53 protein-coding genes and 2 tRNA genes (1 of these 55 only partly in view) are annotated in these 57,671 nt (G+C 45.0%); 30 read left to right on the plus strand and 25 right to left on the minus strand.

From position 1 onward, the window contains the following. The 5 genes from ACYQ2C_RS06750 to zapE form a co-directional block, all read right to left on the minus strand. On the minus strand, nucleotides 1–460 hold the start of the coding sequence (locus ACYQ2C_RS06750) for a ubiquinol-cytochrome c reductase (RefSeq protein ID WP_460101064.1). The gene continues 1,757 nt to the left of window position 1, outside the view; 460 of the gene's 2,217 nt are visible here — the first part of the coding sequence; its start codon is at nucleotides 458–460; its stop codon lies off the left edge, out of view. A 5-nt stretch (nucleotides 461–465) separates the two neighbouring features. Beyond that, the gene (gene petA, locus ACYQ2C_RS06755) at nucleotides 466–1,059 is read right to left on the minus strand and encodes a ubiquinol-cytochrome c reductase iron-sulfur subunit (RefSeq protein ID WP_460051263.1); all 594 of its coding nucleotides are present in this window, start codon (nucleotides 1,057–1,059) and stop codon (nucleotides 466–468) included. A 297-nt stretch (nucleotides 1,060–1,356) separates the two neighbouring features. Next, nucleotides 1,357–1,749, minus strand: coding sequence for a 30S ribosomal protein S9 (gene rpsI, locus ACYQ2C_RS06760; RefSeq protein ID WP_460051265.1), 393 nt, complete (start codon nucleotides 1,747–1,749; stop codon nucleotides 1,357–1,359). A 12-nt stretch (nucleotides 1,750–1,761) separates the two neighbouring features. Next, entirely contained in the window at nucleotides 1,762–2,190 is a 429-nt protein-coding gene (gene rplM, locus ACYQ2C_RS06765; protein ID WP_460051267.1) for a 50S ribosomal protein L13, read from the minus strand. A 419-nt stretch (nucleotides 2,191–2,609) separates the two neighbouring features. Further along, nucleotides 2,610–3,725 carry a cell division protein ZapE gene (zapE, locus tag ACYQ2C_RS06770; RefSeq protein ID WP_460101060.1) on the minus strand — a complete coding sequence of 372 codons (1,116 nt, stop codon included), beginning with the start codon at nucleotides 3,723–3,725 and terminating at the stop codon, nucleotides 2,610–2,612. Between the two features lie 390 nt (nucleotides 3,726–4,115). Here zapE and ACYQ2C_RS06775 point away from each other — a divergent pair, with 390 nt between their 5' ends. After that, nucleotides 4,116–4,616 carry a Z-ring associated ZapG family protein gene (locus ACYQ2C_RS06775; protein ID WP_460051271.1) on the plus strand — a complete coding sequence of 167 codons (501 nt, stop codon included), beginning with the start codon at nucleotides 4,116–4,118 and terminating at the stop codon, nucleotides 4,614–4,616. A gap of 310 nt (nucleotides 4,617–4,926) precedes the next feature. Further along, on the plus strand, nucleotides 4,927–6,075 hold the full coding sequence (locus ACYQ2C_RS06780; RefSeq protein ID WP_460101056.1) for a S1C family serine protease: 1,149 nt from the start codon (nucleotides 4,927–4,929) through the stop codon (nucleotides 6,073–6,075). A 38-nt stretch (nucleotides 6,076–6,113) separates the two neighbouring features. Here the strand turns inward: ACYQ2C_RS06780 and hisD are convergent, their stop codons facing one another. From hisD to ACYQ2C_RS06805, 5 genes are all read right to left on the minus strand, one after another. Continuing rightward, on the minus strand, nucleotides 6,114–7,424 hold the full coding sequence (hisD, locus tag ACYQ2C_RS06785) for a histidinol dehydrogenase (protein WP_460101052.1): 1,311 nt from the start codon (nucleotides 7,422–7,424) through the stop codon (nucleotides 6,114–6,116). Between the two features lie 58 nt (nucleotides 7,425–7,482). Further along, nucleotides 7,483–8,121, minus strand: a complete 639-nt coding sequence (gene hisG / locus ACYQ2C_RS06790) for an ATP phosphoribosyltransferase (protein WP_460051277.1) — start codon at nucleotides 8,119–8,121, stop codon at nucleotides 7,483–7,485. A gap of 75 nt (nucleotides 8,122–8,196) precedes the next feature. Next, on the minus strand, nucleotides 8,197–9,459 hold the full coding sequence (gene murA / locus ACYQ2C_RS06795) for a UDP-N-acetylglucosamine 1-carboxyvinyltransferase (RefSeq protein WP_460051279.1): 1,263 nt from the start codon (nucleotides 9,457–9,459) through the stop codon (nucleotides 8,197–8,199). Nucleotides 9,460–9,492: 33 nt separating this feature from the next. Next, on the minus strand, nucleotides 9,493–9,738 hold the full coding sequence (locus ACYQ2C_RS06800) for a BolA family protein (protein WP_460051281.1): 246 nt from the start codon (nucleotides 9,736–9,738) through the stop codon (nucleotides 9,493–9,495). Between the two features lie 366 nt (nucleotides 9,739–10,104). Then, on the minus strand, nucleotides 10,105–10,812 hold the full coding sequence (locus ACYQ2C_RS06805; RefSeq protein WP_460101048.1) for an MlaC/ttg2D family ABC transporter substrate-binding protein: 708 nt from the start codon (nucleotides 10,810–10,812) through the stop codon (nucleotides 10,105–10,107). Between the two features lie 237 nt (nucleotides 10,813–11,049). On the opposite strand from ACYQ2C_RS06805, the gene ACYQ2C_RS06810 reads away from it, so the two are divergent. From ACYQ2C_RS06810 to yjgA, 13 genes are all read left to right on the plus strand, one after another. Further along, nucleotides 11,050–12,024 carry a calcium/sodium antiporter gene (locus ACYQ2C_RS06810; RefSeq protein WP_460051285.1) on the plus strand — a complete coding sequence of 325 codons (975 nt, stop codon included), beginning with the start codon at nucleotides 11,050–11,052 and terminating at the stop codon, nucleotides 12,022–12,024. 131 nt (nucleotides 12,025–12,155) lie between these two features. Next, nucleotides 12,156–13,127: a KpsF/GutQ family sugar-phosphate isomerase gene (locus tag ACYQ2C_RS06815; protein ID WP_460101045.1), complete on the plus strand. Its 972-nt coding sequence runs from the start codon at nucleotides 12,156–12,158 to the stop codon at nucleotides 13,125–13,127. Nucleotides 13,128–13,184: 57 nt separating this feature from the next. Then, on the plus strand, nucleotides 13,185–13,736 hold the full coding sequence (gene kdsC / locus ACYQ2C_RS06820) for a 3-deoxy-manno-octulosonate-8-phosphatase KdsC (RefSeq protein WP_460101043.1): 552 nt from the start codon (nucleotides 13,185–13,187) through the stop codon (nucleotides 13,734–13,736). Between the two features lie 81 nt (nucleotides 13,737–13,817). Then, nucleotides 13,818–14,426 carry an LPS export ABC transporter periplasmic protein LptC gene (lptC, locus tag ACYQ2C_RS06825; protein WP_460051291.1) on the plus strand — a complete coding sequence of 203 codons (609 nt, stop codon included), beginning with the start codon at nucleotides 13,818–13,820 and terminating at the stop codon, nucleotides 14,424–14,426. After that, nucleotides 14,404–14,964: a lipopolysaccharide transport periplasmic protein LptA gene (lptA, locus tag ACYQ2C_RS06830; RefSeq protein ID WP_460051293.1), complete on the plus strand. Its 561-nt coding sequence runs from the start codon at nucleotides 14,404–14,406 to the stop codon at nucleotides 14,962–14,964. The genes lptC and lptA overlap by 23 nt, the downstream gene beginning before the upstream one ends. 44 nt (nucleotides 14,965–15,008) lie before the next feature. After that, nucleotides 15,009–15,734: an LPS export ABC transporter ATP-binding protein gene (gene lptB, locus ACYQ2C_RS06835; protein ID WP_460051295.1), complete on the plus strand. Its 726-nt coding sequence runs from the start codon at nucleotides 15,009–15,011 to the stop codon at nucleotides 15,732–15,734. A 383-nt stretch (nucleotides 15,735–16,117) separates the two neighbouring features. Next, the gene (locus tag ACYQ2C_RS06840; RefSeq protein WP_460101039.1) at nucleotides 16,118–17,725 is read left to right on the plus strand and encodes an RNA polymerase factor sigma-54; all 1,608 of its coding nucleotides are present in this window, start codon (nucleotides 16,118–16,120) and stop codon (nucleotides 17,723–17,725) included. 98 nt (nucleotides 17,726–17,823) lie between these two features. Beyond that, a complete protein-coding gene (gene hpf / locus ACYQ2C_RS06845) occupies nucleotides 17,824–18,114 on the plus strand; it encodes a ribosome hibernation-promoting factor, HPF/YfiA family (RefSeq protein WP_460051299.1) in 291 nt (96 codons plus the stop codon). Nucleotides 18,115–18,116: 2 nt separating this feature from the next. Further along, entirely contained in the window at nucleotides 18,117–18,566 is a 450-nt protein-coding gene (gene ptsN / locus ACYQ2C_RS06850) for a PTS IIA-like nitrogen regulatory protein PtsN (protein ID WP_460051301.1), read from the plus strand. Between the two features lie 23 nt (nucleotides 18,567–18,589). Further along, on the plus strand, nucleotides 18,590–19,459 hold the full coding sequence (gene rapZ, locus ACYQ2C_RS06855; protein ID WP_460051303.1) for an RNase adapter RapZ: 870 nt from the start codon (nucleotides 18,590–18,592) through the stop codon (nucleotides 19,457–19,459). Nucleotides 19,460–19,697: 238 nt separating this feature from the next. Next, nucleotides 19,698–19,967, plus strand: coding sequence for an HPr family phosphocarrier protein (locus ACYQ2C_RS06860; RefSeq protein WP_460051305.1), 270 nt, complete (start codon nucleotides 19,698–19,700; stop codon nucleotides 19,965–19,967). A 305-nt stretch (nucleotides 19,968–20,272) separates the two neighbouring features. After that, nucleotides 20,273–21,646 carry a magnesium transporter gene (gene mgtE, locus ACYQ2C_RS06865; protein WP_460051307.1) on the plus strand — a complete coding sequence of 458 codons (1,374 nt, stop codon included), beginning with the start codon at nucleotides 20,273–20,275 and terminating at the stop codon, nucleotides 21,644–21,646. A 99-nt stretch (nucleotides 21,647–21,745) separates the two neighbouring features. Beyond that, nucleotides 21,746–22,246, plus strand: a complete 501-nt coding sequence (gene yjgA, locus ACYQ2C_RS06870; RefSeq protein WP_460051309.1) for a ribosome biogenesis factor YjgA — start codon at nucleotides 21,746–21,748, stop codon at nucleotides 22,244–22,246. 112 nt (nucleotides 22,247–22,358) lie between these two features. Here the strand turns inward: yjgA and ACYQ2C_RS06875 are convergent, their stop codons facing one another. From ACYQ2C_RS06875 to ACYQ2C_RS06900, 6 genes are all read right to left on the minus strand, one after another. Then, nucleotides 22,359–26,363, minus strand: coding sequence for a YhdP family protein (locus ACYQ2C_RS06875; RefSeq protein WP_460101032.1), 4,005 nt, complete (start codon nucleotides 26,361–26,363; stop codon nucleotides 22,359–22,361). 459 nt (nucleotides 26,364–26,822) lie between these two features. Then, a complete protein-coding gene (rng, locus tag ACYQ2C_RS06880; RefSeq protein ID WP_460051313.1) occupies nucleotides 26,823–28,301 on the minus strand; it encodes a ribonuclease G in 1,479 nt (492 codons plus the stop codon). Between the two features lie 169 nt (nucleotides 28,302–28,470). Then, on the minus strand, nucleotides 28,471–29,055 hold the full coding sequence (locus tag ACYQ2C_RS06885) for a Maf family protein (RefSeq protein ID WP_460051315.1): 585 nt from the start codon (nucleotides 29,053–29,055) through the stop codon (nucleotides 28,471–28,473). Between the two features lie 239 nt (nucleotides 29,056–29,294). After that, complete coding sequence (mreD, locus tag ACYQ2C_RS06890) at nucleotides 29,295–29,783, minus strand: rod shape-determining protein MreD (protein WP_460051317.1); 489 nt, start codon at nucleotides 29,781–29,783, stop codon at nucleotides 29,295–29,297. Then, entirely contained in the window at nucleotides 29,783–30,658 is an 876-nt protein-coding gene (gene mreC, locus ACYQ2C_RS06895) for a rod shape-determining protein MreC (protein WP_460051396.1), read from the minus strand. The genes mreD and mreC overlap by 1 nt, the downstream gene beginning before the upstream one ends. 190 nt (nucleotides 30,659–30,848) lie before the next feature. Beyond that, nucleotides 30,849–31,883 (minus strand): rod shape-determining protein, encoded by a 1,035-nt coding sequence (locus tag ACYQ2C_RS06900; RefSeq protein ID WP_460051398.1) that lies wholly within the window; start codon nucleotides 31,881–31,883, stop codon nucleotides 30,849–30,851. A 467-nt stretch (nucleotides 31,884–32,350) separates the two neighbouring features. Here ACYQ2C_RS06900 and gatC point away from each other — a divergent pair, with 467 nt between their 5' ends. The 5 genes from gatC to cysZ all read left to right on the plus strand — a co-directional run bounded on the left by gatC (nucleotide 32,351) and on the right by cysZ (nucleotide 37,129). Continuing rightward, complete coding sequence (gene gatC, locus ACYQ2C_RS06905; RefSeq protein ID WP_460101027.1) at nucleotides 32,351–32,632, plus strand: Asp-tRNA(Asn)/Glu-tRNA(Gln) amidotransferase subunit GatC; 282 nt, start codon at nucleotides 32,351–32,353, stop codon at nucleotides 32,630–32,632. A 170-nt stretch (nucleotides 32,633–32,802) separates the two neighbouring features. Continuing rightward, nucleotides 32,803–34,257: an Asp-tRNA(Asn)/Glu-tRNA(Gln) amidotransferase subunit GatA gene (gene gatA, locus ACYQ2C_RS06910; protein WP_460101024.1), complete on the plus strand. Its 1,455-nt coding sequence runs from the start codon at nucleotides 32,803–32,805 to the stop codon at nucleotides 34,255–34,257. 12 nt (nucleotides 34,258–34,269) lie between these two features. Further along, nucleotides 34,270–35,721, plus strand: a complete 1,452-nt coding sequence (gene gatB, locus ACYQ2C_RS06915; RefSeq protein ID WP_460101021.1) for an Asp-tRNA(Asn)/Glu-tRNA(Gln) amidotransferase subunit GatB — start codon at nucleotides 34,270–34,272, stop codon at nucleotides 35,719–35,721. 97 nt (nucleotides 35,722–35,818) lie between these two features. Next, a complete protein-coding gene (locus tag ACYQ2C_RS06920; RefSeq protein ID WP_460051325.1) occupies nucleotides 35,819–36,115 on the plus strand; it encodes a PA4642 family protein in 297 nt (98 codons plus the stop codon). A gap of 249 nt (nucleotides 36,116–36,364) precedes the next feature. Beyond that, a complete protein-coding gene (gene cysZ / locus ACYQ2C_RS06925; RefSeq protein ID WP_460051327.1) occupies nucleotides 36,365–37,129 on the plus strand; it encodes a sulfate transporter CysZ in 765 nt (254 codons plus the stop codon). 132 nt (nucleotides 37,130–37,261) lie between these two features. Here the strand turns inward: cysZ and rhlB are convergent, their stop codons facing one another. Together rhlB and ACYQ2C_RS06935 are read right to left on the minus strand one after the other, a co-directional pair. Continuing rightward, nucleotides 37,262–38,680 carry an ATP-dependent RNA helicase RhlB gene (rhlB, locus tag ACYQ2C_RS06930; protein ID WP_460051329.1) on the minus strand — a complete coding sequence of 473 codons (1,419 nt, stop codon included), beginning with the start codon at nucleotides 38,678–38,680 and terminating at the stop codon, nucleotides 37,262–37,264. Between the two features lie 369 nt (nucleotides 38,681–39,049). Then, complete coding sequence (locus ACYQ2C_RS06935) at nucleotides 39,050–39,670, minus strand: HvfX family Cu-binding RiPP maturation protein (RefSeq protein WP_460051330.1); 621 nt, start codon at nucleotides 39,668–39,670, stop codon at nucleotides 39,050–39,052. Between the two features lie 300 nt (nucleotides 39,671–39,970). Here ACYQ2C_RS06935 and ACYQ2C_RS06940 point away from each other — a divergent pair, with 300 nt between their 5' ends. Further along, the gene (locus tag ACYQ2C_RS06940) at nucleotides 39,971–41,326 is read left to right on the plus strand and encodes an MATE family efflux transporter (protein ID WP_460051332.1); all 1,356 of its coding nucleotides are present in this window, start codon (nucleotides 39,971–39,973) and stop codon (nucleotides 41,324–41,326) included. A 135-nt stretch (nucleotides 41,327–41,461) separates the two neighbouring features. Here ACYQ2C_RS06940 and ACYQ2C_RS06945 read toward each other — a convergent pair whose 3' ends face one another. The 4 genes from ACYQ2C_RS06945 to hemA all read right to left on the minus strand — a co-directional run bounded on the left by ACYQ2C_RS06945 (nucleotide 41,462) and on the right by hemA (nucleotide 45,561). After that, the gene (locus ACYQ2C_RS06945; RefSeq protein ID WP_460101012.1) at nucleotides 41,462–42,211 is read right to left on the minus strand and encodes a HesA/MoeB/ThiF family protein; all 750 of its coding nucleotides are present in this window, start codon (nucleotides 42,209–42,211) and stop codon (nucleotides 41,462–41,464) included. 69 nt (nucleotides 42,212–42,280) lie between these two features. Beyond that, the gene (gene prmC / locus ACYQ2C_RS06950; RefSeq protein WP_460101009.1) at nucleotides 42,281–43,147 is read right to left on the minus strand and encodes a peptide chain release factor N(5)-glutamine methyltransferase; all 867 of its coding nucleotides are present in this window, start codon (nucleotides 43,145–43,147) and stop codon (nucleotides 42,281–42,283) included. Between the two features lie 53 nt (nucleotides 43,148–43,200). Beyond that, complete coding sequence (prfA, locus tag ACYQ2C_RS06955) at nucleotides 43,201–44,283, minus strand: peptide chain release factor 1 (RefSeq protein WP_460051338.1); 1,083 nt, start codon at nucleotides 44,281–44,283, stop codon at nucleotides 43,201–43,203. Nucleotides 44,284–44,301: 18 nt separating this feature from the next. Further along, entirely contained in the window at nucleotides 44,302–45,561 is a 1,260-nt protein-coding gene (gene hemA, locus ACYQ2C_RS06960; RefSeq protein ID WP_460051339.1) for a glutamyl-tRNA reductase, read from the minus strand. Nucleotides 45,562–46,479: 918 nt separating this feature from the next. Between hemA and ACYQ2C_RS06965 the strand changes: the two genes are divergently transcribed. The 9 genes from ACYQ2C_RS06965 (at nucleotide 46,480) to ACYQ2C_RS07005 (ending at nucleotide 53,391) form a co-directional block, all read left to right on the plus strand. Continuing rightward, complete coding sequence (locus tag ACYQ2C_RS06965) at nucleotides 46,480–47,781, plus strand: tetratricopeptide repeat protein (RefSeq protein WP_460101151.1); 1,302 nt, start codon at nucleotides 46,480–46,482, stop codon at nucleotides 47,779–47,781. Continuing rightward, nucleotides 47,781–48,383 carry a lipoprotein insertase outer membrane protein LolB gene (gene lolB, locus ACYQ2C_RS06970; RefSeq protein ID WP_460115654.1) on the plus strand — a complete coding sequence of 201 codons (603 nt, stop codon included), beginning with the start codon at nucleotides 47,781–47,783 and terminating at the stop codon, nucleotides 48,381–48,383. The genes ACYQ2C_RS06965 and lolB overlap by 1 nt, the downstream gene beginning before the upstream one ends. A gap of 55 nt (nucleotides 48,384–48,438) precedes the next feature. Continuing rightward, nucleotides 48,439–49,287 carry a 4-(cytidine 5'-diphospho)-2-C-methyl-D-erythritol kinase gene (gene ispE, locus ACYQ2C_RS06975; protein ID WP_460101005.1) on the plus strand — a complete coding sequence of 283 codons (849 nt, stop codon included), beginning with the start codon at nucleotides 48,439–48,441 and terminating at the stop codon, nucleotides 49,285–49,287. A gap of 5 nt (nucleotides 49,288–49,292) precedes the next feature. Further along, nucleotides 49,293–49,367: transfer RNA gene (locus ACYQ2C_RS06980), tRNA-Gln, on the plus strand. A gap of 213 nt (nucleotides 49,368–49,580) precedes the next feature. Beyond that, complete coding sequence (locus ACYQ2C_RS06985) at nucleotides 49,581–50,510, plus strand: ribose-phosphate pyrophosphokinase (RefSeq protein ID WP_460051402.1); 930 nt, start codon at nucleotides 49,581–49,583, stop codon at nucleotides 50,508–50,510. 138 nt (nucleotides 50,511–50,648) lie between these two features. After that, a complete protein-coding gene (locus tag ACYQ2C_RS06990) occupies nucleotides 50,649–51,263 on the plus strand; it encodes a 50S ribosomal protein L25/general stress protein Ctc (protein WP_460101002.1) in 615 nt (204 codons plus the stop codon). A gap of 95 nt (nucleotides 51,264–51,358) precedes the next feature. Then, nucleotides 51,359–51,943 carry an aminoacyl-tRNA hydrolase gene (gene pth / locus ACYQ2C_RS06995; protein ID WP_460100999.1) on the plus strand — a complete coding sequence of 195 codons (585 nt, stop codon included), beginning with the start codon at nucleotides 51,359–51,361 and terminating at the stop codon, nucleotides 51,941–51,943. Between the two features lie 153 nt (nucleotides 51,944–52,096). After that, nucleotides 52,097–53,188: a redox-regulated ATPase YchF gene (ychF, locus tag ACYQ2C_RS07000; protein ID WP_460051347.1), complete on the plus strand. Its 1,092-nt coding sequence runs from the start codon at nucleotides 52,097–52,099 to the stop codon at nucleotides 53,186–53,188. A gap of 126 nt (nucleotides 53,189–53,314) precedes the next feature. Continuing rightward, nucleotides 53,315–53,391 (plus strand) — tRNA-Met (locus ACYQ2C_RS07005). A 35-nt stretch (nucleotides 53,392–53,426) separates the two neighbouring features. Here ACYQ2C_RS07005 and ACYQ2C_RS07010 read toward each other — a convergent pair. From ACYQ2C_RS07010 to ACYQ2C_RS07020, 3 genes are all read right to left on the minus strand, one after another. Then, nucleotides 53,427–56,291 carry a KAP family P-loop NTPase fold protein gene (locus tag ACYQ2C_RS07010; protein WP_460100996.1) on the minus strand — a complete coding sequence of 955 codons (2,865 nt, stop codon included), beginning with the start codon at nucleotides 56,289–56,291 and terminating at the stop codon, nucleotides 53,427–53,429. 235 nt (nucleotides 56,292–56,526) lie between these two features. Continuing rightward, nucleotides 56,527–56,853 (minus strand): NifB/NifX family molybdenum-iron cluster-binding protein, encoded by a 327-nt coding sequence (locus tag ACYQ2C_RS07015; protein ID WP_460100994.1) that lies wholly within the window; start codon nucleotides 56,851–56,853, stop codon nucleotides 56,527–56,529. A gap of 223 nt (nucleotides 56,854–57,076) precedes the next feature. Beyond that, complete coding sequence (locus ACYQ2C_RS07020) at nucleotides 57,077–57,631, minus strand: hypothetical protein (RefSeq protein WP_460100992.1); 555 nt, start codon at nucleotides 57,629–57,631, stop codon at nucleotides 57,077–57,079. Nucleotides 57,632–57,671 lie beyond the last annotated feature (40 nt).

Here is a 57,671-nt window from a genome sequence, read left to right on the forward strand (position 1 = left end):
CCTGTGCACCCCAGTATGACATTTGACCCCATGGCAATACGTAGCCCATGAAAGCTTCTGCCATTAGCGCTAGATAAATGGTCATACCAAAAATCCAGACTAACTCGCGAGGTGCTTTATAAGATCCGTACATCAAACCACGGAACATGTGTAGGTACACAACGATAAAGAACGCCGAAGCACCTGTTGAGTGCATGTAACGAATGATCCAACCATAATCAACGTCACGCATGATGTATTCAACGGAGGCGAATGCTTGTTCTGCACTTGGAACAAAGCTCATCACCAACCAAATACCAGTTAACAATTGGTTAACCAGAACTAAAATGGATAGAACGCCAAAGAAATACCAAAAGTTGAAGTTCTTAGGAGCGTAATATTTTCCCATGTGGGTATCCCACGCGCGCTGAACCGGCAAGCGTGAGTCAACCCAACTCCATAAATCCGCAATTTTACTCATTGTGTTTACGCCTCTTGATCAACACCTACGGTGAGAATGTAATCTCCCTCAAAGGAATGAGGAGGAACCTCTAAGTTAATAGGAGCAGGAACGCCTTTTAATACGCGACCGGCCAAATCAAACTTAGAACCATGACAAGGACAGAAGAAACCACCCTGCCATTTATCACCACCGAGATCAGCGGCGCCCACTTCAGGACGGAATAGAGGAGCACAACCAAGGTGAGTACATAGACCTAGCAATACCAAGAACTCATTTTTGATAGAGCGGTACTCTTTATTGACGTACTCAGGTTGTTGAGGAACTTCGGAATTCGGATCGCGGACCTCACCGTCCATTTTTCGAATACCTTCTAAAATCTCTGGGGTTCTACGAACCACATAAACCGGTTTTCCGCGCCACTCTAGGGTGACCATCTGACCAGGCTCAAGCTTTTCAAGATTTGCTTTTACAGGCGCACCAGCCGCTTTTGCTTTTGCACTTGGATTCCAAGATCCAACAAAAGGAACTGCTGCACCCACTGCTCCTACAGCACCAACTACGGAGGTCGCCGCTGTTAAGAACTTGCGCCGTCCGGTATTAACACCGTCTTCACTCATGAGGCTTTCTCCCATTCCAGGTACTCTTTTACTTACAGATAACCGGGTGAATCACTAAGATTTAAAATTTGAATTATTAGGCATGATTGTAAATCGCGACATGGTATAGAACCTGCCAATTTGAGACAAGATAAGCTTATATACACATGCCTTCCTAACTCAAAATCATTGATATTGGTCAAGAACAATTTAGATTCGCAAGTTGTTGGCGTCTTGGATTACAAACCAAAAAAAAGCCCGAGCAAGTGCCCGAGCTTTTTGATAACCACAACAAGCAACCAAAAACGGGCTTTTGTATTAACGTTTTGAGAATTGTGGCTTTTTACGAGCTTTACGTAGACCAACTTTCTTACGTTCAACTTCACGAGCGTCACGGGTAACGAAACCAGCGTCGCGAAGCGGTCTGCGCAATTCTTCGTTGTATTGCATTAATGCACGAGTTAAACCGTGACGAATTGCACCAGCTTGACCGAAGCTACCACCACCTTTAACGGTAACTTTGATGTCGAATTTATCAACAGCCTCGGCAACTTCAAGCGCCTGGCGTACGATCATACGAGCTACTTGACGTCCGAAGTAATCGTCTAGAGTGCGACCGTTGATAACAATGTTGCCTGAGCCTTCAGTAATGAATACTCGAGCAGTAGAGGTTTTACGGCGTCCGGTACCGTAGTATTGTGTTGCAGCCATTATTTCCCCCAATTATATGTTCAGTTCTTGCGGTTGCTGAGCAGTGTGTGGATGCTCAGTACCAGCGTAAACTTTTAGCTTTTTGAACATCGCGCGGCCTAATGGGCCTTTTGGCAACATGCCTTTAACTGCGATTTCAATGGTGCGCTCAGGGGCTTTTTCTATCAACTTATCAAAGCTGATCGACTTAATACCGCCGATGTATCCAGTGTGGTGGTAGTACATTTTATCGGTAGCTTTACGACCGGTTACATGTACTTTTTCTGCGTTGATCACAACGATGTAATCGCCGGTATCAACGTGAGGTGTATATTCTGGCTTGTGCTTACCGCGCAAACGACTGGCGATTTCTGCAGCCATACGGCCAAGAGTTTTGCCTTCTGCGTCCACAACGTACCATTCACGTTTTACGGTAGCAGGATTGGCACTGATAGTCTTCATGTTGTTTTGCCTATAACCTGTATAAAAACTAAAGCTGAGTCAAGATTTGGAAAAATCATCTCAGCGGTAATAAATGCGGATGAGTTCATACATCCAATTGCCAAATACGGCTAAGCTCAATTCGAGCCCTGAAAAAGGTAATAGAGTTAGATAACTCCAACACAATCACCAACCAAACAAATTTCAATTCAAAATTGTGTGGCTTATTCATGCACTAACTAAAACTGTTTCGTAGAACCAACTTGTTGACTCTGATAACTTGTTTCTATCAGCGCACTTGAAAAAAGGAGCGCGGATTCTAAGGCCTCCTGCATAAAATAACAAGTTCAGAAGGCTAATTATTAGCGTATAACCATTAAAAATTGTCCGCAGTAATTAACCCAATAAAACTCTTAAAGACCGCTAAGCGCATCACCCAATTAAGGACGGTGCTCGCGCGCTAGGTATTCGTAACTTTGCATTTCTAAAAGGCGGCTGGTGGTACGCTGAAACTCAAACTCTAGCCTTCCACCTGCATAGATTTGTGCCAAAGGTACCGCAGCAGACACGATAAGCTTTACGCCGCGATCATAAAATTCATCCACTAAATTAATAAATCGGCGAGCAGAATCGTCGCAATCTCGATTCATTTGCGGAATATTAGAAACAAGCACCGCATGAAATTCCTTGGCAATTTCTATGTAGTCATTTTGAGATCTCGGCCCTTCACAAACCTCTGAAAACTCAAACCAAACAATATCATCGGCTTCCATAAGTGCATTGAGCATACGTCCTTCGATTTCTATTTGAACATCTGCCCTGATCTCGGACTTTTCTGGTACCAGACGTTCAAAGCTAGACTTTAAGCTCTCGTCCGCAGCCTCACCTAAAGGTGTGTAATAAAGCTCTGCCTGCTCAAGTGTTCTCAACCGATAATCGACACCGCCATCAACATTAACAACCTGCGTATGCTCTTCCAATAACGCAATAGCCGGTAAAAAGCGCGCGCGTTGAAGCCCGTCTTTATAGAGACCAGAAGGAACAATATTGGAGGTTGCCACCAAACTCACACCACGTCGGAATAACCCGTCCAACAAGGTAGCTAAGATCATTGCGTCTGTTATGTCGGTTACAAAAAACTCGTCAAAACATATAACACGGGCCTCAGAGGCAATTCTGTCTGCGACTATTTCTAGGGGATTTTTCTGTCCATCAAGCGTTTTAAGTTCTTGATGCACTCGCCGCATAAAGCGATGAAAATGCGCCCGCATTTTTTGATCAAACGGAAGACTTTCGAAAAAGTTATCCATCAAATAGGTTTTACCTCGCCCAACACCGCCCCAAAAATACAGACCACGAACGGGAGTGACCGGTTTGCGATTCGCTTTAAACCATTTATTGAGCAAAGAAGTCTTTGGATTAGCCTGCTCAATGGCAAGAATCAGCTGATCGTGCAAATTTTGAAGATGCTTTACCGCCATCTCTTGAGCAGGGTCATAATTGAAATCATCACGCTCTAAATCACGCTGATAACGAGCAAGAGGAGTATTCTCCATTATCTACACCATACATCTGTTGTTAATTGAAATATTAGGAGAAAGCCCTCACCTATCACCTCATACAATGGCGACAAGGATTTTTAGAAAATGGATTATACCAAAGCGTATTTTCCAAACACCATTTAGAAAATATTCTTTGGCGCTCATTTATTGTTTTAAACAGAACCAATTAAGAGCGTAAAATTTGTGATTGAAACAACGATTCGCGGTTTTTTCTTTCTTTGCAAACCCTTATTCGTTTCTGGCTTTGGTAGTCAATGGTAATCTAATACACCCATGTAGACAGATTACATCGAACCTACAAAGTCTATTTTTCGCGTAGAATTAACTCTACGAAAGAAGTTTTCAGCGCTTAGCTGAACGATTTTAAACCTGCAGGAGCTTCATGTGTATTCTCTATCCGTCTTAATTATTGTCAGTATCGTTTGCTTGGTTCTTGGAGGTGTTGCTGGATACTTCGCGGGCAGACTCTTTAGCACTGATAAAAAAGGCTTCCGAGCCATGGAAGCTCGTGCCAACCAAGCCGAAGAGCAATTAAAACAGTTTCAAAATGACGTTACCGAACACTTCAAAGAAACCTCTGTATTAGTTAACAAGCTCACTGAAAACTACAAAGATGTACACGAGCATTTGGCAGCTGGCGCGATTAAACTTGCCAACGCCGATATTGGCAGAGATTTACTCGATAGTGCATCAAAGCAATGGGCTCAGTCAGACCATCATCGTGACCTTTTAGCCGACGAGACACAGGTTCAGCCACCACGAGACTGGGCGCCTAATAATGGCACTCTCAGTGAATCATTTGGACTTGAATCCTCATCGGAGATCGACTCAACTCTATCGGATAAAGAAGGCGAAATCATCGATCAAAAAACAAGCAAAATCTGATCGCTCAAGATACTTGTTGGCAGCTCTGATCAACTCCGCCATGCTTAAATCAAAGAGAAGAAATTGACAACGCGATTTCCAGTTTCTTAACAATTTCAGTCACTTACTGTTCTTGGGATTAGCGGCACAACTCGTGTCACCAGAAACTCTTGGTTAACCAGATTTTTCTATACTAGAAAGATCTACAGAGTAGACGAAAATAAACTCGCTCTGCTCTGTGATATAGTGGTTTATACCGTTAGATAAGCTACTTACAGATTGTTTTCATCGGTAAACGCCGACTACGCAACCAGGTAATGCTAAAAGCGCAATGAAAAAAATTATCGACTATCTCATATGGCCCGCCTTTACAGGCCTACTCGCTGCTGCCATTGCGATTTTCGCGTCGCCTTCGCTTACTAAAACCGACTCGGACAACGATAAGCTCAATAGAGTTGTTAGCGCCGCTAATCCTTATGAAGGATGGAGCGGCCCAGCATCTTACTCATTTGCCGTAAAAACTGCTGCACCATCGGTTGTTAATATTTACGCCAGAAAACTCCCAAGTAAACGCCGTTATCCTTTTATTGACGACCCTCTTTTCCGACATTATTTCAACAATGCAAACAACCTAATGCAGCGCAGACTTCAATCCGCGTTGGGTTCAGGCGTGATTGTTAGTGATGACGGCTACATTCTTACCAATAACCATGTCATTGATGATGCCGTGGAAATTGTCGTATTGGTTCACGATGGTCGAGAGGCCTTGGCCGAAGTTGTTGGTCGCGATACAGAAACGGATCTTGCGGTATTAAAAGTTGATTTAGACAGACTCACCCCAGCCACACTTGGAGAGCCTGCCAAAGCGAATATTGGTGATGTAGTGCTGGCCATCGGCAACCCTTTTGGCGTTGGCCAGACGGTAACTCAAGGAATCATCAGCGCCACAGGTCGCTACGGGTTAGATTTAAGTAACTATGAAAATTACATCCAAACGGATGCTGCGATCAATCCCGGCAATTCAGGCGGCGCACTTGTAGATGTTAACGGAGCACTACTCGGTATTAACACCGCCATTCTTGACGACGGCAACCCATCGGTGGGGATCAGTTTTGCTATTCCAGCAGACCAAGCCATGCAAGTGATGCGCAATCTTGTTGAAAACGGTCGCGTAATACGAGGCTGGCTTGGTATCGAAGCTCAACCATTAAACCCTCAAATTGCGGACTCTATGGGTTTAGGCGGTAATGGTGTCGTAGTTGTGGGAGTTTATAAAAATGGACCAGCGCATATTGCCGGCCTAAAACCGGGTGACATCATTACCCATATTGATGATGCGCCTGTAGGTAATGGCCGCAATGGGATGAATCAGATTGCCGGTAAAAAACCGAATGAAGCCGTACTTGTAGATCTTATTCGTAATGGCCAGCATTTCAGACTGTCGGCATTACTTGCCGAGAAACCGGTCATATCCAGCTAAAACTCAATCGCTGTTAGCTGGATATGACCGCAACCGCATTATTTTTTAATGCGATATTCCGCCGATCTAGCATGAGCTTCTAAATACTCACCTCGGGCCAAAACCGAAGCTACCTTGCCTAAATCAGAGGCGCCCTGTTCAGAGCAGTAAATTATCGAGCTGCGCTTTTGAAAATCATAAACGCCTAAAGGCGAAGAGAAACGCGCCGTACCCGATGTTGGCAGAACATGGTTAGGGCCCGCACAATAATCACCCAGAGCCTCTGCTGTGTAGCGCCCCATAAATATGGCGCCAGCATGTCGAATACTCGGCAACCATTGCTCTGGATCTTCTACCGACAACTCCAAGTGCTCTGGGGCTATGTGATTGGTGATCTCAATTGCTTCTTCTAGTGAAGAGACAGTAATCAGCGCACCGCGCGATTGCAAAGAGGTTTTTACAATCTCTTTTCGATCTAGAGTAGGTAACAGTTTTTCGATGCTTTGCTCCACTCGAAGCAAGAAATCTGCATCGGGAGAGATAAGTATTGATTGCGCCATTTCATCGTGCTCAGCCTGCGAGAACAAATCCATTGCAATCCAGTCGGGATCAGTCTTGCCGTCACACACCACAAGAATTTCTGAAGGGCCGGCAATCATATCAATAGCAACCTGGCCAAACACAGCACGCTTAGCGCACGCCACAAACACATTACCTGGGCCAACGATCTTATCAACTTTGGGCACAAGCTCGGTACCATAGGCCAAAGCTGCAACAGCCTGAGCCCCACCAATAGCAAAGACCCGATCTACTCCGGCAATAGCAGCCGCCGCCAAAACAAGATCACTGATCTCACCGTCTGGCGTAGGAACTACCATGATGACATTTTCAACACCTGCAACTTTTGCAGGCATGACATTCATTAAAACTGAAGAAGGATAGCTTGCCTTACCGCCAGGAACATAGACGCCCACGGTGTCTAGGGGCGTAATTTTTTGCCCAAGAACGGTTCCGTCAGCTTCGGTGTACTGCCAAGAACTTTGTGCTTGATGTTTATGATATTGCTTTACACGATCTGCGGCTTGTTGCAGTGCCTTGCGCGCATCGTCCGAAATTCGCGCCAATGCTTCTTCTAATTGCTGTCTGGAGATTTCCAAATCGGAAGCATTTTCAGGCGTCCAACGATCAAACTTTTGCGTATAAGCAACCAAAGCTTGATCACCATCTCGGCGAACGGTGGCGATAATGTCATCGACAACACGAGTTACATCATGATCTGAAACCAAGTCCACATGCAGCAGAGCGTCTAGATCTGCTTGAAAGTTAACATCTTGAGAATTCAGTTTTTTGATCAATAAATCTTGTGTCATCACATACTCTTTATAGAAATACAACTAAGAAGAAAGTGGGTTTTAATCCTGGGGCATATTATTTGTCACGCAAAGCAACTGCAGACGCAACCTTTTCGATAATCGAACTGATCGCTGCGTGCTTCATTTTCATAGAAGCCTTATTAACGATCAGCCGAGAGCTGATATCCGCAATGTGCTCTCTGGGCTCTAAACCATTAGCACGAAGTGTATTACCCGTATCAACAATATCTACGATTTCATCGGCCAAACCAATAATCGGCGCAAGCTCCATAGCACCGTAAAGCTTAATAATATCTACCTGCTGAGCTTTTTCTGCGTAGTATTTTTTTGCGACGTTCACAAACTTAGTTGCGACCTTAATGCGACCTTTTGGCGTCTCACGACCCTTAATACCTGCCGTCATCAACTGACAACGAGCAATGCCTAAATCGAGAGGTTCATAAATACCATTGCCACCATGCTCTAGCAGCATATCCTTACCAGAAACGCCAATATCAGCGGCGCCAAATTCAACATAAGTGGTAACATCTACGCCTCGTAACACAACAAAACGTACACCTGGCTGATTGCTTTCAAAGGTTAATTTGCGACTTTTTTCAATATCTTCAAGGGGATATAAATCAGCGGCCGCCAGCAATGGCAAGGTTTCTTCTAAAATTCGCCCTTTGGTAAGGGCTATGGTTAACTCTGTCATGGTACTTTTTTAATGCTTTGCCAGAAAAAACTGGGAATGATTGGATTTCGCCGAGGCGAATTATTAAGCAGATGCCTAACCCGGCACCCTGCGAATATTAGCGCCCAGCAATTGCAGTTTTTCTTCAATACATTCATAACCACGATCAATGTGGTAAATACGATCTACCAACGTCTCGCCTTCGGCAATCATGCCGGCAATCACTAGACTCGCCGATGCGCGCAAATCAGAAGCCATAACCGGAGCAGCTTTTAAGGATTCTACACCGGTAACAATGGCGGTATTTCCCTCTAAACGAATATTCGCGCCCATTCGATTCAATTCGTGGATCTGAATCAGTCGGTTTTCAAAGATCGTTTCTGTAACCGAGCCAACACCTTCAGCGATGGTATTCATTGCTAAAAATTGTGCCTGCATATCGGTTGGAAATGCTGGATATGGGGCCGTTCTTAAGCTTACCGCTTTTGGACGATTACCTTTCATGTCCAATTCAATCCAGTTATCGCCACAACTGATACTGGCGCCAGCCTCTTCAAGCTTTAGCAAAACGGACTCAAGAATTTTTTCATTGGTATCTTTAAGTTTTACACGGCCGCGACTAGCCGCTGCCGCCACTAAATAGGTGCCAGTCTCTATGCGGTCGGGCATAACATCAAAATGACAACCTTTGAGACTGTCAACGCCGGTAATAACTAAAGTATCCGTACCGATACCTTCAATTTGCGCGCCCATTGCGACCAAACACTTGGCCAAATCAACAACTTCGGGCTCGCGGGCGGCGTTTTCAAGAATGGTGGTGCCTTCGGCCAAGGTAGCCGCCATCATAAGATTTTCGGTTCCACCAACAGTTACTATGTCCATGAAAAAGTGAATACCTTTTAACCGGCCATTGCAACGAGCGCGAATGTAACCTTGGTCAACCTCAATGGTTGCACCCATGGCTTCAAGGCCACGCAAATGGATGTCAACCGGACGGCTTCCGATCGCACAACCACCAGGGAAGGAAACATTGGCCTGACCAAAGCGGCTCAACATTGGCCCTAACACCAAAATCGACGCTCGCATGGTACGAACCAATTCATAAGGTGCGGTAAAGTCGGTGATGGTGCTGTTATCAACCTCTACCGTCAGTTTCTCATCAATGGTTACCCCAACACCCATGCAACGCAGCAAAGCAAGCATTGTCGTTACGTCGTGTAGGTGCGGTAAATTGCCCACATGCATCGGTTCATCGGCCAACAAAGTAGCTGCCAGAATCGGTAGTGCTGAGTTTTTCGAACCAGAAATTCGAATTTCACCATTGAGCGAGCTGCCGCCTTTGATGATTAACTTATCCATAGAGAGTTGCCAACGTAAATAGAGGATCGAAAACTACGAGTTTTGTGCTTGCCATTGATCAGGCGTGAAGGTCTTCATATTGAGGGCATGAATGCTGCCGGATTTGAAATACTCGTCTAACACACCGTAAACCAATTGCTGCTTTTTCACTGGGTTTAAGCCCGCAAAGGCTGGACTGACGATAACGGCATTAACATTAGAACCAGATACTTCAACTACGGCTTCTGCTTGATCAATGCCCTGCTCTAACTTCTGCTTAATTTCTTCGGCTTGAATCATTGTGTTCACTTTTGCTACAAATTTGTTAATTGGAGTGAGCTAGCCACGCCAGCTCACAATCTAACCGCTTCTTGGCGAAAAAGGCCCGCTATTCTAAAGAAGACAGACTCTAAATTCACCCAAATTCGATTTAATTTCTAAGATAAAACTCCAATCTCCAGCATACTCTCAACCACAGTATGTTACAGAGATTTCTCGGCACAAACGTAAACACGCCAGACAATTAGAGTTAAAAGAGAGACAACATGAATAGAACGTGAAATCAAACGACAATAATACGAAGAGAAATTTGCAGGAGAGAAACCTTAATAACTCTGTGCAAAGTGGCTAATTCCCACTTTGCACAGAACAGAAAATCAGCGATGACTAGACGTCCCAGTTATCGATGACTTTTTTTACATCGCCATCATTTTGTTTTAGGGCGACTCTAAATTGATCCCTAAAAGTAACACCAAGATTGATGCCATTGATGTTCATGTTCCGCAATACCCACTGGCCGGATTTATTCACAGCCATGGTGTAAGTAACCAGACTCGTACCGGTAGGAGCCTCCACTTTTTGGCGAACCGTGACATTGCGCTGACCTTCAATACTGTTCTCTGGCGGGATCACCTCAACATTGAAGTCTGAAAAGCTGGTCATACCTTTCGCATAGGTACTGATCAAATTTTGCTTAAATACAGATGCAAAACGGTCGAACTCTTCACGCGAAATAGATCGAGCGTTATCAACACCCATGACGTTCAGAGCGATAAAATTAAAATCCACCACCTCGGTTAACAAAGCATCAAGCTGACTGGACAGGGTTGCCTGATCGTATTGTGGATCATTTTGAGATTTATGAATCATTGCTAATACCGATTCAGTCACCGACTTAACCACGTCGTGCGCACTTACTTCATCGGCATCATGTGCAATTGAAAGATTCACCGTGGAAGCTTTGTCTACAGCTTCCGCGCTATCGATTTTCACAGATGCATCCGCAGCGTTCTCTTGCGCAAAGACATAACATGAGCCCGCGCTTAAAACCAAGGCAGAAGCTAAAAAAAGAGGTTTAAAATTTAATTTATTCATTGTTAAAAATACTCCCATGCGAACCTTGATACGCCGAGCAAGTCATTTGCTATGAGCCCAAGTTCAATACGCCGTGATGATAACGACTTAGCACCGTGCGAACAATCGTATAAATCGGTGCTCAAAGTGACAAAGACTGAATGAGACTATACCATTGCCGACCATTTCGCCTAATCTGACCACAAACTCTACGAAAAGGTTGCGCTAAATTGCGTTTTCATGAACAAGGATTAAAAAATGCCTGATATTTGGATTGCCTGGGGAGCCATTTTACTCGGCTTTGTGGGGCTTGTATGGAGCGCGGATCGATTTGTAGAAGGAAGCGCGGCTTTCGCCGAAAATCTAGGTTTATCCAAATTAGTCATTGGTTTAACTATTGTCTCCTTGGGTACATCAGCACCAGAAATTGTTGTTTCTGTTAGCGCGTCGTTAAAAGATGAAGGGCAACTTGCCATTGGCAACGCGCTGGGTTCTAACCTAGCCAACATCGGAATGGTACTCGCGGCAACCGCTTTGATTTCACCCATACCTATTTTCAGACATATTTTAACGCAAGAACTGCCCATTCTTCTGGTGGTGACTGCGCTTGCGGGTCTGTTCCTGTTCGACGCAAAACTCGAAGTCTATGAAGGCATCATATTGGCCGCAACGGTCGTGCCTCTGATCAGCTGGATGATCATTAGCAAAAAAAATCATCATTCTCCCGAGGAAGAAGAAACTGAAATTGAATCTATGCCGAACAGCAAAGCAATTATGTGGTTTGTCATTGGCCTAGCATTATTGATTGGCAGTTCAGAGGTTTTAGTTTGGGGAGCCACCACCGCAGCCACACATTTTGGTGTTAGCCCGCTAATTATTGGTTTAACCATCGTCGCTATTGGCACCAGCTTGCCAGAATTGGCTGCATCGGTAATGAGCGCCATCAGAGGTCACCACGACATTGCGCTTGGCAACGTGGTTGGCTCAAATATATTTAACATTCTCGCGGTTATGTCTGTACCCGGAATTTTGGGTCCGTTAAGTATGGATGCCGAGGTATTCAATCGCGATTATTTAGCCATGGCAGCCATCACGGTATTTTTAGCGGTAGTGCTGATCATTGACTATGCCATTGCGTCCAAAAAACACGGCTCTGGAAAACTCGGTCGAATCATTGGCGCATTGCTATTAGCCGCTTATGTCACCTACTGCGTTTCCTTATTTACCGTATAACATTACAGAGACTCTCGGTTAAACCATCCTGGTTTAATTAAAGAGTTCTAGATCACAACGCAGTGAAATCCATTTTTCGTTGTTAGTGATTGTTGAGTTTTTAAGTTTTAAAAAAGAGAGAATTATTTTCCATGTCACCCACTTCACTTGTTGATGCCGGAAAAAGAACCGTCAGAATGGAATGCGAAGCTGTCGCAAAACTCGAAGCCCGCATTGATGATAGCTTCGAAAAAGCGTGTGAATTAATCCTATCTGTACAAGGTCGAGTTATTGTGACAGGCATGGGAAAATCAGGCCACATAGGTCGCAAAATTGCAGCAACTCTCGCCAGCACAGGCACACCAGCATTCTTTGTTCACCCTGGCGAAGCAAGCCACGGTGATTTGGGAATGATCACACCAACAGACGTTGTCATTGCTATATCCAACTCCGGCAAATCCGCTGAGGTATTAACACTCCTGCCGTTATTTAAACGCATGGATATACCCCTAATCAGCATGACGGGAAATCCAGAGTCGCCTCTGGCAACCGCCGCTGATGCTCATTTAGATATTTCCGTTGAGACAGAAGCCTGTCCTCTAGATTTAGCGCCAACCTCCAGCACCACGGTAACCCTAGTGATGGGCGATGCACTGGCGGTTGCGTTACTAGAGGCGAGAGGATTCAGCGCCGAAGACTTTGCCTTTTCTCATCCCGGTGGCGCACTCGGTCGCAAGCTTTTGCTCAAGGTTGAAAACATCATGCACAAAGGCGACGAAATTCCCGTGGTATTAACAACCACACCAGTAACACAAGCCCTTGTTGTTATGACTGAAAAAGGTCTCGGCATTACCACCGTTGCAGATACCGAAGGTGCTCTTTGCGGAGTATTTACCGACGGCGATTTACGCAGACATGTTGATCTCGGCACCAATTTATCAACGGCGGTGATGAGCCAAGTCATGACGCCTAAACCGCAAACGGTTTCGCCAAATATGTTGGCTGCCGAAGCGTTATACCTTATGGAAACCCGAAAAATTACCGCGGTAATTGTCTCTGACGAACATCAAAAACTGGTTGGAATTCTGCACTTGCACGACATATTACGCGCGGGCGTGATTTGAATAACCAAAGTTGAACTGCCTAATCGCGCCACCGTTAACTCAATAGCTAAAGTAATTATGACCTCTACCTGCCTGAAAGAATTGTCGACAAAATTAAAAGAAAATATCCAACAAATAAAACTATTGCTTCTAGACGTAGACGGCGTTTTAACCGATGGCAAACTGTATTTCGGTAACGATGGTAACGAATACAAAGCATTTAACACGCTAGATGGTCACGGTATAAAAATCTTGCAAAAATCGGGTGTTAAGGTTGGCATTATAACGGGACGTAAAAGTGCTTTGGTTGAAAAACGAGCCAGAGATCTCGGCATCGAAATTTTAGTTCAAGGCAGAGAAGACAAGTACACCGCACTAAAAGAAATACTGGCTGAACATAATTTTGCACTCAACCAAATTGCATTTATTGGCGATGATTACCCAGACTTAACCGTTATGACTAAGGTAGGTTTTGCGGTAACCGTGGCAAATGCTTTACCCGTCATGGTTGAACATGCGCACTGGCAAACAACTCGTAATGGTGGCGAAGGCGCGGTTAGAGAAACTTGCGATCTTATTATGCAGGTGCAAGGCACTTTTGATGCTGCATTAAGTCCTTATCTCCAGTAAGGTAGAGTTTGTAAACCAACAGTTTCCAGTCATTAGCAACATGCAATAACGCCCACTCGCTTAAAGTTATCCACAGTAGCCGTGTTAAAAAAAATCTTAACAACTTCCATCATTGCAGGCCTGTTTGTGCTTGTCATACTACTGTGGGAAAACCCTGAAATTACTCAGACTAAACCCGCCACTGAAACGCAATCGCAGGCGCCAGTGGCAATTATACAAAACTCCAAAACTCGTCAATTCGACGCAACTGGTCGGCTACAATATCTATTAGTTGTCGATAAGGCCGAGCAATACCTAAGATATAACGCACAAAACCGCCCGCTCGAAGCCAAACGAGGCTACACCGACTTAAGCAATCCTTTCCTGACGCTGTTTTCCGAACAACCCAATCAAACTCCCTGGAAAATCACCGCCGATCATGGGCGAGCAGAAAATAATGGCTCATTGATTACACTTTGGGGAAATGTGGTGGTCAGAAAAGACTTAGAGACCGGTGGAGAATATCGACTCACAACCGATAAATTGGACGTAAAACCTGTCGAACAAATCGCTGAATCAGAAAGTCCTGTGTCCATTACCAGCCCTGAAGGCATTGCTGACTCTGTTGGTATGCGTCTGAACATGATTACCAACATAACCGAACTACTTTCTCAAGTTACAGGCATTTATGAAACTCAACCTGCACCGTAAAAACGAAAGCGCCCAGCCACAACCATTCGCCTCGGCAGTAAAAATGGTCGTGGTTGTTATTGGATTATTGTTATCAATCAATACCGCCGTGGCATTGCCAAGCGACAGCGATCAACCCATAAATATTGACGCCGACAGAGCCGAGCGAAATGACAAAACCGGAGTAACCATTTTCTCTGGCAACGCCAAACTCAAACAAGGCACCTTGGTAATCGTCGCAGATACCATCACCATTCATCATAAGCCCGAAGGCGTAGAAAGTATTACAGCGACAGGAAATCCAGCAACGCTTGAACAAAAACCCAAAATCGACAAACCCACGGTTAAAGCCGAAGCTAAACGCATTCACTACTCTGTCATCAATGAGAAAATCAAACTGTCCGTAAATGCGCAAATTGATCAGGGCGACGGCTCGAAAATCAACAGCGATACCATCGATTACGACCTTAAAGACTCCTATGCCGTAGCGTCGGGTGAGAATCGAGTGAAGTTGATTATTCAACCTCAAAATAAAGACACCACAAACACCAACCAATAAACCTTGTTAAATCTTTCAATTAATCACTACCAGCACTAAGAGTTATGAGTCGACTGAGCGCTAAAAATTTGGCCAAAAGCTACGGATCGAGACAAATCGTATCCGACGTTTCATTTTCTGTGTCAACGGGAGAAGTTGTTGGCTTACTCGGCCCAAATGGTGCGGGAAAGACCACGTGTTTTTACATGATTGCAGGAATTGTTAAAGCCGATCACGGCAGCGTTTGGATCGACAACGAAGACATTACCAATCTTCCCATGCATGGCCGCGCCAGACGCGGACTTGGCTATCTCCCACAAGAAGCATCGGTATTTAGAAAGCTATCGGTCAAAGACAATATTTTAGCAATCTTAGAGACTCGATCCGATTTATCTGCAACAGATCGCAAAGACCGAGCGCAACAACTTTTAGAAGAATTTCACATCACCCACGTACAAGACAGCCAAGGCATCGCCCTATCCGGTGGTGAACGTCGTCGCGTCGAAATTGCTCGCGCGCTAGCGACAGAACCACGCTTTATCCTTCTTGACGAACCCTTTGCCGGCGTGGACCCAAAATCCGTCGGTGATATCAAGCAAATTATTGAACACCTTCAATCACGAGGAATTGGCGTACTCATTACCGACCACAACGTTCGCGAGACCTTAGATATCTGCGAGAAAGCCTATATTGTGGGCGGCGGGTTTATCATTGCCGAAGGCGACGCTGAGACGGTTTTATCCAATCAAAAAGTCAGAGACACTTATTTGGGTGAAGGCTTTAAGCTCTAAATTGAGCGGCCACCTCAACCGACCCTCAATAAAACAACAAAAGCCTCAACACCTATCAAAGGACCCAAAAAAAGACTCTTTTTTAGCCTACAAGACCACCCAAAAGACATTTTAGGCGACATTAAAAAACCGCTTTACCTTGCTGTTGAAATAGGCGAACATTGGTCTTACTGTTAAGTGATCAACAAGTAATCCCCTCCGCTAAAGCACTCGCTGTTCTTTTATTTTTTCCCTCAAAACATTTATTTAAAGAGAATTCAAGGTTGGGCATATTTTTTGCTTAATAGCTGTTGCAAAAACGCCCCTTTCAAGTCTACACTGACACTAAGCTTGATCAGAATCAGCTCCGATTCTGACACCGTTTTTGGAAGTAGTGTCAAGTTATGAAACAATCATTACAGCTAAAAATGGGTCAACAATTAACGATGACCCCTCAGTTGCAGCAAGCCATTCGCCTGCTACAACTCTCAACGCTCGATCTTCAACAAGAGATTCAAGAAGCTCTTGAGTCTAATCCCATGCTCGAAGTTAGCGAATCCGATGACTCTCACCTTGATAGCGGTGAGTCCGGCGACAACAGCGAACAACCCAACGAAATTTCCGACAACTTCAGCGAAGAAAAAGTTACCGCAACCGCATCCGAATCCGATTCTGGCGACGCCCAAGAAGGCGAATGGCAGGAAAACATTCCCGAGGATTTACCCGTTGATACCCAGTGGGACGACATTTACCAAGGCAGCAGCAACTCTTCCTCGTCATCAGCCGTAGAACGAGACGACAGCTTTTTCGACAGCCAAATCGACAACACCGAGACCCTTCAAGAATACTTACTGTGGCAATTGAATCTGACTCCAATGTCAGAAACCGATCGAACCATTGCTTTAGCAATCATAGACTCGGTAGAGCCCAGCGGTTTGCTCTCAAGCAGTATCGAGGAGATTTTTCACGGCCTACGCGGTGACTGGCGTGAGAATGACGAAGATGCCGAACAAGAAAGCGGTGAGCTTGAAGCTTCTGAACCTCTAAACGAAGACGCAGATACAGACGCAGATACAGACGAAGACCTAAGCCTAGACGAAGTGATTGCGGTTCAACACCGACTTCAACTGTTTGATCCTATCGGCTCTTGCAGCGTCGATTTGTCTGAATGTTTGATGGTACAACTCAATCAATACGCCAAAGAAACACCCGGACTGGAAACCGCCAAGGCGGTAGTTGCAGAGCATCTAGCGTTACTTGGCAGTCGTGACTACAAACAGTTAATGCGTAAATGTCGCGTTAAAGAGCCCGAACTCAAAGTTGCGATCGATTTAATTCAGGAATTAACACCTCATCCCGGCGCTACTATCGGCAGCAGCGATACCAGCTATATCGTTCCCGATGTTTTTGTGAGCAAGCAAGAAGGTCGCTGGATCGTAGAGCTGAACCCAGAAATAGCCCCTAAAATTCGCATCAACAACAATTACGCCAGTCTTGTAAAGCGTGCCGATAGCAGCGAAGACAACACCTTCTTGCGAGATAATTTACAAGAAGCACGCTGGTTCTTGAAAAGTTTACAAAGCCGCAACGAGACTCTACTGAAGGTTGCAAGCTGCATTGTTGAAAAACAACAGGGCTTTTTAGATTTCGGCCCAGAATCCATGAAACCTCTAGTACTTCACGACATTGCCGAAGACGTAGGCATGCATGAGTCGACAATTTCACGGGTAACAACGCAAAAATACATGCACACGCCTCAAGGCATCTTTGAGTTAAAATACTTTTTCTCAAGCCACGTCAGCACAGACAATGGCGGCGAATGCTCTTCAACCGCAATACGTGCCATTATCAAAAAGCTGGTTGCCGCAGAAGACGCTCGCAAACCCTTAAGCGACAGCAAAATTACCGCGTTACTGGCAGATCAAGGCATTCAAGTCGCCCGAAGAACCATTGCGAAATATCGCGAATCCTTGGGTATTCCAGCCTCGAACGAACGTAAAAGACTGGTCTGACCAACCATGACTCGGTGATCTCGACCCTAATTCATACCCGATTACACGGGCTTAAAACCTGTGTAATCAATGACTTAACTCTGACATGAGGAATAACAATGACTCTTAGCATCAGTGGGCACCACGTCGAAGTCACCGACTCTATTCGAAATTATGTTGAAACTAAATTTGAAAAACTCGGCAAGCACAACCCGCAAATCACTACAATCAATGTTGTATTAAGGGTTGAAAAACAAAGACAAAAAGCAGAAGCTTCCGTACACATAAGTGGCAAAGATATATTTGCCGAGAGTGAATCTGACGATCTGTATATTGCCATCGATGAAATGGCCGTAAAATTAGATCGGCAATTGCTCAAACATAAAGAGAAAGCAACCAGCCACCGTTGATTATGGACCTCTCCAGCATTCTTACTCCCAGCCGCGTTAAATGTGGCTTGGAGGGATCAAGTAAAAAGCGAACATTAGAAAATGTCGCGCAATTCATTACTAAAGGATTCCCAGTTCTTGACGCTGATGAGCTCTTTCGCCGCCTGATGGCCCGCGAAAGGCTCGGCTCGACCGGAATCGGGCAAGGAATTGCGATTCCGCATTGCCGACTGGAAAACTGTACCGGCGTCATGGGAGCGTTATTTAAACTTAATACGCCATTGGACTTTGACGCCATCGATGACGCGCCCGTAGATCTGATCTTTACGCTGCTAGTCCCCGAGGAAGCGGATGACTCCCACCTTAAAACTCTGGCGAAAATCGCTGAGGTTTTGTCCCAAACCGAGCTGGTAAAAAAATTGCGCAACTGCAAAAGTGATGAAGAGTTGTACCAAGTTATTACCCAGCAGTAATCTTTCGTTTCGCGGAGCATAAAATGGAGTTGGTCATTGTTAGCGGCAGATCAGGCTCAGGCATCAGCAGTGCTTTACGTGCGCTGGAAGACGCCGGAATGATTTGTATCGACAACTTTCCAATTACCCTGCTCAAGTATTTGGTCACATCACAAACGGATCAGTCCAAACAATTCGCCGTAAGCATTGATGCGCGCAGTAACCTACAAGAGTTAGAAGCTTTCGATAGTTTGTTTCCACAGCTAGAGAGTTTATGCCGCAAGACACAAATCATTTTTTTGGATGCCCGAGACGATGTTCTCATTCAGCGTTTTAGTGAGACTCGCCGCAAACATCCGCTAACATCCGATAATGTTGATCTGAAAGACGCTATTTTGGCGGAGTCTGAGCTTTTAAGACCCATTCAAACCCGTGCAAGCCGAGTTATAGACACCAGTAATTTAAGTGTGCATGACCTTCGAAATCTGGTTCATAAATGGGTGACAGGTTCAGGAGCACCGCACATGGCGGTGCAGTTTCAGTCCTTCGGATTCAAACGCGGGTTGCCAGCTGATGCCGATCTAGTCTTCGATGTGCGCTGCTTACCCAATCCATTTTGGATTCCCAAGTTGCGCGGCTGTACGGGTAATGATCCAGAAGTTGTACAGTTTTTAAAGAGTCAATCAATGGTTCACGCTATGATCGATTCGACACAAAACTTTTTAAAACAATGGTTACCTGAATACGAAAAAAGCAATCGCAGCTACATAACCATTGCTATCGGTTGCACCGGTGGGCAACATCGCTCTGTATATGTCTGTAATGCGCTCGCCGACCAATTAAAAGAAGATTTCGAAAATATACTCGTCCGCCATCGCGATCTGGCGGTGCCGAATCGCTCAAAAACGTCATAGCCGTGTACGGTTATAGTAGTAAACCGTCATAGCGGTAAACTACAGAGAGCATTCTTTTTTTAAAATTTCGATAATTTTCTAAAATAGCGACAATAATAACGATAAACGTTCTATTATTAGCCATCGAAATACAATAATAACAACAAAAGAACTCAACAATAATTTCATAAATCGCGATTAAGTTAACTCATTAAAAGTCACTCAATCACTTTTTATTACTATTCCAAGCGCCTACACAATGATCGAAAAGAATATCCTGGTCTCCAACACCAAAGGCTTGCATGCTCGTGCCGCTACTAAGCTCGCCAAATTGGCAATGCAATTTAGCGCGACACTTTCTATTGAAGCCAATGGAAAAAAAGCAGATTGCAAAAGCGTTATGTCGATTCTGTTATTGGCGGCATCTGCGGGCACTTTAGTAACCATCTGTGCAGATGGCAGCGATGAACAAGCTGCGCTTACTGCGATTGAAGCTTTATTTGCCGATAAATTTGAAGAAGACAATTGAACCTTTTTCACTGCCGTGTATTTTCAGACTTATATTTCCGCTAATATTTCGCACAAATAATTAATAAAACCTTCGTTTTATTTGAAAGCTAATTAATAACAAGATTAATCATTCGAAATCGCCTGCCCCAAAAAGTCTTTAAAAAAGAAATCTTTATCACACCGACTTGTCATGAACATTGCCTAGTCTCTAAACTAACAATATTGATTCACCCGCCTACAAAATCGTGTTTCAACCGAATTGTTAACTTTTTTGGTTGATAAAGCACCGCACGAATAAGCCATCATTAACTGAAGTGGGAATTTATGGCCTCTAGTAAATCGAAAACGCAGCTACTGACTCTAGAATCCCATTCAAAATTAACCGAGATATTATCGGCGCTCGATAGCGGCGCGTTTAATTCAACACGTCGGATGTTGAATGGCCTTCAACCGGCCGCAATTGCGCACTTATTAGCATCTTCACCACCCAATCGCCGGATGTTAATTTGGGAGTGGGTAGATAAAGAGCTTGAAGGTGAGGTAATTCAAGAACTGCCTGACAATGTTCGCGGCCAGCTTTTGAACGAGATGGATACGGCCGATCTTGCAGCAATGGCCGAAGAACTGGAAGCCGATAACGTTGCGGATATTCTTCAACAGCTCCCAGACCAAGTGATTCAAGAAGTTTTGGCGACCATGTCGAGCCAAAACCGGTCTCTTGTAGAGTCGATACTGTCCTACGATGAAGACACCGCCGGTGGTTTAATGAACACCGACACCATCACCGTGCGGCCGGATATCACTCTCGACGTAGTTCTTAGATACTTAAGACGACACGAAGAATTACCCAACTCGACCTATTATCTTATTGTCGTCAACCGATCGGACATTTTCTTGGGTTTGTTACCCATTACCAAATTATTGACCTGCGATCCGAGTTTAACCGTGCGCGAGATCATGGATACAGACGTGACGGCAATTCATTGCGAAATGAAAGACACCGAAGTAGCCAGTCTGTTTGAACGCGAAGACTGGGTAATGGCACCGGTTATCGACGATGAAGGAAAACTGATTGGACGTATCACCATTGACGACGTTGTTGACGTAATTCGAGAAGGCGCCGATCACTCCTTAATGAGTATGGCGGGTCTTGAAGATGACTCGGACACCTTTGCGTCGGTACGTAAAACCTCGCCTCGACGCGCTATCTGGTTAGGCATCAACCTGTTAACCGCCATCATCGCATCCATGGTGATTAGCCTATTCCAAGATACCATCGACAAGGTTGTAGCTTTAGCAGTGTTAATGCCCATTGTCGCAAGTATGGGTGGTGTTGCCGGCAGTCAGACCTTAACCGTGATTATTCGAGGCATAGCGCTTGGTCATATTGGTCGAGGAAACCTCTCTTGGCTACTCAGCAGAGAGTTCCAAGTCGGCCTAATTAACGGCATTGTCTGGGCTGCGATTATGGCGATTATCGTGATGTTTTGGTTTGACGATAAAATCATCGCCTTTATTATTGCCTTCGCGATGATTGTGAACTTAATCTTTGCCGCACTGGCGGGCGCATTATTACCCGTCATTCTAAAAGCCCTGAAAATAGACCCGGCTTTAGCTGGAGGAGTGGCATTAACAACCGTCACCGATGTTGTCGGCTTTTTTGCATTCTTAGGGCTTGCAACCTACTTCTACACATAACGAAAGAAATATAACTAAAGAAACAAGGCGAAATGCTTACGACAAGGGTAAACTCACACCACTTGTAGCGGTATAAATTAAGATTTTAAAGATAGAACAATGACTGACGAATATTTTGATGAAGACTTGGGCCCCAGTAAAACCCAACGAAAAAAAGAATCCAACGCTCTTCAAGAGTTTGGCGAGAAGCTTACAGCCCTTAACGACCAACAGATTGCGACGCTAAACTTAGACAGCGATATTCTTGATGCCGTAAAACAAGCTCGCATCATGAGACCTGGTAACGGTCGCCGTCGGCAGATTCAATACATTGGTAAATTACTGCGCAACAGTGATTTTGAGAGTATTCAATTAAATTACGATGAGATGTACAAGGAACAAGAAAACCAAGTGCAACTTCATCATGTTTGTGAGAATTGGCGCGACAGACTGATCGACGATAACTCAGCCTTACAAGATTTTATTGATCAATACCCACAAGCAGACCGCCAGCAATTACGCCAACTGCTCAGAAATATTCCAAGCGGTGATAAAACAGAAAAATCCGTTGAAAGTACACGTAAGCTGTACAAGCACATCAAACAAATCATCATTTCTTAAAAACTACTGTACCTGAACTTATGTCGCTGGAAACTCTAGACTAATCAGAGTTTCCTACATTAAACATCGGTGCGTCACGTCAATTGGCCGATGGAAACGACAGCTTAGGGTCTTAAGTTTCTTTTGGCGGTAATGCTTTAGAAGATTTATTTTGAGCGTCTTCATTGGCTTTTTTTCCGGCTTTTTTCGCAGCGTTATCATCAAATAATCGCACGAATTCTGTTTTCGGATTATCCCAAGAGCCGGTAATTTTATAGCTAACACTCGCGACCTTATCGACTTGTTTTTTGAATAACTTACTTGCCACATATACACCGGCCGCAGCGGGTAGACCACCGGCAAGTGCTGCTAACAACGTTAAATTACCACCAACCGGCAAGGTCGCAACCAAGGTAGTGTCCATTTGCTGATTTACCAGATCAAAGCTTCCTGCGTAACTTAATGTGCTTGAAGGCGCTTTTACCTTAACAGGTAAAGGCACAAACATTTCTCCGTTATTAAATTGCAAGCGGCCATCAATACTATCAAACGCCATACCGCTATCGACCAAATCCGAAACGCCCAATTTCAAACGCCGCGCCCAAGAATCAAAATTAAATAACGCAATTAACCGTAAAAACGCATCGCTACCGCCTTCTGTTACACGAACAAAACGACCATGCTCGATATCAAGATCAACCGCACCGGACAAATTATCCAGCTCAATAGCAGCAGGCGAGCCATACCACGCTAAATCTAATCCAAATTTAGCTCCGGATGATTCAAGAAATTGCGGCTGTTGCCAATTTTGTAAAGTGTCTTGAATACGTGCAGCAGATACAAGCCCGGTGAAGCTCGATCTCATATCACCAAAATCAGTCCAAATTAATTGGGCACCACCCTCACCATTGATACCCGATATTTCAAGACCATTAATTTCGCCCAAAATATTGTCGACACGCAGCTCGTTATCGGTTGGGTTTAAATCGAATTTCCATTGGCCATAGGGTTTGTCGTTAAAATAAAGGGCTTGAATATCAACTTGCGCATAAGGTATTTCAGAAATATCCACATCCGCCAAAGGATCGGTCGCAGTCTGTACCGAATCATCGTCGGCAATATCAGACTGTATTTTTAAATGTTCCAGCTCCACAAATAGCGGGGCACTTTCGTCTTCAGAGATCCGAATTCGTCCTTTTAAAGGATCGCTTTCAAACGCAATAAGCAAAGCATCATCCAGCCGACCGCCAATGGCATGCAAATTATTTACTTCCCGAATTTTGACATCTGCATGATTGGCAATTAAATCAAAGCTAAGGTCCAAGCTTTTTCCCGAAGATTTTTGAACCTGTGACTGAAACTGTTCATAACTATTGAGTGTTTCTAGCCATTGATCCAACTGGAATTTAGGTAACTGTCCGGTTACGCGCAGTCCTGAATAATCAATCGGTGCCTTATCAAACAGGCCAATACCGGCACTCTGTATAACACCGTCGGCACTCAGAAACGAAAATTCAACATTTTTGTTGTTAAGCTCTTTGCTGATTGAGCTTATTTTTCCGCTGTAGATATTTTGATGATCATTAATTTTAAGTTGTAAATTAAATGGCCAAAAATCATCTTCTAGCTTGTTGAAAGGTTCGGGAAGATTTACAGAAACACCGACTAAATCCGATTCAATATTTAATACTGTAGCGGGCTTATCTTTAGACGTTTTAGACGCTGAAGGGATAATCAACTCGCCATCAACCAAGGCCATACCTTGCGCAAATAATAATTCTGGACTTTGCAACCATTGTTGCACTTCGCGAACATCAACAGAGCTGCTGAAATGCACACTGGTATTGCTTGCTCCGAGCGATGCCTGTGTTTGAAAAGAATCGCTATAGCCTTCACTAACGATAAAAGCCGATGCCGGTTGATTCCAGAGCGAAAACTCTAAACCACTCGAACTCAAACCCAACTCGCTGCTAAATTCCAATGGCCCGGTTAAATCTTCTAAAACCAAACCGATATCGCCCAGCATTAAATTTCCGGGCGATAAGAATAAATCAACGTACTGAGATCCCTCTAATTCGCCATCGGAAATAGGAATCTGCAACGATATTTCACCTTCGAATGCACTGCTCAGCTGCCAAGCATCCAACGCCGATCCCAGATTTTCTTTAATAGGTGTTTCCGTTAATAATCGAATGCCGTCGCCGCCAGGGCCTTGAACCCGTCCGTCAATATTAATGAGATCTTGCTCATTAATGCGCTCAATAGTGGCGACCACATCGTGCAAATGCGTATTCCACAGCTGTGCAGAGTCAACATTAACCGTCGCTTGTTTGTTATTTAATTCAACCCGACCTTGAATGTTGGAAATATTCGGCCACTGCGGATGAAAGCTTAATTCGCCACTCTCAATACCTAGCCAAAGTTGAGTATTAACCTCTCCGCCACGCGCTAAACTGCCACGATAAATAAACCCCGACTCCGTAATTTCGCCTTGATGAATGGAAGTCTCTAACCATGACTTAAGATCTGGATTGATAACCTGCGGTATAAATATCTGCCGATATTTAAAATCACTGTCGACCAAACTGATAAACATATCCATATTGGACGAGCGCGTGCCTTCATACCAAGGTAAATCAATGGCAACCTTGCCTACCGCTGTACCAATTTCACCATCGAGATAAATTAAACCTGTATAGATTTGTATTTGGTTATTCTCCGGTGATAACTGCCATTTTATCGATCCTCGCGCAGTATCAAATTGCATTGGAGACTCAAAGGCAGTCGTAAACCATGCCGAAAATCCATCGTAGCTGTTAAGAACCACCTCGCCAGATCTGGCGGTAGCACTCACATAACCGGTAATATTTTTCAGTTCCGGAGCACCGCGCCAATCACCAACTGAAACCGAATGTAAATTAGCGGATATATGAAACGCCTCGGTATCAAATATCGGAAATTCAACATGCACAGCCGACAAACTGCCGGTGGGGTGTAGGTCGGTAAGAAGTTCTTGAAGAAAGCTTTGGTTTTCTAAAAATCCCAAAGAAAAATCACTGAGCTTGGATAGATCGATCTGTGGAAATGCGAAGTTCCAAATATTGTCTTCCAATAAAATCGATAAATGATCGATACGCGCTTGATGTTGCTCCCAATGAATTATGGAATCGCGCAACTCTAAACTGACTAAAAATTCGTTGGGATTAAAATTAATCGTTCCACCAACGGATGTTTCGAAAAAACTCGGTATTTGTGAGCCGTTAATGGTGGCATTTTCAACGGTTGCAGATAACCCACCCACAATTTTATATTCAGAGCGCCGTTTACTGGTTAACCATAATTGAGCGTTTAGCGAATCGTTTTCGGGGTCTACATCATTAAAGGCGAGATCAGCCTGAGGAAAAAAGTTTTTAAGCTCGGCTAAGGGGAACTGTGAGAATTCAACAAAACCGGTAACGTCTCTGTGATCTATTGAACGTGGATCACCATGAGCTTCTAATACCGCGCGCGCAAGTGGTTTTTGGTCAAATTGAATATTCGCTAATAAACGATGAAAATCTCGTTGGTTTTGAAATTCTATTTCTGAAATCGACAAATCAATTATTCGTCCCGAATAGGTTTCAAGCGATAAAGAAACATTTTCGATGGATAAACTGTCGGCAATAAAAAACAAATCTGTTGGATCATCAATGGCATTATTGGTCGATGAGGTTGTTTTAATACCCGCTAACTGCCACGCGCCCCTGGCACTTTGTTGCAGGCGCAGTGATGCCTCTGAAAAAGCGATACTTTTCCAAACCCAATTTCCGCGCACCAAACTCGCTAACAAATCAACTTCAATCACCGCCTGTTCTACAGCAATACTGGGTAAGGACTGTGTGTCTGATGGCTCGGTTGGAAATATCTGCAAACCTTGAATTGAGATGGCAGGAGTAAGATTTAGCCATTGTGCGCTGAGCTGATCAATGCGCACATCGCTGGAGATACGTTGGCTAATAATATTCGCGAAATAATCTTTATTACGCTCAATCAATGGCGTTGCCAGACGACCACCTTGAATAAGCAGTGCAGATACAACGATGAGTAATGCAATGCTCAGCCAAAATACGTTAGCTGATTTAATGAATACTTTTTTCATACATTGCTTGTGAAACGAAAACCTTTTGTCATTAATGGTTTTTCTGTCGTCGGTAATTTAATTCAAGCCGCTCTATCAGCTCGACCTAGATTTGTACTTAAAAACACAATGCGTTGCAGATAAACGTCTGCGAGTTGCGTATTTTTGTACAATTCAGTTACTTGCATCGGTACAAATTAAACCAAATTTGAAGTTAACATCGCTATTAACTGTTACACCGAATTTGGTTTTGATAGCGGTTTTTTGTACCTCACCACTCTATCAATGGTCGCTGTACCGCGCCTGAATTAATCATTTGTACAAAAATAGATTTTTGATCGATTATCCAATATGTTCTTACAAACTCAGACTAGGGCTAGAATTGCACATTAGGCTAATTTACCGTAAAAAATCTGCGCGGTTTATAGCGATTACTTAAATCAATTATACGTTTTTACCGATTATTTAAGACAATCAATACTAAATAGGAATAATGTCGTATTGTTCTTGGCTGTAAATAGCCTCGACCTGAAATTGAATTTCACGACCAATAAAAGCCTCTAAATCGGCGACATTTGCCGACTCTTCATCCAGTAAACAATCAACAACCAGTTGTGATGCCAAGACAAGTATCTTAGGCGTATCGTAAGTTCGAGCTTCACGTAGAATTTCACGAAAAATTTCGTAACAAATAGTTTGTGCAGATTTAAGCGTGCCGCGACCGTCGCACACGGGGCAGGGTTCACACATGATTTGTCCAAGAGATTCTCGCGTGCGCTTGCGCGTCATCTCAACCAATCCCAACTCGGACACACCCGTTATGGTGGTTTTGGCGTGATCTTTTTCCATAGCTTTTTCAAGCGTTCTTAAAACCTGCCGCTGGTTTTCTTGCTCTTTCATATCGATAAAATCGACAACAATAATGCCACCAATATTGCGAAGCCGAATCTGACGAGCAATGGCGCTTGCCGCTTCAAGATTAGTTTTGTAGATGGTTTCTTCGAGATTGCGATGGCCAACAAAACCACCGGTATTCACATCAATGGTCGTCATGGCTTCGGTTTGCTCGATAATTAAATAACCGCCTGACTTTAAGGGCACCTTTTTGCTAAGAGCTTTCTGAATTTCGTCTTCGACACCGTACAAGTCAAATAACGGACGCTCACCGGGATAATGCTCGATTTTGCCAGCAATTTCCGGTGCATACTGTCTGGCGAACTCAATCATTTTGCCGTGCACTTCACGGGAATCGACACGAACTTTTTCGATATGAGGTTTTACCAAATCTCGCAGGGTTCGCATAAACAAGGGAAGATCTTGATAAATAACCGATGGCACCTTAGCCTTTTTAGCTTTGTTAGACAGGTCGGCCCACATCTTTTGCAAAAAGGGAATGTCGGCGACCAGATCATCTTCTTGCGCACCTTCGGCGACGGTGCGAACGATAAACCCTCCTTCTGGCCGCTCTGGTAGGTCAGCGATGGCTTTTTCAACCAGAGTTCGTAAACGATCCCGCTCTCCGTCATCCTCGATGCGTGTTGAAATACCAATGTGCTCGGTTTGTGGCATATACACTAGGTAGCGTCCCGAAACCGATAAATGAGTGGTTAATCTCGCGCCCTTGGTTCCTATGGCATCTTTAGTGACCTGCACCGTTAGGGTTTGGCCTTCATGAACAATATCTCGGATATCAGGAACCTGTGCAGACCGATCTTCCATGCCGTTTTCATCCAGCGGTGCGATATCGGCCGCGTGAATAAAACCTGCTCGCTCCAGCCCAATGTTGACAAAGGCGGCTTGCATACCCGGTAAAACCCGAACGACCTTACCTTTAAAGATGTAGCCCACAAACCCCTTACTCTGCGTACGTTCGATATAAACTTCTTGCAGCACACCGTTTTCAACTAAGGCTACGCGAGTTTCAGTTGGGGCAAAATTAATTAATAACTCTTCGCTCATATTTTTTCTTTATTATTAATGACTAAGGGAAACGCCGATTAACCTAGAGTTTCCAATGACACAAGGATGCGCCCCAGTGATTAAATCACGGCTGAGTTAATCACAGGTTCCTAAGGTATCTTATGATGAGCAAATGTTTAACACTCAACTCGTTAACGTCTTTAAATACTTATCGAAGCCATATGGGAACGCCAATTTCTTTAAACATTGGCACCAAAATCTCTATGGGTAGACCAACCACATTGCTGTAGCTACCAACGATTTTCTCAACAAATACACCGCCATAACCTTGAATGGCATAGCTACCGGAGCGATCCTGTGGTTCGCCGGTTCGCCAGTAGGCTTCAATCTCTGACTCCGATATCGAGCGAAAGGTCACCAGGGTGGTACTGGTGTTAATCAGCTTGGTTTCACCCCATACAATGGCCACGGCACTAATCACTTCATGATCTCGTCCTGACATCGCCAAAAGCATGGATTTTGCGTCGGCAAGACTGGTTGGTTTTTCCAAAACCCTGCCATCGCAAACGCCTATGGTATCGGCACCCAATACTGCCACTGAGTCGTCATACTGCTGAGCAATAAACGATGCTTTCTCTAATGCAAGACGCTGCACATACTCTAAGGGTGTTTCAGTTGCGGAGTAAACTTCAGGAACATTGGCTGGCGCAACAATAAATTGCACGCCAATTTGTTCAAGTAATTGTTTTCTACGAGGGGATTGCGAGGCCAGTACCAGTTGAGCTGGATTCATGGGAGGTTTATATCCTATAAATGTTCTATCCATTTCAATTTAAAGACTTTTTCGCAAATGTAAACGGTGTGGCAAAAAAGCATCTGAAGTTTTTAGACAAAAACATTAGCGCCGTCTTGACGGCTTTAGGAGCTAATTTGTTGAGCTTGAGAAGGTCGTCCAGCGGAATAGTGAATTTAATTGGCGTGACTGTAAAACCTAAGCGAACCTATAGACCAACTCCCGCAGTCGTAGCAGTGTCAACTAACGCGGTAAATGACCCGAAAACGCTCCAGTAAGACATGCACAATTGGCCACAGCAAAGCACTGGCAACGGCGGGTAATAGGAATTCGCTCGGCCGAGCGGAATGTCCGGTAAGACTGTGCACCCAGTTCACAAACAATTGATAAATACCCAGCATAACAAATATCCAGATCGCTTGTTGCCAAGGTTGGTAGGTGCGAATGCGCTGGTAAGATAAAAGGCAAATATAAGCAACGATAACCATGGCCAACGTGTGCTGACCGAATACCGAAAAAGACACTACGTCGAGGGATAACCCGGTCATCCAAGCACTTAAAATACCTACGGTTTGCGGTAACGCCAAAGACCAGTAAATAAATACCATGGCGACAAACTGAGGACGCAGCCAACTAATTTCTTGCGGCAGCGGCATCACACTCAGCATTAATGCGACAACCACCGTTAAGACGATAAACCAACGATTGTTGGCAACAACAGTTTGCATCAAGGTTCGTCCGTTAACTCGGCGGTAGTCGTTGATTGCGGCGTGGTTGTGTCTCTAAATACCAGCAAAACATGACGACTGCGATTTAACTGAGCCATAGGCTCAACTCTAATGCTCGCAAAAGGTCTACCAGGATCGTGGATCACTTCTAAAACTCTTCCAACCGGATAACCACGAGGGAATCGCTGGCCAAGGCCGGAACTCACCAACAGATCGCCTTCTTTAATGTCCACGGTATTTGAAACATGGCGTAGCTCAAGGCGATACAAATCACCGGTTCCTTCTACAATGGCGCGAACACCGTTGCGGTTCACCTCAACCGGCAGAGCGTGAGTGCTGTCGGTAATGAGCAACACCTGACTCGATATTGGCCCAACCTCAACGACCTGCCCCATTAAACCATGAGCATCTAACAAGGGTTGACCTACATAAACGTTGTCTCGGGAGCCTTTATTAATGACCACCTTGTGCACCAAAGGATCGGAAGAAACGCCAATCATTTCGGCCACTAACACCTGTTCAGCAACCATTTCTGCCGAATTCATCAGCTCACGCAAACGGACGTTTTCGGTGACAACGGCAGCCATGCCTTGCAGTTTACGCTGATGAATCAACAGCTGTTCCTTGAGGGCGCGGTTTTCTTCAACCAACTGATCACGAGTAACAATATTAACCTGACCCCATTCGCTAATTCGTGAGGGAATACTGGTGACCCAGTAAAAAGGAGCGGCTACAGCGGAAAGCTTGGCTTTAACAGGCTTGAGATATGGGGTGAAAACATCGACAAGGATAATAGTCATCGTGAGCAAAATTACCCACAATGTGATTCGGGATAACGACGATGCACCTTTGGAAAATAGCGGTTTAATGGCAATTTCCTGATATTAATACATGTGGAGTCATTAACAATCGGATGAGTAACGATCATCCAAAGACAAACACGAAATACTCTGTGTTGTTAAAGAATAGCATTATCTAAAAAAGAGTTGGCTAAATTTTAGCTCTCTTGCAAGCATCCTTGCTTGCAATCAATATGAGAGCATCGAGCGTACAAACTGAAATCGATTAGCTCGACAACAAATCGATGCGATGGGTATCCATAAATTCCATGGCACGGCCACCACCACGGGCAACACAGGTCAATGGATCTTCGGCAACAATTACCGGTAAACCAGTTTCTTCACTGAGCAAGCGGTCAATATCGCGAAGCAAGGCACCACCACCGGTTAACACAATACCGCTTTCGGCAATGTCGGAAGCCAATTCCGGTGGCGACTGCTCAAGAGCACTTTTAACCGCTTGAACAATACCTGCCAGAGGTTCTTGCAAGGCTTCTAAAATTTCATCGGAATTGAGCGTAAAGCTTCTAGGAACACCTTCGGCAAGATTACGACCACGAACATCAATTTCGCGCACTTCGCTGCTGGCATACGCACAACCCACTTCTTGCTTGATGCGCTCAGCGGTAGCATCACCAATGACGCTGCCATAGTTACGGCGCACATAATTAACAATGGCTTCATCAAAGCGGTCGCCACCAATGCGAACAGAATCGGAGTAAACCACGCCGTTTAAAGAAATAATGGCGATTTCAGTAGTACCACCACCAATATCAACAACCATTGATCCGCTGGCCTCTTCAACTCGTAAACCCGCACCAATTGCCGCTGCCATTGGTTCTTCTATTAAGCGAACTTCACGAGCACCAGCACCCAATGCCGATTCACGAATGGCACGCTTTTCAACCTCTGTAGATAAACAAGGTACGCACACTAAAACGCGAGGACTGGGCTGAAACCAACTATTTTCATGCACTTTTTTAATAAAGTGCTGCAACATCTTTTCGGTAACTTGGAAATCCGCGATAACACCGTCTTTTAAAGGCCGAATGGCCGTAATGTTACCTGGCGTACGCCCCAACATTCGTTTAGCTTCAACACCAACGGCTTCAACAATTTTGTGGCCATTGTGAGTTCGGATGGCAACCACTGAGGGTTCGTCTAAGACAATGCCACGATCACGTACGTAGATAAGGGTATTAGCAGTTCCTAAATCTATCGATAGATCATTAGAGAACATACCGCGCAGACGCTTTGGCATTAACATAGAGAGTTTGTACCTTAGAAATTATATTTTTAACAAAGATGCAATGAAGGACACCCAAAGTGACCAATTTTCATACGCTCGTTATGCAAAATCTTTGGCCACAGTGCCCATTTTGGCTGTGCTTTTAAGTGCGTGCACTCTAACAATGGCAAGGGCATTGAGCAAGGTGGCATTAGCTATACTTGCGGGAATATCTGGCGATTTCGCTACATTTTAGTTCTAATTCCCAAAATTAAATTTACCCCGATACCAAAACGCGCAAATTTAATCTGTAAAAGCTGAGGTGGGATAGGTAATATCTCCAACCAAAAATAACAAGCTTTTATTTAACAGCACCAATTTATTTAAGTGGCACGATAGACCACAAAGATTGGCAAAGGTTTGTTTTTATAAGTTTAGGTGAGCTTCGGCAAAACCTATACATTCATGAATATTTTTTGCTCAATAGACAGGTAACCATTTTGGATCCTTCGGAAATACAAAAACTCGCCGATCTAGCAATGATCAAAATTGACGAGTCTCAAATTACAGAAGTTGCAGCACGCATCAGCGACGTATTAGCTCTAGTTGACGAGTTGCAAGCGGCAGATACCACCGGTGTAAAACCGATGGCGCACCCTCTCGACACTGTTCAACGGTTACGCACTGATGAAGTAACTGAAGTGAATCATCGAGATGAATTCCAAGCCATTGCACCAGCCTGCGAAGACGGTCTTTATCTAGTGCCCAAAGTCATCGACTAGGCATTTGTTTGGGCGATATCGGTACCTTTTACAGTACCAACTTAATTTGCAGTACCAACACCAAGAACATTTTTCCACGAAGACTTTTAGGTGATTCCTACAATTTAGGCCTTACCCACAAAGTCTTTTAAATGTTCATTGTAATGAGATTTGTCAAGGACAATTCCCCAATGCATCGACTTACCATCTCCGAGCTTGCTAAAGGCTTACGAGAGAAAAAATATTCCAGCGTTGAGTTAACCCAACATTTTTTAGAGCGAATTAAACGTCTCGACGGCGACCTCAACAGCTATATCACCGTGACCGAAAACGTTGCTCTGGCACAGGCTAAAATTGCCGATCAACGCTTGGCCGAAGGCGATAACAATCCGTTGTGCGGAATTCCCATCGCGCACAAAGATATTTTTTGCACCAACGGCGTGAAGACCACCTGTGGTTCAAAAATGCTTGATAACTTTATTCCTCCTTACGACGCCACTGTGGTTGAGAACTTCAAAAACGCCGGCGCGGTAATGTTGGGTAAGGTGAACATGGATGAGTTCGCCATGGGCTCATCTAACGAAACCAGCTATTACGGCCCGGTGAAAAACCCTTGGGATAAGCGCTGTGTACCCGGCGGCTCATCGGGTGGTTCGGCAGCTGCCGTTGCAGCCATGCTTGCCACCGCTGCTACAGCGACCGATACCGGCGGCTCTATTCGCCAGCCCGCCAGCCACTGTGGTTTGACCGGCATTAAACCAACCTACGGTGCCGCATCGCGCTGGGGAATGATTGCTTTCGCCTCAAGCCTAGACCAAGCCGGTGTTCTTACACGCAGTGCCGAAGACGCAGCAACCATGCTTAACACGCTGATTAGCTTCGATCGAAAAGACAGCACCAGTGTTGATGCACCTAGAAGCAACTACTCTGAAAATCTTGCCGACAAGGTTGAAGGCGTAACCATTGGTGTTCCTAAAGAATACTTTGGCGACGGCTTGAAAATAGAAGTGGCCGCCTTGGTGCAAGAGGCTATCGATCAATTCGAAAAGTTTGGCGCAAAAATCAAAGAAATTAGCCTGCCACACACCCACCTTTCGGTTCCGGCGTACTACGTCATTGCACCGGCGGAGTGTTCAGCTAACTTATCGCGCTTTGATGGTGTTCGTTACGGCTATCGCTGTGAAAACCCGGAAGACCTCAAAGATTTATACCGTCGCAGCCGCGCCGAAGCATTTGGTGATGAAGTCAAACGACGTATTCTGGTAGGTACCTACGCGCTGTCTGCGGGTTACTTTGATGCCTATTACAACAAAGCTCAGCAGGTTCGCCGTCTTGTTAAACAAGACTTTGATGACGCCTTTAAAGACGTTGATGTGATCATGGGCCCAACTTGCACCACACCTGCATTTAAGTTTGGCTCCAAAGGTGCAGACCCTGTTGCCATGTATCTTGAAGACATCTACACCATCGCGACTAACTTAGCGGGTCTTCCGGGTCTATCGATTCCGTGTGGCTTGGTTGAAAATAAACCGGTTGGCCTACAAATGATCGGCCCGGCATTTTCTGAAGGAAAACTGCTCAACCTTGCCCATCAGTTCCAGTTAACTACCGATTTCCACAAACTTACCGCGCCAGACTTGGACTAAGGAGAAACAGCGATGACATGGGAAACCGTTATCGGCCTTGAGGTTCACGTCCAATTGGCCACCAAATCAAAACTCTTTTCGGCTGCCAGTACCGCTTTTGGTGCTGAGCCCAACACCCAGGCGGCGGCTGTTGATCTTGCCATGCCGGGTACACTGCCGGTTGCCAACGAGCAAGCCTTTCGCTACGCGGTGATGTTCGGTTTAGGCATTGGTGCCGAAATCGGCAAAGAGTCTGTTTTTGAACGCAAAAACTATTTTTACCCCGATCTTCCAAAGGGTTACCAAACTACGCAGCTAGCCAAGCCAATTGTTGGCCCAGGTATCGTAGAAATTACTCTAGATGATGGCTCGACCAAACAAATCCGCATCCATCACGCCCACATTGAAGAAGACGCCGGTAAATCGCTGCACGAAGATTTTCATGGCATGAGTGGTATCGACCTGAACCGTGCCGGTACGCCGCTGATTGAGATTGTGTCCGAACCCGATATGCGCAGCGCCGAAGAGGCCGTGGCTTTTGCCAAAAAACTGCACGGTTTGGTGACGTCTTTAGGTATTTGTGACGGCGAAATGAGCCAAGGCTCAATGCGTTTTGACGTGAACATTTCAGTCCACAAGCCCGATGAGCCTTTTGGTACCCGTACCGAAACCAAAAACTTAAACTCATTTAAGTTTATGGAAGAGGCCATTGCCCTTGAAGTTGAGCGCCAAATCGAAGTTCTTGAAGAAGGCGGCTCGATTATTCAAGAAACGCGTTTATACGATGGCGACACTCGCACCGCGCGCAGCATGCGATCAAAAGAAGAAGCCAACGACTACCGCTACTTCCCCTGTCCAGATTTGTTGCCGGTTGTAATTGACGACGAATACATCGAAGCAATTCGCGCCTCTATGCCGGAGCTTCCAGAAGCTCGCACCGAGCGATTTAAACAGCAGTATTCATTGAACAATTACGATGCGGGAATTTTGGCCGCAAATGCCGATATCAGCGCTTACTTTGAAGAACTCACCAAGCTTACCGAAGACGCAAAACAGTCGGCAAACTGGATTATGGGTGAGCTGTCGGCGCGCTTGAATGCCGATGACATCAGCATCAAGCAAAGCCCCGTCAGTGCCGCGCAACTTGCTGGCGTAATTGAAAGAACCAAAGACGGTACTATTTCGAGTAAAATTGCCAAGCAAGTTTTTGATGCCTTGTGGGCAAAAGAAGGTAGCGATGCCGATTCTGTTATTGAATCGAAAGGTTTAAAACAGGTTTCTGATACCAGCGCCCTAGAAAAAATGGCCGACGACGTTATCGCCGCTTCACCCAAACAGGTTGATAACTATCGCAACGCCGAACCCGATAAACGCCCGAAAATGCTTGGCTATTTTGTTGGCCAAATTATGAAAGCGTCTCAAGGACAAGCCAACCCACAAGCAATCAATCAAATATTGTTGGATAAGCTCGATAAATTACTTTAGGAATTGCTGACGAACTTTATTGACGTTGATTCAGTATTTTTCCCAAATACCTCGCCCGGTAAACTTCGTACTGGGCTTTTTAAGTTAAGGACGCAACATGGCTTTAAAGAAAGACAAACAAAAAGTACTTGGCGAAGTATTCGATAACGAGCGTGTAAAAAGCTTTTTATTGTTCCAAGCTCCAGAAGGAGTTGATCCTGATTTTCACGTACTTGAAAAAGCGTATCGCGGTATGAACGTTGAGAACTTCGCAACCTTCCTTGAGTTTTTCAAAGAAGAAGGACGCAACATCAATGCAACCAATCCAGAAGGTCAAACCTTGCTGGCACAGGTAAAAACCCATCGCTTAGGCGACGACTACGCAGAAGTGTTAGAACAAAACGGCGCCCAATAAACGCCTCAAGTTACCTCAAGCGACCCGTTTCAATGCTGGGTTGACCGCTTGAGGTTATCGAATAATCTGGCGGTGGCTCACAGTGCTCCCCAGTTTATTCTCTGAATGTATTCACATCACCTAAGCAGGTCTAAGACAACTGGACTCTAAGACAAATAAACACCAAGTCAAAGAATTCTCTGCAACCAACTATTACGTTATATCGTCTGAAAACGTTTCTACCCACACTCCACATTTAAAGGACTTACCTTGGCTAGCGGAAATTTAATTACTGGAGCGAGTTACCTAATCGACGGCGCAAAATTGCTGCTTAAACCGCAGTTTCGATTATTTTTAATCGTGCCGCTGATGATCAACATCGTAATATTTATCGCCCTAACCAGCTTGATGTATAACTACTTCGACGACGCGGTTGCATCTGTGGTGGCGTTGATTCCAGATTGGGATTGGCTTTCAGGCATCAAACAAACCCTTGCGCTGTTTATTTCGATTATTTCCGCGTTTATCGGTATTGTTCTCTACGGTTACTGCTTCAGCATTATTACCAATATCATCGCCGCGCCCTTTTACGGTTTTCTGGCCGAAAGAGTGGAAGTTTATTTAACGGGTAAAGCGCCACCGCCCGAGTCTGTGTTGTCGATGATAATTCGCACCCTTGGCCGAGAATTGGTGAAGCTGTGGTATTTCATCAGCCGAGGTATTTTGATCACCATCGGAGCCTTCATACTCAGCTTTATTCCTCTGGCTCAGTTTTTTGTACCGGTTCTGTTGTTTTTGTGGGCGGCTTGGTCAATGGCGATTCAATATTGCGATTACTGTGCAGATAACCACCAGTTACAATTTACGTATTTTAGGGAAGGCTTAGCCGAGAAACGCTTCAGTGCGTGGGGATTTGGTTCGATGGTTGTGTTGGGTTCAATGATACCGTTACTGAATATTTTTGTGCTACCTGCGGCGGTCATTGGCGGCACAATGTTGTGGATTAAAGAAAAACCAACGGCGCGATTGATTTAAAGGCAGGAAACAAAGTTATTCGCTCAATTATGGCTACTTACTAAGTACAGGAACCTCTGATTAACTCTTCAATGATTTGATCAGAGGTAGGTTAATAAGAGTTTCCTACAAAAAGTAGCCATTCATTAGCATTTAACGATTGGAAGGTCTTCTGCTGCGTCTTGGACGGCGTTGCTGGTTAGACTCACTCATCTCGCGAGGTTTTGGCTCAACATAAGGCACAGCCGCAAGTAGTGACTCGGGCGGCTGTTCGCACACAATAGGCTCACCCAACAACTCTTGAATGGGCTCCAAACGCATTGCGTCATCTTCGCAGGCAAAACTGATCGATGTGCCATGACGCCCCGCTCTTCCGGTACGACCAATGCGGTGTACGTAATCTTCCGGCTCTTCTGGCAAGGTAAAATTCACCACGTGACTAATGCCATCAATGTGAATACCACGACCAGCAACATCGGTTGCCACCAAAACTTTCGATTTACCAGACTTAAACTTATCTAACGTTCTAACGCGTTTATTTTGTGAAATCTCGCCGCTGAGTAGTCCGGCATCGATATCGTGTTCGAGTAATCGATGGTGTAGATCCCGACATTCATCGCGACGATTAGCAAACACAATCAAACTTTCTACATCTTCGGTTTTTAAAAGATTGTACAAGAGCGTGAATTTTTCTTCGGTAGAAACCAAGTACACATGCTGGGTTACCGTATCGGTAGCGACGCTTTCCGGCTCAATCTCTACCGTCACCGCGGCATCGGTCCACTGCTCGGTAAGATTGATCACTTCATCGGTGAAGGTTGCTGAGAACAACAGGGTTTGACGATGAGTCTTAGGTGGAGTCGCACGAACAATGCGGCGCACTTGGGGAATAAAACCCATGTCCAACATACGGTCGGCTTCGTCGATAACCAGAATCTCAACCAAATCCAGATACACATCGTTATTGCCGACAAAATCGAGCAGCCGACCCGGTGTGGCAACCAGAATATCGACTAGATTTGAATTCAAGCGATCCTGTTGCTTCTGGTAATCCATACCACCCACAAGTGCATGAACCTTAAGATCAGTGTACTTAACGAGGTTTTCGGCGTCGTCTGCAATTTGCAAAACCAACTCGCGGGTCGGCGCTAAAATAAGCGCACGGGCTTCACCAACATAGCGTTCTTGTTCAATGGGATTACGAAGCAGATCTTCGATGATGCCAATCAGAAATGCTGCTGTTTTACCGGTACCGGTTTGCGCTTTACCGACCAGATCTTGGCCGTCGAGGGTGTAAGGAAGTGACTGAGCTTGAATGGGAGAGCAGTATTGGAATCCGAGATCGAATATGGCGTGCATCAGTTCATCGGGCAAATCAAGATCATGAAAGCGCGTTTTGCCTGGAGCAGGTTCAACCTGAAATTGAGCGATATCCCAAGAATCTTTAGTGCGTTTGCGCCGACGTGGACGTCGAGGCTTGGAGCGCTGGGAAGCGTCACCGCCAGCGTTAGATTGCGTGGATTGCTCTGCAGGACAGCTTAAAGACGTTTTAAGTGCAAAATTACCGATCAAACTCTTCTCTCCTTGCTCGTATCTGCACGCATAGTATCACAGTCATTTTTAGCGATTCGAACATTCATCAAACACGATTTGGGTTAATCTAAAAAAACAAAAAGCGGGAACTTGGCCCGCTTTTCATCGATTGTATCATTTAACGACAACTATCAACATTGCTTTGCCAATAATAAACACACAAGATGACAGTTTAGAAACCTCTGATCAATACTTCCATAATCGATTTGGAGGGCAAAAATTAACGATGCAATACCAAAATTTTTTAGATTTTCAATTACTTACCGCTCTTGAAAGCAGCGACACATCCATGTGCATCCGGAAACTCTAGATTTCACAGAGTTTCTTTTGTCTAGATGTAAACGGAGCTTACGACTCAACTGTCTGCTTTTTACGAGCCCAGAGGCTAATGTAATAATCCAAACTGGTGTAACGACCACCACCGGTACATAACAAAGAGAAGAGCATAACAAAATACATTGCAGCGAACTCAATACCATTGTTTAAAATGGTCACGCCACCACGTCCAGTCAACCAACTGTAGTTACCGTGCTCGCGCAAAATTTCTTTCACTTTTTCTTTGCGCTCAACCGCTTCCATAACTCGCTCATTGGCAAGCCAACTGCTGGCATCAGAAACTGCTAACCAACCATTTTCCCAATGCACAGAAAATATAGCGACCAACATAGTGACGATTAATGGAATTGCCACAAAGCGCGTTGCTAATCCGGGAATTAATAACGCCCCACCCACCAACTCAGAACCCGCCGCCAGTGCGACCATTAATTCGGGAAAAGGTAAGCCCAAGCCCCATTCTGAATTTCCAAACCAAGCAACGGTATTTTCCCAACCTTGAAATTTATTCCAACCCGCCTGCATCATTACCGGCGCGAGAATAAGACGTAACATAAGTGCGGGCACACCACTCAAATGCTCCAAGCTCGATACGATTGTTCGATATAAATTTGTTGCTGCCGCAATTGCACTCATGAGTTCCCTCACCTTTTATTTTTTCGGTATATTGTCGGTTTAAAGTTGTGGACCGCCCATGGACAGTTAAGATCTGTAAGTAGTTCCTGCCCTGTTATTAAATCTTGGAAGAGTTAATAAGAGATTCCTAAAGGTTATTTTTGATTGTTAATGCAAACTTGCTCTATGTAGAGAAAACACTAAAATTCCACTCGCACTGCTAACGATGTTCACACCTGCGATACAAATATTCTTCTGCGCAGACACAAACCTGTTAACACCGCGCTTTTTATCTTACCCAATTATCAATAAGCGAAATTAATGCAAACTCTCCCCCAAGCTTATAACGTCAAGCGCGAAGCAAAGAGCATTATTAAACTCGGCACGCCATTAATATTTAGTCACACCGCAATCATTGCCATGTCTGCTACCGACACAATTATGTCGGCGCAAGTGAGTACAGAATCCTTGGCAGGTCTTGCCGTCGCAGTAAGCATCTGGTCTGCCATAAGTGTCATGATTTTAGGAATGTGCGGGTCTTTAGCGACCATTGCCGCGCAATATCACGGCGCACGACGCTACTCCAGAATTGGTCATCAAGTATATCAAACCGGATGGATCGCCTTACTCAGCTCGCTAGTTGTGGGTTTTATCTTATTAACCAGCGTATTTTGGTTGAAGTGGATTCAGCCCGATACACCTCTAACAGATATCGCCATAGAATATCTTCAAGTTATCAGTATTGGCTTATTGGGTTATGCATTAACAGCGGTTTTGCGAGGAACCTGCGAGGCTGTTGGCGATACGAATTTAGCCATGCTCACCAACGGTTTATTATTTGTTTTAAATTTAGTCTTTGATTATTTATTGGTATTTGGAAAATTCGGCTTACCCGAACTTGGACCAATTGGCTGTGCTTGGGCAAGCGTTATTTCCTATTGGATTGTTGCCATTGCGTTAACCACTTTTTTAAAACGCCAAGACAAATACAAACAATTTAATATCTTTAATAAGGTTTGGAATCCCAACTGGCCGGAAATCAAAAAACATTTAAATATTGCTATACCTCTCGCACTAGGTACCGGCAGTGAGGTTTTTTTCTTTTCAAGTATTGCGTTATTTGTTGTGCCTTTTGGCGAATTACCGGTGGCCAGTCATCAAATTGTAATTAACTTTAGTTCTTTGGTGTACATGATTCCGCTGGGTTTTAGCGTCGCTGTTTGTATTCGAAGCGCAGGCTTACGAGGTGCAGGCAATCCTAAACAAGCGCGTTTTAGCGCCTTTGTTGCCATTCAATTATCGGTAATTATTGCTGCTCTCACGGCACTTATTACGATTTTATTACGCAACTGGGTTGCAGAGATTTACACCCCCGATCAAGCGGTACAAGAAATGGTGGCAAAACTCTTATTGCTATGCGCCATTTATCAAATCGCTGATGCCATTCAAGTTTCGTCTTGGGGTGGCTTACGCGGCTTTGGCGATTTAAAAGTTCCTATGGTTATGCAGCTCATTTCTTATTGGCTGATTGGTTTTCCCATGGGATATTTTTTAGCACATGTTTTAGGTTGGGAGATTTTCGGTTTTTGGACGGGAATTATTTTTGGGCTTAGCACCGCAGCGGTTTTACTGCATGTGCGATTAAGAATTATCACCAAACATTTAAAACCCGCTTAAATTCAGTTTGAATACTGATGGAAAGCCCTGATTAATCGAGAGCTTCCCGCCATTCATAACTGTATCGCCGATTTCAAGAATGGTAAGCGATTGAAATTGTGAAAAGTTGGAAGTGGTATGTTCGACTTCTAGAAACTAAGGACTACCACACACTGGGCAGTTCGTCTTTTTAGGAAATTTAAAGGCTCGCCAACTTGCTGATAAGGCATCGTATAAATGCAGTTTTCCGAGTTGGTTAACATCGGTTAAACCGGTAATTATTTTTAAGGTTTCGAGCGCCTGTAGACTGCCAATAACACCAACCAATGGCGCAATAACACCCGACTGCGCACAGTTTAGTTGTGCATCGGAGGTTTCATCGTATAAACATTGATAACAGGGCGTATCGATTTGGCGGGAATCAACCACCATTAGCTGCCCTTCAAACGCAATGGCCGCACCACTGACTAACGGTTTTTTCGCTTGCCAACACAAGCGATTAACTTGCAAGCGCGTGGTTAAATTATCGGAACAATCCACCACCACATCGGCAAGTTTTATTTGCGCTACCATCGCATCATCGTCCAACCGCCGTTCGATGGTCTCGATATTGACATGGGAATTAAGCGCAAGAGAGGATTGCTTTGCAGAGCTGGCCTTGTTGATGCCACAACGTGTGGTTTGATGAGCAATTTGTCGCTGTAAATTCGATAACTCCACCAGATCGTCATCAACCAAAACCAAGTTGCCAACACCCGATGCTGCCAAATAAAGCGCCACTGGCGAACCTAAGCCACCCAAACCGATCACCAGCACATGTGCATTCAGAATTGCTTGCTGACCATCGACATCAATCTGTGGCAGTAAAATATGGCGGCTGTAGCGCAGCAACTGGTAATCATCCATAAATACAAGCTCAGTTAAAAATACAAATGCCCGGTTAAAAATACATTCAGTATTGCAGTGATTGATAATCTAGCCAACAAACCATTGCCCGCGAGTCACTCGGTCTCGATCACCTAAATCCTGAAAAGTCTTAACGCTGCGATAACCCAACGCAGTTAAAATTTCTCGTGCAGATTCACCTTGATCGTAACCGTGTTCGAACATCAACCAACCACCGTCGAGCAAATAATAGCGAGCCTGATTGGCAATTAATTGAATGTCTGCCAAGCCTGCCTGATCAGCAACTAACGCAGATTTCGGCTCAAAACGAACATCACCTTGGCTAAGATGAGGATCGGCAGAATCAATGTAAGGTGGGTTACTGACGATTAAATCAAAACGCCGATCATCTCCATCACGATTTTGATCATCCAATACCGAAAACCAATTACTCAGCTTAAAAGCCACGTTGGCAATATTGCATTGTTGCTGGTTTTCTGTGGCGAGCTGAACGGCCTCGGGAATACAGTCCAAGCCTAATACACTGAATGTTGGGTTCTCGCTGGCTAAGGCGAGAGCGATTGCTCCGGTACCGGTTCCTAAATCTAAAATTTGCGCGGGTTTGTTAGCCAACAAATCCAAGGCCAATTCAATTAATAGTTCGGTTTCAGGGCGCGGAATTAAGGTGGAGGTATTAACTTTGAGCGTCAAAGTCCAAAAACCCTGCTCGCCAATAATGTAAGCGATGGGCTCACCCTTTAAACGTCGTTCGACAAACCGTTTAAAGAGTGTGAGTTGTGAGCTACTGAGCAGTTTTTCGGGCCAAGTAAACAAATAGGTGCGATTTTTATCCAGCACCTTTGCCAACAAAAGTTCGGCATCCAGCGCTGGCGATTCCGATTCACACAGAATGGTTTTGGCCCAAGACAGGCAGCTTGCGATGTCACTCTTTTCCAAAACAAGTTTCCAACACACGCTGAGAGTTTAGATCGGTCATGGCTGAGTAAGATTTATCGAGCAAGTGCCGCTAATTGATCTGCTTGATATTCGTTAACCAAAGGACCAATCACCTCACCTAGATCACCTTCCATCACTTCATTTAACTTATACAGTGTTAGGTTAATGCGATGATCGGTCACTCGACCCTGCGGATAATTGTAGGTGCGAATTCGTTCTGAACGATCGCCGGTACCAACCAAGCTTTTACGTTCATCGGCGATTGATTGTGCTGCCGCCGATTCTTGTTCATTTTTAAGTTTAGCTGCCAACAAAGACATCGCACGAGCACGGTTCTTGTGCTGCGAACGTTCGTCCTGACACTCAACCACAATACCGGTAGGAAGATGCGTTAAACGAATGGCCGAGTCGGTTTTGTTAACGTGCTGACCACCCGCACCACTGGCTCGGAAGGTATCAACGCGCAGGTCGTTTTTGTTAATGTTGATTTCTTCCAGCTCGTCGGCCTCGGCCATAACGGCAACGGTACAAGCGGAGGTATGAATACGCCCTTGAGATTCGGTCTCGGGCACACGTTGTACTCGGTGCGCACCCGACTCAAACTTCAGCTGAGAATAAACGCCCTGGCCAACAATACGCGAAATAACTTCTTTATAGCCGCCATGCTCGCCTTCGTTGGCGTTGAGCAATTCAACCTTCCAGCCACGAGTTTCGGCGAACTTGCTGTACATGCGGAACAAATCACCGGCGAAGATTGCAGCCTCGTCACCGCCCGTTCCGGCACGAATTTCCAAGAAAATGTTTTTCTCATCGTTGGGATCTTTCGGTAAGAGTAACTTTTGCAGTTCAAGCTCAAGGGGCTCTTTTTGCGATTCCGCTTCTTTTAACTCTTCCTGCGCCATTTCGCGCATGTCTGCATCGCCATCGTTTAGCATTTCTTTTGCCGTCGCGATGTCATCTAAAACGGATTTATAACCCGCAAAGGCTTTAACCACAGGTTCAAGCTCTGCGTATTCTTTGGACAGCTCGCGGAATTTATTTTGATTGCTGATGATTTCGGCTTCGCCCAAAAGCGCCGCCACTTCTTCGTAACGTTCGTGTAAACGCTCGAGTTTCTCGAGAATTGAGTCTTTCATAGGGAGTCTTTAAAAGCTTTAGGTCAGATCTTTTTCGTTAAGATCAAACAGTTCTTGCGTCCAGCCAATCAGTTCAGAACGCCCATCGGCGCTGGCTTGACGAATTTTAGCGGTAGGAGAATGCAACATTTTGTTGGTCAAATTGCGGGCCAACTGATTGAGAAGTTTCTCGGGATCGCCTCCGGTTTGGAGGGATTTTAGCGCCTTTTCGAGCTCCGCGTCGCGAATCATTTCAGCTTTGCGTCGATAGGCTCGAATTGTGGATACTGAATCTTGTACACGCAGGCCACTTAAATAGTTGTGCACACCTTCACTAATGATACGTTCAGCCTGTTCGGCGGCCTCTTTACGCGAACGCATATTCTCTTGAATAACGTCTCGTAAATCATCAACGGTATACAAATACACGTCGGCAAGCTCACCAACCTGCTCCTCAATATCGCGAGGAACGGCAATATCGACCATGAAAATCGGCTTATGTTTGCGAATTTTTAGGGCGGTTTCCACAGCACCTTTACCCAAAATGGGTAACGGACTGGCGGTAGAAGAAATTACGATATCGGCTTTATGCAACGCCTCTGGAATCTCTTCCAACAAAATAGCGTGACCATCAAAACGATCCGCCAAATCGCGAGCACGCTCGAGGGTACGGTTGGCGACTATGATTGATTTAAGACCCTGTTCGGCAAGATGCCGTGCCACCAATTCAATGGTTTCACCTGCACCAATCAACAATGCGGTATCTTTTTTAAGATCACTAAAGATTTGCTGGGCCAAGCTTACCGCGGCAAACGCCACAGAAACCGGGTTTTGACCAATAGCGGTTTCGGTACGAACGCGCTTGGCAATGGAAAACACCTGCTGGAAAACATCGTGCAAAACCGGGCCAACGGTGCCACTGCCTTGCGCATGGGCGTAAGACGCCTTCATTTGCCCAAGAATTTGCGGCTCGCCAAGCACCATGGAATCCAAGCCGCAAGCGACTCGCATCATGTGTGTTACGGCATTATCGTGGGATTTTAAATAGTGACTGGCACTTAGTTCTTCGAGCTCTAAATCGCGGTAGCTGGCAAGCCAAGGCAGAAGTTGATTACATTCGCTAGGAGAGTAGGCGTAGATTTCGGTACGATTACAGGTAGACAATATGGCGACTTCGGTGACCCCTGCATCTGAAGCAGCTAACAGCGCAGCCTCTACTTGATCGGGGCTAAACGCCAGCTTCTCACGCAGAGCAACCGATGCAGAGTTGTGATTTATACCAAATGCTACTAGCGCCATGATCGTTAAATTTTCTTCTTCCTAGAGATAAACGCGGAACTCGTTCCATTCGAGTTGCTCAAATTCTGAATTGTCCTAATCTTCGGTGCCACTGGCAAGGGTGTTTACGAACAAATCTGCAAATTAGTAAATTATCAACTTTGCACAGGTTCCTATAACCAAAAAGTTCGCAAATTATTGGCCATTTTAGCAAAAATGCATAACAAAGTTTGACATTAATCACATCAATCACTTTGTTTTTTCAATCAATATGCATGATCAAATTGCACAGCCAATAAAAAACCACCATCAAGCCCCACTATGATTAGTGTAGCGAAACTCAAGACTTGGCAATAAATTTTTATCTGCATTACATTGGTCGGTATTGTTAAAAGCACTGTTTGAAGTCCTAAGTGCACAAACCATAAAAACCAACACATAAATTACATCAGAACTTACGCTCAAGCGCTGAAGTAATGGCAAGACTCAATTTAGTAGAGGCGAGAACCGTTGAACTTCAACAAAAGAACCAATAAGTTACCCCAGTTTATAGCTCTTGCTGGCGCCTGCTTACTAAGCGCGTGCGCAACCCAAAAGCCAGAAATCGTTACTGAGGTTCCACCAGAGCCGGCTCCCAAACAAGAAATCGTCTATAAAAACTTTGAGCCTGAAACACTTTACTCGCTAATCGTTGCCGAACTTGCCGGTGATCGCCAACGTTACGACATTGCCCTTAGAAATTATCTGCAACAAGCTCATCACACCCGCGACCCAGCAATTGCCGCACGGGCAACGCGAATTGCACAATTTTTAGGCGCACATCAGTTTACGCTGAACGCCTCGCTGCTGTGGCATGAGATCGAGCCCGAAAACCAAGAGGCTCAAATCATTGCAGCTACCGAACTAACCTCGGCGAATCGTCTTATCGAAGCAATTGATTTGGCCAAGCAAATCGACGACCCAAGCATAGATTCCCTATACATCACCATTGCTGCGCGCGCCGATCAAGCCACCGATATTGAACGTGAGCGCCTGCTGACAACCTTCAATGAATTAAATTTAGCCCATCCTGATAAACCTGCTCTGTTGGTGGGTTTGGGGCTTTTACACGCAGAACAAAATGATTTTGACCTAGCCATCACGCTGGCTAGACAGGTTCAAAAGCAAGATCCCCAAAACGTCGCGGCCATTAAACTTGAAGCAGAGTCTTTGGCGGAATCAGGTCAGTTAGAAAAAGCCAAAAACTTTTTATTAGAAAAGCTAGAACAGCAACCCACAAGCGTTAGCTTGCGATTGCACTACGCGCGACTGCTGGCTAAAGACGATGTAGAAGCATCGCGTGAACAGTTCAGAATTCTTAATCAACAAAAGCCCGGCGACCCGGATTTTATTTTTTCACTGGCGCTACTCAATCATGAGCTTGGCGATCTGGATAACGCCAAAGAGCTGTACGGACAACTGGTTCACACGCCCGAACGCGGTACGTCTGCCAACTATTACCTTGGCGAAATTGCTCGCGAGCAAGGCAATGACGACTTAGCACTGAGTTACTATCTAGAAGTGAAATCAGGACCGGATTTCTTCCCTGCTCTGGAGCGAAGCACCGACATACTTATATCCAAAGGCGAAAACACCGAAGCAAATAGTCGCTTTGCTAACCTTCGCGAACAATTCCCAGAAATGCGTGAACGCTTATATCTCGCTCAAGCCAACTCACTGGTACGCCACAAACAACTTAAGCCTGCGGTTGAACTTCTTACCGAAGCCTTAAGTTTTGACGAGACCAACTCGTCGCTGCTCTACGCTCGTGCCATGGCGAATGAACAACGCGATCTAATCCATTTAACCGAAGAAGATCTGCGCACAATTCTACAGTACGACTCGAACAACGTTACGGCGTTAAATGCCTTGGGTTACACGCTGGCCGACAGAACTGATCGTTACAGCGAAGCCTACGAGCTTATCAAAAGTGCGTTAGAGCTGAACCCTCAAGACCCCGCCATTGTTGACTCCATGGGTTGGGTTCAATACAAACTCGGCAACTACCAAAATGCTATTGAATATTTACGCAAAGCCATGGCTGCATTTCCAGACCATGAGGTTGCCGCGCATCTTGGTGAAGTTTTATGGGTAACCGGTGAAACCGAAGAAGCCCAGACGATCTGGAATAAAGGTCTAGAGCTAAATCCAAACAGCGATATCATTCCCGGTGTTATGAAAAAGCTGAAAGGTAATCGATAATGCTGATGAACCGCTGGCGCACGGCAGTTTTATCGGCTTTGTTGGTAACGTTAGTTGGTTGCGAGAATTTGTCGTCCAAACAAACATCTGCGCAACCGCTACCAGAACAGTTAGAGAATCTGCAACGGTGGGAAATTCGCGGCAAGCTGGGTGTTAAAACCAGTCAAGACAGCGCTAGCACCAGCGTTAAATGGCAACAGCAAGCAGCCGACCAATATCAAATTAATTTGGTCGGCCCGCTCGGCCAAGGCAACGTTGAAATCATCGGCGAACCTAAACTGGTGTCGGTTAGCATTAAAGGCGAGACCTACACCAGCAGCTCCGCAAGGGCACTCTTGTCAGAGCAACTCGGGTGGGATCTACCCGTCGAGCAATTTCAATACTGGGTAAAAGGCGTACCTTCACCCAATAGAGCCATCGATGCTGTTTCTTACTCGGCTGAAGGCAGCATCGATTCTCTGTCACAAGACGGTTGGCTAATCATCTACGACAAATACGAAGATTTTGAGCACTGGCGCTTGCCCTCCAAGCTCACCGCAAGCTTCAATTCCTTAAAACTTACTTTGATTATTCGCGATTGGTCGTTTAATACTGCCGGTTAATAATTTCAATTAACGAACTCAGCGCTTCGTAACGCTTTTCTTGTTTAACACAATCATGACCACAATCACCTTGCCAGCCCCGGCCAAACTCAACTTGTTTTTACACATTAATGGTCGCCGTGACGACGGCTATCACAACCTGCAAACGTTATTTCAGTTGTTAGATTTTGGTGATGAGCTGACTTTTACTGTAACCGACGATGAACACATCCATTTCACCTGCTCTCATCCAGAATTAGCCGGTGACGATAATTTGGTGGTTCGAGCGGCAAAAATGTTGTTGCGTCATACCAATAAAACCAACGATCTTGGTATTTCAATTCATTTAGAGAAACGACTTCCATTTGGCGGTGGCATTGGTGGTGGCAGTTCGGATGCAGCAACAACCTTTCTCGCCCTTAACAAACTGTGGAACCTACAACTCGGTATGGACGAGCTCGCTGACTTGGGAAGAACTCTAGGAGCAGACATTCCCGTGTTTATTCGCGGCCGCAGCGCATTTGCCGAGGGGGTTGGTGAAATTTTGCAACCCGTTGATTTGCCTAAAAAATGGTTCATTGTCTTGGCGCCTGATTGTCATGTATCCACCGCGAAAATTTTTTCACATAAACGTTTGACAAGAGACACGCCCATCATTAAAGTAGCGGCCTCTTCAGAGCGAGGCACCAAAAACGACTGCCAAGCCCTAGTGATTGAGCTTTATCCAGAAGTGAAAGAAGCTCTTACTTGGTTGAGTCAATTCGGTGATGCTCGCATGACAGGCACAGGTTCTTGTGTTTTTTTAGGCGTTAACAGCCAAGAAACTGCAAGAACCATAATCGACCAAAAGCCAAGCCATATTAATGGTTTTGTGGCAGAGGGAGTGAATAACTCCACAACGGTTGAGATGCTCAATAGAGCATAAGCTACTGGGGTGTAGCCAAGCGGTAAGGCAGCGGGTTTTGATCCCGTCATGCGAAGGTTCGAATCCTTCCACCCCAGCCATTATTTCGTATGAATTTGAGCATATAAGTGCCCCATTCTCGCAACAGCGCCTATTCTTAGTAACTCATTAAAGAATTCATTTATTTTATCCAGACGCAGAATTTTTAATTGCATAACGGTTTACAATTAGATAAAAAGCGCGGCCTGGATCATCCCGGTCTTAATCCCAACACACAAACTAACCACACAGGACCAGATATTGTGGCTGATTTGATGTTATTTTCGGGCAATGCTAACCCTGCCTTAGCCCAGGCAATCGCGGACAAACTCGGAATTCCTCTTGGCAAAGCCAGCGTAGGCAAATTCTCCGATGGCGAAATCACCGTTGAACTTAATGACAACGTGCGCGGACGCGACGTATTCATCATTCAGCCAACCTGCGCACCTACCAACGACAATTTAATGGAATTGATCTTCATGGTAGATGCACTTGGTCGCGCTTCCGCAGGCCGAATCACTGCTGTGGTTCCCTACTTCGGTTACGCTCGCCAAGATCGTCGTGTTCGTTCTGCCCGTGTACCCATTTCAGCCAAAGTCGTTGCCGATATGATGGTAGCCGTGGGTGTTGATCGCGTACTAACCGTCGACCTTCACTCAGAACAGATTCAAGGTTTCTTCGCGGTGCCTGTGGATAACGTTTACGGCTCACCAGTGCTGTTAGCCGACATCGAACGTTGTGATTTCAAAGACCTGATTGTTGTTTCACCGGATATCGGTGGTGTTGTTCGCGCTCGTGCAGTTGCAAAACAACTTGACATTGACCTCGCCATCATCGATAAACGCCGCCCGCGCGCCAATGTTTCAGAAGTTATGAATCTTATTGGTGATGTTTCTGGCCGAACCTGCATCCTAGTTGATGACATGGTGGATACCGCCGGAACCCTTTGCGGTGCAGCCAAAGCATTGAAAAGCTTCGGCGCCGAAAAAGTGGTCGCCTACTGTACACACGCGGTACTTTCAGGCAATGCCATTAAAAACATAAACGAATCCGAGCTCGATGAGTTGGTTGTTACCGACTCCATTCCATTGATGGGCGCGGCCAAAGATTGCGATCGTATTCGTCAGCTGTCTTTAGCGCCAATGCTTGCAGAATGTATGCGTCGTATTTGTAATGAAGAATCTCTAAGCGCCATGTTTCGCTGAGTTCAATCGAACACAGCTTTAATATTGCGCTTATTTACCTGGGCCAAATCAACAACTGTCGATTAAGCCCAAATTACCAAAACCTCCTCAAGCATCTGGTCGCAAGAGCTTGAAGAATCATTTAATGAGGACTCAGCAATGTCTGAAAATTTCGTACTTAGCGCTGTAGTTCGCGAAGTGTCAGGGAAAGGTGCGAGCCGCCGCCTGCGTCGTGAACAAGGTTTAGTTCCAGCAATCGTTTACGGTGGCAAAAAAGAACCTCTTCAAGTTACCGTCGAGCACAAAGAGCTTGTTAAACAATTAGAAAATGAAGCGTTTTACTCGCACATCATTACTCTAAACATTGGTTCTGAAACCGAGTCTGTAATTCTTAAAGATTTACAACGTCACCCAGCAAAACCATTCATTACACACGCAGATTTCTTACGCGTTTCTAGCGATCAAAAACTACACACCAAAGTGCCGTTACACTTCATCAATGAAGCGACCAGCGTAGGTGTTAAAACTCAAGGCGGCGTTGTAACTCACAACATCACCGAGCTAGACATCATGTGTCTACCTAAAGACCTTCCAGAGTTCATCGAAGTTGACGTTGCAGCTCTTGAAGTGGGTCATAGCCTACACATCTCTGAAATCACCCTTCCAGAAGGTGTTACTTCAGTTGACTTGACCAATGCTGATCACGATCTTGCGATCGTTACCATCTCTAAAACTCGTGGTGGTAGCTCAACAGAAGAAGAATCTGCTGAGTAATCTGTCGATTTGCAGCTGGCCCTGCCGGCTGCAATTGCGTACCCTTCTTATCCAAATCCCTTCTTAATTTAAAATCGCCAAAACAGCCTTAACCCATGGATAACCCCGTTAAAATTTTAGTTGGACTGGGTAACCCAGGCCTCGAATACCAAAACACCCGTCATAACGCCGGTGAAGACTTTGTGCGTCTGATTGCCGAGCAATACAACATTCCCCTAAAGCTCGACGCAAAATATTTTGGATTTTACGGCCAAGGCATCATCAACAACCGTGATATTAAATTACTGATTCCCACCACCTTTATGAACCGCAGCGGCAAAGCAATAGCAACGCTTGCAAACTTTTTTAAGATCAACGCCGAAAACATACTGGTTGCTCACGACGAACTCGACATGGCACCCGGTGTAGCGCGCTTAAAATTAGGCGGTGGTCACGGTGGACACAACGGCCTGCGCGATACCATCGCAGCTCTTGGTAATAACAAAGATTTCGCACGCCTGCGCATTGGCATTGGCCATCCCGGCAACGCTAAGCTTGTTTCTGGATACGTGTTGAAAAAAGCTCCGGCGGCCGAGTTTGATCAAATCAACGAAGCCAGCTACCAAGCCAGCAAGGTTTTACCCATGCTAATGGAAGGCAAATGGAGCCTTGCTATGCAGGAATTGCACAGCGCAACCTAAAAAGCTAAGACGCATAAACAAACTTGCGACTATGCAAGCCACTCCAGTGGTGTAAAATGCCCGCCTTTTGATCAAGCTGAAGCACAATCGCGCCAAGTCGCGTAATTACCTTGCTTCAGCCCATTACAGAACAACTTACAGGACGAATTAACCATGGGTTTTAAATGCGGCATCGTGGGTTTGCCTAACGTCGGTAAATCGACCCTTTTCAATGCACTGACCCAAGCGGGTATCGACGCAGAAAACTTCCCATTCTGCACCATCGAGCCTAACTCTGGCGTTGTACCCGTACCAGACCCACGCCAAGACAAGCTGGCTGAAATCGTAAAACCTGAGCGTATCATTCCAACCACCATGGAATTCGTAGACATCGCCGGTCTTGTTGCTGGCGCCTCTAAAGGTGAAGGCTTGGGCAACCAATTTTTGGCCAACATTCGCGAAACCGACGCCATTGCTCACGTTGTGCGCTGCTTTGATGATTCCAACGTGATTCACGTTGACGGTAAAGTGAATCCAGAATCCGATATCGAAGTGATCAACACCGAATTGGCCCTCGCCGACCTCGACAGTGTTGAAAAAGCCATCACTCGCTACACCAAACTTGCCAAAGGCCAAGACAAAAACGCCAAAGCAATGAAAGACGTGTGCGAAAAAATTCTGCCACACCTAAACCAAGCATTGCCGTTGCGTTCGTTTGAGCTAACCGCCGAAGAATTAGCGCTGTTAAAGCCACTAAGCCTGCTCACGCTTAAACCCACCATGTACATCGCCAACGTTGATGAAAGCGGCTTTGAAGACAATCCACTGCTCGACAAGGTACGCGCCATTGCCGAGGCCGAAAACGCCGTGGTAGTTGCTATTTGTAACAAACTGGAAGCCGAAATCGCCGAACTCGACGACGAAGAAAAACAAGACTTCTTAGCCGACCTAGGCATGGAAGAACCCGGTCTAAACCGAGTAATTCGCGCCGGATACGAACTACTAGGCCTACACACCTACTTTACCGCCGGTGTTAAAGAAGTTCGCGCCTGGACAATACCCGTGGGCGCCACAGCACCCCAAGCCGCCGGTAAAATCCATACCGACTTCGAAAAAGGCTTTATTCGTGCAGAAATCGTCTCTTACAACGATTTTGTTGCATACAAAGGTGAAAACGGCGCTAAAGAAGCCGGTAAATGGCGTTTAGAGGGCAAGGAATACATCGTTAAAGACGGCGACGTCATTCACTTCCGCTTTAACGTCTAAGACGAATACAAAAACCCGGGCTTTCGCCTTGACAGACAAGCTCGGGTTAGTAATAATTCGCGCCCTCACCAAATGGGGCTTTTGAAATCACTCTTGGTTTTAAAACAAATTTGGATCGAGAACAGTGGCTAGGTAGCTCAGCTGGTTAGAGCGCAGCACTCATAATGCTGAGGTCGGGAGTTCAAGTCTCCCCCTAGCTACCACTTTCTCAATACTCTCTTCTCTTTTTTAAAATCCTTTATTTTTCTTTCGCTTCCACTTCTATTGCTGGCAATACAAACGCATTAACGAATTCGTACAGTTGGTGAATTGGGTTTTTGGTAGCCAGTTTTGATTCTTCTGAATTTTTAAAAAAATGTTGTGCTGCTTTTTCGATAATGTCTTTGGCGGTTTTACAGGTATTTTCGAGTTGTGGCGAGTTGAGTTTTTCTAATAATTTGTCGGTATTTTGTTGATTTATGTGTTGTGAACCAGCCGTTAATTGGTTGTATTTATTGAGGTTAAACATCCACGATTTTAGTTCACCCGACAATTCTAACTGGGTTAGGTTATTAATAAATTCCAGCGTAATTAAGGTAATTAAATAACCAAAGGCTAGGTGTTGGTTGGTATCGACAACTTCGTCGTTTTGTTCGCTAACCAGTTGTAATAAATTGTAGCTGTTGTGCAAGCGTTTTAACTGGCGTGGATTGGTCAGTTGAAATTGATTAGTCCAATACACAAACGCAGCTTTTTGCTCGGGTGTATAGCCTTCGAGTATTTGTTCGTGGCTACGTTTTTCGGGCGTAGGCATTTTTAGAATGTCGTTAACGATTTCTTCTAAATTCAATTCTTTCGCGTCTGTTTTATTTTCAGTTGGATTGGGATTATCACTCTCACCGGCTTGATCTTCGGAATTATGCGCCGGTTTATTTTTATCGGCCTCTTCTTCGGACTTTTTAGGTTTCTCTGGATTAATAAGAGCTTTCCAGTCTTGAATTTCTGAATCGGTATTTGATTCTGTGCTAGCAGCTTTTTTGGCAAGTAGTTGCTCGTCTTGCCAAACGTAGCTCATATATCCGGTTACGGTATCTAGGTCTGGCTCGGGAATATTAATGGGCAAATGAATAATTTTACCTAAATAATCACGGGCAATGGTTTTAGCGTCGTTACTGGTATGAAACTCTTGTATTTCACGGTAGTGATAAGCCAGCGCCGCCAACGCAATGCGTTGGTCTACCGCTAAAATAACCGTAACACCGGGAATATCTAAAATTAATCGCACCGCCTCTAAGGTTTTAACAATGCCTTCTGGGCTGCAACGGTCGAGATCATCCACCACAAAAACCAAGCGTTTTTGGTTACAAAATACAGATTTTTGTAAACGCAATTGGCAAAGCAGCTGAATATCTTTACGCATTTCAGAAACCAAACCGAGATGTTCGGAATAACTGGGCAGTTTTACGTAGGTTAATAATTCTTTGGTATAGGGTTGTGCAAACAATTTTTTAACGGATTTTAATACCGTAAATAACAGCGCAAAAAAACCACCGTATAAGGTAATATCTTCTGGTTTAAAGGTTAATTTTGCTAAGGTAAAACTTTTAGCCGTATAAAAATCGGCACCCGCATAAAAGCCCACAATAATGGTTGCCAATAAAATCAAACAAAAGCTCAGCATTTTAAAGGGGCTTTTGTGGGCGACAAAATCACCCGCAAACCAAATACGGCGAGTGTATTGCCACGTTAATGCCGCTTTAATTCTGTAACCCAGTTTTTGCCAATAGTTTGGTTCTTCTATAAGGTTAGAATTATTCGATTTCTGATCCGGTTTTTCGGTTATGGATTCTGATTTTTTACTCGGTTGAAACGGAACACGGTATTGCGTTAAGGCTTGAATAATTTCGTGGGCCATGCCTGCTTGAATATTGTCGGTATGTTCGTAGGCCCAAGCGTTAAATTCGCCCCAAATAAAATCGATTTTATTGTCGTTATTTTCTGGATTATTATTAAAAAATAACCGTTCTTTTAATAAATTTAAAATTCGAGTTTTACCGCTACCCCAATAACCCAACAAACCTACGGTTAAATGATTACTGTTGTTTTTATGGCTAAACAACGCCTGTAAAGCACTGACCAACTGCTGGCGATTTAACGCGTCTTTAACAACAGTGTCATTTTCAAATGAGGTTTTAGCATCAAGCTTGTGTGTGATTTTATTCTCTGTTGTATCTAGTTGCGCCAAGTTTTCATAGATTACTAACGCCTGTTGTAATGCTTGTTTAACTTTTGGGTCTTGTTGTTCGTTGGCTAAATTCTCTAATGCAGGCTTAAATTTATAAGTGTGTAAATCGTTAAACCAACCCGGTACAGAAGTGGGCCAAAGTGGTTGATTTAATAACTCTTTACTCGATAGAGATTGCGCTAATAATAAATCGTGCTCGACTGCATTAATAATATCGTCTCGGCCAGCGGAGGAGGCAGCGCCGTAAGCGGCGGCGGCGGCGGCGGCGGCGGCGAAGGCGGCGTCGGCGTCGGCGGCGAAGGGGTAGGCGGCGAAGGCGGCGAAGGCGGCGTCGGCGGCGTCGGCGGCGTCGGCGGCTCTGGCGGTGGCGACGGCTCTGGCGGTGGCGACGGCGGTTCTGGAGTCGTAAACGGCGGTTCTTATATTCTCGACGTTGTCTTTATTGGGTAACACAATAACATCTTGGTTTAGTTTTAACACTCGCATTAAGGCCAATAAAAAAACCGCTCGCAGGTCTTTATTAACCTGCGTAGACTTTTTGTTATTAGAATCATAATTGTCACGCAATTCGTGCCAATAATCGAAATCACCATGTTCTGCTAATAAACCAAACACTCGCAATGCAGCACGTAAAGCAATCGCTGCAGGTAAATAACGATCCCTTTTATAAAGATCTATACAGGCATCTCTAACCTTTTGTCTAAAATTTTCTTCAGGTAGCTCTGATCCTTCTCCGCCACCAGAACCAGAACCAGAACCAGTACCTGACTCATCTGTCGAGCTACCAGAACTGCGAGCCTTTTCAAGCGTATCTTCGATCTGGAATTTTGCTTTTATGGTTTCTTGGGCATTTTTATCGGATGGGATTTTAGAGGCCATAAAATGTGCTTTTATTTGAATCGATTGATTAGGCAGTTGCCGTTATTTGATGGTTAATTCAAACAGGAAAGACGGTGCAAATAAAGGCGTTTTACAAAGATGTTAACGATGGCATTAAACGAGGAGGCTTAACCGTAAACTTGGAGTAACACGTAAACGGTTTTTTGAAGGTTTAAGGTAGATTTATTGGCATCGACTTTTAAAGTAAAAGCGTTGGAAGTGGGTAATCTTAAAGTTATTGCTTGTGCCAATAATCGATTAGGGATTCTTCCACTGCTTCATAGGCGTAGTTATCCACAGCGGTTACGCCTATGTTGGCGAGTTTTTCGGCGGGGCCGTCGCCTACTTTGGCAACGAATACGGCTTGGCAGTCTTTAATGGTGTGTAGGATTTTTTGCATGGCGGATTGATCGCCGTGCTGACCGTGGCAGTAATGATCTACCTCGCGGTTGTCGATTTGCTTGAGCTGTCCGTCGGTAATGTCGTAGATGATAAAGTTTTTGGCGTGACCAAAATGCAGGTTAATTGAGATTCCATCTTTACTGGCAACGGCAACTTTCATGAGGGCTCTTTTTAATTAACGGTGCAATAATGGCGAATTCAGGATTTGACGTTCTGGTTATTTCTGGGACGAACGCAATGAGTACGGTGGTTAAGCCAATCGCGGCAACCGTTTAAAAACGCATAAATGCATCCATGCAGCTCCCGCAATTCATCCTGAATTGAGGGTTTTAACCGGTCACCACGATTGTCTTTGTAAGCTTCGCAGTATCGTGAAGGCTTGCTTACACTGGGCCGCGTGCTGAGTGTTTTACTTCTACGGTTTTACCTAGCGCGTCTGCGTAGCTTACGGCTTCGCCTTTTAGGGTAAAGGCTTTAAGCTCGTCAAACATGGTGACTACTTTTTCTTCGGCGCTTTGGCCTTTAAGGTCGCTTTTTTCAATGCATAAAAGCTCTAGGGCTTCGTTCCAAATCATGCCGTCGTCAAGCGGCACGGCTTTTACGGTTAGGTTACCCAAGCTAATAATTAGGTTGTCTTTAATGTCGTGCACAAACACCAACACTTGCGCGCCTTCGGCACAGTCGTTTTGGTAGTGCTCGGCAAGCATTTCTAGATCAGACAACTGATAAAGACCAGCAACCAACATTTCAATTTTATCGGCTACGGCGTAAACCACGGCTTGTTTGGCAACCACGCTGGGTGGCTTGCGATCACCACGCTCGGTAACTTCACCGAATTCCAATACTAAATCGCCACGGTAGATTTCGTTGCCAGAAATTTCACCGGTAAGGTTTACGTTAAATAGATAACCTTCGTCTTTGTATTTTTGAATGAGCATAGTTTTGCCTACCTAGGTTAGATTTTAAATTCAGTGTTGG

The organism is Sessilibacter sp. MAH3, from assembly GCF_054658275.1.

Excerpts from the sequence above, each read along its gene's own strand:
- kdsC (WP_460101043.1), top strand. The coding sequence starts at position 13,185 with ATGACCTCTACCTGCCTGAAAGAATTGTCGACAAAATTAAAAGAAAAT.
- ACYQ2C_RS06990 (WP_460101002.1), top strand. The coding sequence starts at position 50,649 with ATGTCTGAAAATTTCGTACTTAGCGCTGTAGTTCGCGAAGTGTCAGGG.
- lolB (WP_460115654.1), top strand. The coding sequence starts at position 47,781 with ATGCTGATGAACCGCTGGCGCACGGCAGTTTTATCGGCTTTGTTGGTA.
- hisD (WP_460101052.1), bottom strand. The coding sequence starts at position 7,424 with ATGACACAAGATTTATTGATCAAAAAACTGAATTCTCAAGATGTTAAC.
- ACYQ2C_RS07010 (WP_460100996.1), bottom strand. The coding sequence starts at position 56,291 with ATGGCCTCTAAAATCCCATCCGATAAAAATGCCCAAGAAACCATAAAA.
- ACYQ2C_RS06885 (WP_460051315.1), bottom strand. The coding sequence starts at position 29,055 with ATGAATCCAGCTCAACTGGTACTGGCCTCGCAATCCCCTCGTAGAAAA.
- ACYQ2C_RS06800 (WP_460051281.1), bottom strand. The coding sequence starts at position 9,738 with ATGATTCAAGCCGAAGAAATTAAGCAGAAGTTAGAGCAGGGCATTGAT.
- murA (WP_460051279.1), bottom strand. The coding sequence starts at position 9,459 with ATGGATAAGTTAATCATCAAAGGCGGCAGCTCGCTCAATGGTGAAATT.
- hemA (WP_460051339.1), bottom strand. The coding sequence starts at position 45,561 with ATGGCGCTAGTAGCATTTGGTATAAATCACAACTCTGCATCGGTTGCT.
- ACYQ2C_RS06940 (WP_460051332.1), top strand. The coding sequence starts at position 39,971 with ATGCAAACTCTCCCCCAAGCTTATAACGTCAAGCGCGAAGCAAAGAGC.
- gatB (WP_460101021.1), top strand. The coding sequence starts at position 34,270 with ATGACATGGGAAACCGTTATCGGCCTTGAGGTTCACGTCCAATTGGCC.
- gatA (WP_460101024.1), top strand. The coding sequence starts at position 32,803 with ATGCATCGACTTACCATCTCCGAGCTTGCTAAAGGCTTACGAGAGAAA.
- rng (WP_460051313.1), bottom strand. The coding sequence starts at position 28,301 with ATGAGCGAAGAGTTATTAATTAATTTTGCCCCAACTGAAACTCGCGTA.
- yjgA (WP_460051309.1), top strand. The coding sequence starts at position 21,746 with ATGACTGACGAATATTTTGATGAAGACTTGGGCCCCAGTAAAACCCAA.
- ACYQ2C_RS06860 (WP_460051305.1), top strand. The coding sequence starts at position 19,698 with ATGATCGAAAAGAATATCCTGGTCTCCAACACCAAAGGCTTGCATGCT.
- ACYQ2C_RS06840 (WP_460101039.1), top strand. The coding sequence starts at position 16,118 with ATGAAACAATCATTACAGCTAAAAATGGGTCAACAATTAACGATGACC.
- ACYQ2C_RS06810 (WP_460051285.1), top strand. The coding sequence starts at position 11,050 with ATGCCTGATATTTGGATTGCCTGGGGAGCCATTTTACTCGGCTTTGTG.
- ACYQ2C_RS06900 (WP_460051398.1), bottom strand. The coding sequence starts at position 31,883 with ATGCCAAAGCGTCTGCGCGGTATGTTCTCTAATGATCTATCGATAGAT.
- lptB (WP_460051295.1), top strand. The coding sequence starts at position 15,009 with ATGAGTCGACTGAGCGCTAAAAATTTGGCCAAAAGCTACGGATCGAGA.
- ptsN (WP_460051301.1), top strand. The coding sequence starts at position 18,117 with ATGGACCTCTCCAGCATTCTTACTCCCAGCCGCGTTAAATGTGGCTTG.
- ACYQ2C_RS06875 (WP_460101032.1), bottom strand. The coding sequence starts at position 26,363 with ATGAAAAAAGTATTCATTAAATCAGCTAACGTATTTTGGCTGAGCATT.
- mreD (WP_460051317.1), bottom strand. The coding sequence starts at position 29,783 with ATGCAAACTGTTGTTGCCAACAATCGTTGGTTTATCGTCTTAACGGTG.
- hpf (WP_460051299.1), top strand. The coding sequence starts at position 17,824 with ATGACTCTTAGCATCAGTGGGCACCACGTCGAAGTCACCGACTCTATT.
- prfA (WP_460051338.1), bottom strand. The coding sequence starts at position 44,283 with ATGAAAGACTCAATTCTCGAGAAACTCGAGCGTTTACACGAACGTTAC.
- lptA (WP_460051293.1), top strand. The coding sequence starts at position 14,404 with ATGAAACTCAACCTGCACCGTAAAAACGAAAGCGCCCAGCCACAACCA.
- ACYQ2C_RS06920 (WP_460051325.1), top strand. The coding sequence starts at position 35,819 with ATGGCTTTAAAGAAAGACAAACAAAAAGTACTTGGCGAAGTATTCGAT.
- rapZ (WP_460051303.1), top strand. The coding sequence starts at position 18,590 with ATGGAGTTGGTCATTGTTAGCGGCAGATCAGGCTCAGGCATCAGCAGT.
- rpsI (WP_460051265.1), bottom strand. The coding sequence starts at position 1,749 with ATGGCTGCAACACAATACTACGGTACCGGACGCCGTAAAACCTCTACT.
- pth (WP_460100999.1), top strand. The coding sequence starts at position 51,359 with ATGGATAACCCCGTTAAAATTTTAGTTGGACTGGGTAACCCAGGCCTC.
- ACYQ2C_RS07020 (WP_460100992.1), bottom strand. The coding sequence starts at position 57,631 with ATGCTCATTCAAAAATACAAAGACGAAGGTTATCTATTTAACGTAAAC.
- ACYQ2C_RS06780 (WP_460101056.1), top strand. The coding sequence starts at position 4,927 with ATGAAAAAAATTATCGACTATCTCATATGGCCCGCCTTTACAGGCCTA.
- petA (WP_460051263.1), bottom strand. The coding sequence starts at position 1,059 with ATGAGTGAAGACGGTGTTAATACCGGACGGCGCAAGTTCTTAACAGCG.
- ACYQ2C_RS07015 (WP_460100994.1), bottom strand. The coding sequence starts at position 56,853 with ATGAAAGTTGCCGTTGCCAGTAAAGATGGAATCTCAATTAACCTGCAT.
- ACYQ2C_RS06945 (WP_460101012.1), bottom strand. The coding sequence starts at position 42,211 with ATGGATGATTACCAGTTGCTGCGCTACAGCCGCCATATTTTACTGCCA.
- hisG (WP_460051277.1), bottom strand. The coding sequence starts at position 8,121 with ATGACAGAGTTAACCATAGCCCTTACCAAAGGGCGAATTTTAGAAGAA.
- mgtE (WP_460051307.1), top strand. The coding sequence starts at position 20,273 with ATGGCCTCTAGTAAATCGAAAACGCAGCTACTGACTCTAGAATCCCAT.
- ispE (WP_460101005.1), top strand. The coding sequence starts at position 48,439 with ATGACCACAATCACCTTGCCAGCCCCGGCCAAACTCAACTTGTTTTTA.
- ACYQ2C_RS06985 (WP_460051402.1), top strand. The coding sequence starts at position 49,581 with ATGTTATTTTCGGGCAATGCTAACCCTGCCTTAGCCCAGGCAATCGCG.
- ACYQ2C_RS06805 (WP_460101048.1), bottom strand. The coding sequence starts at position 10,812 with ATGAATAAATTAAATTTTAAACCTCTTTTTTTAGCTTCTGCCTTGGTT.
- ychF (WP_460051347.1), top strand. The coding sequence starts at position 52,097 with ATGGGTTTTAAATGCGGCATCGTGGGTTTGCCTAACGTCGGTAAATCG.
- rplM (WP_460051267.1), bottom strand. The coding sequence starts at position 2,190 with ATGAAGACTATCAGTGCCAATCCTGCTACCGTAAAACGTGAATGGTAC.
- ACYQ2C_RS06815 (WP_460101045.1), top strand. The coding sequence starts at position 12,156 with ATGTCACCCACTTCACTTGTTGATGCCGGAAAAAGAACCGTCAGAATG.
- zapE (WP_460101060.1), bottom strand. The coding sequence starts at position 3,725 with ATGGAGAATACTCCTCTTGCTCGTTATCAGCGTGATTTAGAGCGTGAT.
- ACYQ2C_RS06935 (WP_460051330.1), bottom strand. The coding sequence starts at position 39,670 with ATGAGTGCAATTGCGGCAGCAACAAATTTATATCGAACAATCGTATCG.